Origin of the sequence: Pseudoalteromonas sp. L21 (assembly GCF_021728035.1) — a bacterium.
GTDB lineage: Bacteria > Pseudomonadota > Gammaproteobacteria > Enterobacterales > Alteromonadaceae > Pseudoalteromonas > Pseudoalteromonas arabiensis.
This window is the reverse complement of record NZ_JAKKCV010000005.1, coordinates 57,672-115,342: the sequence shown is the minus strand read 5'-3', so window position 1 is coordinate 115,342 and position 57,671 is coordinate 57,672. Positions and strand designations below refer to the sequence as shown.

Below are 57,671 nucleotides of genomic sequence, written 5' to 3'. Positions count from 1 at the left end.
CTTTTATTGTATACGCAAGGTATGGCAAGTATTTGCTATCACCCTTGTGTTGCTGGCCGTTATTGTCTCTGTTTTAAAGTATACACTTCCCTATGCCAATGATTATAAAAGCAATATTGAAACGTTTTTATACGAGCAATTTGATGTCAACCTGTCAATAGGCTCTATTTCTGCGAGCTGGCAAGGAAAGGGGCCATCATTAGTTCTCGAAAATATCTCTTTTGAAGACAACCAAACATCGCCTATCGCTTTAAATATTGATAAGGCGAGTCTTGAAGTTAATCTTTGGGAATCACTTAAAACCCGTCAATTAAAGTCGAACTACTTTGTCATTAATGGTTTCCATGCCGATGTCGACTTACCAACAATGCTGGAATTAAGCAGTGAACAACAAAGTAATAGCTTTGAGCAAAAAGAACTTATCGAAAGCTTGTTTTTAGGGAAAACAGGTCACTTTGCTGTGCAAGATAGTAGCCTTAATTTTATGTTAGGTGATGGCAAAGCACGTAAACTCATTCTTGAAAACATTGTTTGGCAAAATACCCCTGAGCAGCATCAAGGCGCTGGTTCATTAGCTTTACCTGGCATCTCCGTGGGGAGCTTTGATGCGCGAATGGCATTAAATGGTTCAACACTTGAAACCATGGCGGGTGATATCTATGTAGAGGCTGCTAATGTAGATGTGTCTAAATGGCTTGCACAATTTATCAATACTGATAAACAGCAATTGCACTCAGATATGAATTTACAAACGTGGGTTAGCCTTGAAAAAGGCTTGATCAGCGATGTGAAAGTGCAGTGGCAACCTAGCTTTGTAAATTGGCAACAAAACCAAGAGTCGCATCAAATCAACCTAAGTAAAGGCGGGTTCCACTTGTTTCCTTGGCAGCAAGGGTGGCGTCTAAAAAGTACCGGTCTGACCTTTGAAAGTGATTTAAAGCAATGGCCGACACTGCAATTTGAAGCCCAACTTGGTAAGCAAAATAAAATTTGGCTTAAGCAATTTGATTTTGCTTTATTAGCCAAACTTGCCCAATTAAGTAATTTTGAAGTACTTACTCCATTTTTGGACCGCCAACCAAATGGACAATTAAGCGATGCGTATGTCGAGTTTGGACAAAGTGAACAATGGCAACTTTGGTTTAAAGGTGACCAACTAAATTGGTTGTCACTAAACGGTATCCCTGGTGGTCAAGCAATTAGAGTCGATGGCTTCATTAATCAGTCTGCTGGTCGCATACAACTTTATGGAGAAAACAACCGCTTATTGACCAACGGTAGCTTTAGCCAAGATATTGCCTATAACCAACTCAATATTGAGCTCGATTTACACCATTACACCGACGGCTGGCGTATCAGTAGTGATAATTTATGGCTTGATAACGACGAGGTGACGCTTGCAGCTGAAATGATGTTAAGCCTAACAGATGACCCTCGCTTAGATTTATATGCTGAAGCGTATGCACCTGATGCCACAGTAGCAGGGCATTATTTTCCTTTGCCTGTAATGAGTGAGAACTTAGTTAACTATTTAAATGGTGCCATTCAAGGTGGTGAAGTAAATAAAGCGCAAGTGCTCTATTCAGGACCTTTTGAAGGCTTTCCATTTAGGGAGCAACAGGGTCAGTTTGAAGTATTGGCAAACGTCAATAGCGCAAACTATCAATTCTCACCAAGTTGGCCTGCGGTTGAAGACGCTAACGTAACGCTACATTTTGAAAATGAGCGCATGGATATCTACAGTAAGTCGGGCAAGCTTGTTAATTTAGACTTAGGCGATAGCGTACATGTCAGCATTGCTGATTTAATGAATGCCGAAATGCTTAAGGTTGCTATTAATAAACGCGCTCATGGCGAAAAGTTAACGCCTTTTTTTGCTGCAACGCCACTGGCAAAACCTTTAGCAAGTGTTTTTGAAGTTGTGCAAGCTCAAGGGGATGCGGCCGCAGAAATTGAGTTGTTGGTTAACTTACGCTCAGGGCATGTTGATGCAATAGGTGAAGTTGAGCTTGCAAATATCCCTGTATACCTTGCGCAGCCAGGTATAACCCTTAACCATATGACCGGCATTGTTAAATTTAATAATGACAAAATCGATTTCAATAATGCTAAAGCTGATTGGATGGGCATGCCGCTGACCGCTAATTTCAGCAGTGAGAACGTCGCAGATAATTATCGCGCCGAAATAGCGATAAAGCTTGCTCTTGAAGCAGAGCCATTAATCGAACAAGCACATGGTCTCTTAGCGGGTTATTTAACGGGGCAAAGTGATGTAGACATTAATGTATTACTTAACTTTCTACCAAATGACTTTAACTACCGTGCGGACGTAAGTGGTAACTTAGTGGGTCTTAGTAGTCAATTACCTGCTCCCTATAATAAAAGTAAAGAGCAAACATGGCCACTTACGGCTGTTGTGCAAGGCGACAGAATTTCAAACTTGATCACTGCGAACGTTAATGAGCAGGTTTTCTTTAATGCTATTTTAGATAATGACGAACAAAAATTTAATAACGTACATTTAATTTTGGGTGAGCAAGACCTTGGCCTTAATCGTGACGGTTTTGCAGTATCAATTGATTTACCACAGACAGAACTGACACCTTGGTTTGGTTTAATTGACCAAATTATTGCGCTCGCTAAAGTAAAATCAGACTCACCAAGTGTGATGCCTACGTTTAATAACGTAACCGGTAAATTTAATAAGCTTGCACTGCACAATATCGAGTTCAATGATTTTGAGTTTCGCTTAGCACCAAAGCAATCAGACTTAGAATTAAAACTAAATGCCAAAGAATTACGCGCTGATGCACTCATTCCAACCGGTGAAACGCGCAGGCCAATTCAAATTTTTACTGACTACTTACGTATTAATTTTAATGAAGCAGCACCAGAGCAAACCAAAGATGTTGGTGAACCAGAAGACTTAAGCTGGTTAACGCGTATTCCTGCCATCGAGTTTAACTGTGAAGATTGTAAAGTCGCAGATTATCAACTTGATAAAGTCAAAAGTAGTTTAGTCGGTGAGCAAGACACACTGTTATTTACTGAAGTGCTCATTGATAAAGGCGATCATGTACTCAGAGGGAAAGGGCAATTTGCCAATGGCCAAACACGATTTACTGGTAACTTACAAAGTGACGATATTGGTGAGTTATTTGATGAGTTTGATATAACAACCACCGTTAAGGACTCAGACGCCGATATTCAATTTGATTTAGCGTGGCAAGGTGCCCCGTATAACGTTGATATACCAACACTGATGGGAGAGCTAGATTGGCGCTTAGGTGAAGGCCATCTTGCTGAGATAAGTGATGGCGGTGCGCGAGTATTTTCACTGTTAAGTTTAGACTCCCTAGTGCGTAAGCTAAAACTGGATTTCAGAGATGTATTTTCGAAGGGTTTTTTCTATAACAGTATGCAAGGGACTATGCAGCTTGATAAAGGCATTGCTTACACGCAAGATACCAAACTTGACGGTGTACCTGCTGACTTGACTATTAAAGGCCATACTAACCTAAATACCCTTGAAATTGACTATGATTTGGCAGTCGCACCACAGGTTACTTCAAGTATTCCTGTTATAGTTGCATGGATGGTTAATCCTGTAAGTGGCTTAGCGGCACTTGCCATCGATAAGGTTATTCACTCTGCCCGGGTGATCTCAGAAATTAATTTTAAAGTCAGTGGCAGTATGAGCGATCCTGAGGTGACCGAAGTCGATCGTAAAAGTCGAGAAGTTACTTTACCACAAGCTGCACAGAGCCAGCCGCAATCTTCCTCACGGTTAAAATTAAAAGACGCGGCATCATCTGCGAGTTTACAAACCAATGAAGGCTAATATGTCGGGTCAGGTTTTAGCATTACAAATGTGTTCTGGTATCAATGCAGAACAAAATATGGCGTCTTTGAGGCTGTCATTACAGCAGTTACCTAAAACGCGTCCTTTACTGGTTTGCCTACCCGAAGCTTTTTTGATCTTTAGTAAAAGTAGCCAAGCGAGTTATCAATTAGGGCTTAAAATTGATGGTTACAAAGCACAACTTGCACAGCTGTGTAAGCAACATGATATTTGGCTAGCTGCTGGTACCGTGCCTGTTTCGCAAGATAATGGAAAATACTTAGCTGCCTCATTTTTATTTAATAGCCAAGGTGATGTAGTCGCGCAGTACAATAAAATTCACCTATTTGATGTCGATGTTGCGGACTCCACCCGATGTTATCGTGAGTCAGATGCGACACAAGCGGGTAGCGATATTGTCGTGGTTGACTCACCCTTTGGTAAAATTGGTTTAGCAGTATGTTATGATCTGCGCTTTAGTGGTTTGTTTAGTGCTATGCAGCGACAGGGTGCTGAGCTAATTTTAGTTCCTAGTGCTTTTACTGTTGTTACCGGTGCTGCTCATTGGCATCACTTATTAGCTGCCAGAGCAATTGAAACACAGTCTTATGTAGTTGCAGCTGCGCAGTGGGGAGATCATGAAAATGGTCGGCAAACATATGGCCACAGCATTATAATTTCGCCATGGGGAGATACGCTCAGTGAGCTTCCAAGTGGCACAGGGTTTATCAGTCATGAACTTGATTTAAACCAATTGAATAAGATACGCCAAGACATGCCTGTGCAGTCTCAGCAACGATTTAGAGAGCATTTATTATGAACACGGTTGAACAGCATTTATTACAAGACAGCCAGCTAACACGAGAAGAACTCGAAAAAACGCTCGCCTTTATTCACCAACATCAAGTGGACTACGCCGACTTGTATTTTCAATCAAGTCATCATGAATCGTGGGTACTTGAAGATGGCCTTGTGAAAGAGGGATCATATAATGTTGAGCGTGGGGTTGGTGTTCGTGCTGTCAGTGGTGAAAAAACAGGGTTTTCATACTCAGATGCAATCAACTTAGAAGCGTTAAATAAAGCGGCGACTGCTGCGCGTAGTATTGCAGATGCAGGTGAAAATAAAACAGTTCAAGTGTTTAGTGATGTTGCTGCAAAACAACAATATGCACCGCATCAACCTATTCAAAGCATGAGTGATAGCGATAAAGTAAACTTACTACGTGAGCTTGAAAACTATATTCGTGAATTAGCGCCTGATGCAGAGCAAGTGATTAGCTCAATGTCGGCGGTGTATGAAGAAGTACTTATTGCAGCCAGCGATGGCACATTTGCAACCGATATTCGCCCGCTTATTCGTTTAAACTGCTCAGTATTACTTGAAAAGAACGGTCGCCGTGAACGCGGTGGTGCTGGTGGCGGCGCGCGTTTAGATTATGGCTATTTTAAAGAATTAGTTGACGGTAAGCCTCGTTGGATGGGATACGCTGAAGAAGCGGTTCGCCAAGCAAAAGTAAACTTAGAAGCAATTGATGCCCCTGCCGGCAGTATGGAAGTCGTACTAGGTGCAGGCTGGCCAGGTGTGTTACTACACGAAGCGGTAGGTCATGGCCTTGAGGGGGACTTTAACCGTAAAGGCGCATCAGCGTTTAGCGGTAAAGTAGGTGAAAAGGTAGCATCTGAGCTGTGTACAGTCGTGGATGATGGAACCATTGCTGACCGCCGTGGTTCATTGAACGTAGATGACGAAGGGACTCCTGCAGCCTATAACGTACTTATTGAAAACGGTATTTTAAAAGGCTACATGCAAGATAAGCTTAATGCGCGTTTGATGGGCGTAAACCCTACTGGTAATGCGCGCCGCGAATCTTATGCTCACTTACCTATGCCACGTATGACCAACACGTATATGTTAGGTGGCGAACATAGCCAAGCAGATATTATCAGCTCTGTGAAAAAAGGCATTTTTGCGCCGAACTTTGGTGGCGGCCAAGTCGATATTACCTCGGGTAAATTTGTGTTCAGCGCATCGGAAGCCTATTTAATTGAAAATGGTAAAATCACTCAACCGATTAAGGGTGCTACATTAATTGGTAACGGCCCTGAAGTGATGCAGCAAATTTCAATGGTGGGTAATGACCTAGCGCTCGATAAAGGCGTAGGAGTGTGTGGTAAAGACGGCCAAAGTGTACCGGTAGGCGTTGGTCAGCCAAGCCTTAAAATTGACAACTTAACTGTTGGTGGTACGGCATAAAAACTTAACTTAACGTGTGTTTACGCTAGTACGTAAACACACTGCAATCCCTTATTCTTGAGTTTCTATCAATAATCTTCCCTTTTTATAATTTGTGACCTAAAATAGGTACCTCGCTTATTTTATATCGGTTAGGTCACAGTGTTTCATCGGTTCATTTATTTATGTGTATTCTTGTTGTTGCTATCTGGGTGCAGCAGTTTGTCGCACGAAGAGTGTATGCAAGCTAGTTGGCAAGAATTGGGCTATGACCATGGTGTTCAGGGGTATAGCTATGATCAGGGTAAAGACATTGTCTTTGCATGTAGAGAGTTTGGTATCACGCCTCAGTTAGAAGAGTATAAGAAAAGCTATCAACAAGGACTTGCTGTGTTTTGTGTACCAGAACATGGCTTTACCCTCGGTATTCAAGGACAAGCTTACAATGGCGTATGCAATGATGAGCACTTTAGAAGAGCATGGGAAGAGGGGAATGATCGCTATCAAATTGAAGCAAGAAAAGCAGAAATAGATCAAAGAATAGACACCATAAATTGGCAGCTTCAATCTATTTCGAATGAATTGAGCAATAAAAATAACTCAAGCGAAAAACGTAAAGAGTTGAGATATCGACGGACACAGCTAGAAAGAGAGCGTAAAGATTTAAGAAGAGAAAGGTCACTTTTACCTTTACTCGACAAGCTTCCCTCATTTCATTTTAGATATGAACTGTAATTAATTTAAGAGGATACTATGAAAAAAATATCAGTTTTAATGGCTTTTTTAATGCTTGCCGGTTGTGCCTCAGAATCAAATTTGCAAGACCATGAACAACGCGCTTTACTCGACCATCACTGTTTGGGCGGCGAAGTTGAAGCAAATTATAACTATACATTTTTTAGCACAGATGCTGATGAAATGAATAAAAGCACGGTGGACACAGTGTGTCACCCAGTGAAAACTCAATCTGAACTTGAAAAAGATATAAGAACAGGTGGTTATAACTGATCTATCAATAAAGCCTGCAGCTGCAGGCTTTATCTAGCCTATAAGTAAATAGTTTAAACAGTACTAAGCATCCAGATACCCGCCGCAATCATAAATAAGTTTTCGCTCAGAGAAATAAAACCGAGCGGCACATTACTATCTCCACCTACACAGGCACACTTGAGTTCTCGTTTATCAATGTATACAGCTTTAAACACAGATATAGCTCCAATGCTACCAATAAACAGCGAAAATGGTGCAACAGCTAAGGCGGGTAATTCAGCCACCATACCAATGGCAACATACGCCTCAATAAACGGGTAAATATAGGCATAGGGCACAACACGCATGGCGAGTAAATCATAAGTAATAAATGAATTTGAAAAGCTGTATAAGTCTTGCAGTTTTTGAATAGCGAGCACAGCCATTGTCAGTGCAACAAATAGCATTATGTTCTGCATCGACAGTAAAGCGGTGCCACTAGCATAACTAAAACCACAACTCAGTAGCATGGTCACTGCGAAAATGGCTAACACGGGCGTGTAAGTTGTGCCTTGTTGCCCTGCTTCTGGCAGATTAAAAAAGTCGCGTAAATCATCGTAACCACCAATGCGCTTATTATCGATAAAGGTTTGCGGGGTGGTTTTTACATCATGCTGCTGTTTAAATTTATCGGTTTGCTCACGGTTTGTTAAATGACGGTCATCAACATCGTAACCATGACGTTCTAGTAAATCTTTTGATTTTAAACCGAATGGGCAAATATGCTCATCGGTCACCATGCGATATAAAATTGCAGACTTAGACACAGTGCCTCCTTGTAAAAAATGCCTTGTTTCTTCGTAATAATTGCTTAATTACACAGTAAACAAGGGCAAATTGTTGCTATAACTGGTTACTTTATTAACAGTTACAAGGTTTGTGCCAGCACTGTTTATTGCTTAGTTATGGTTAAAACGGCATTCATCACAGGGTCAACACCCGCAAAGTAATCTGTTGCAGATAGTGAAATAGGCAGATCGGGTGCTAACCAAATTCGATGATCTTCCGCACGGCTTTGCTGGTGGAACTGACTCGAAATAAGCCCTGTTTGTTTACTGTAAGGTAAGTTAAACCAGCCCGCTTCACCTACCACATTCGGACGGGTGCCTGATGGTTCACCTACAAAAATTGTTGGCACTATATTGGCAATCTTAACCGCTACATCATGGCCTGCCGAAAACGTATTACGGCCAATTAATATAAATAACTTACCTTGTGGTTTTAATACTTTAAAAAATGCGGCTGTTGCCACCAAAGGAGGGGTAAGCGAGCCATTACCACCACTATTATGGCGAAGGTCCAGCACCATATGTTCAATGTCATCGTGTTTTATTTGTGTTTGTAGTTGCGTGGCAAATTCAGCAAGTGTGAGATCTTTGCTATTACGCACATCATTGAATTGCACATACAGTAATTTATTTGTTTTTATTTGTTCGCTCCAAAATGGCGTGTTGTTTTTCGCTAAGTAACGAAGCGTAGGGTGTTCAGCAAGTTTTGGTAATTTAGGAAAGCCTGCAAATTGCATCGATTTTAGCGCTGGCGTAACAGTGGTGACAGCCCCTTTCGGTGACCTGAGCGTGAGTGTTACCTTATTGCCCTTGCTAATACCAAGCCCGTTTAGTACATCAAGCAAACTTAAATAATATGGGCCTAACCAAAGGGTTTGCATTTCATTATCGCGAGCATTAACACGTTTGGTTAACTCAAGGGCTTGCTCGGCTGGTGTATCGGCTAGTGCTTCAACTTTATAGCCAATATATTGCTGATAATCGCTACTGGCTTTGGTGATGTATAAGCCATCACTAAATTGATAAAACTGAAATGGTAATTGCTGAAAGTTGCCTTTTTCACCCCATGCAGGGATCAATAAATTATGACCATTGCCAAGTAGTGCTATTAGCTCCATAAACTGAAAAACAATTTGCTGATCAGTCAGGTTAGGAATCGATTTATCAATGTCTGTTACTTTTTCTGAAAACTGTTGTGGGCTCATGTTTTGATACATTGCCACGTGTAAACGGTTAATCTCCGCGACTAAAAACGCTAAATCGGCGCGCCATTTTTGATCGCGATTGAGTTCAGTACCGAGGTTATTACCCGCTAGAGATTTAAAGCTGGCTGATTGCGCAAAACGCTCAAAGTGAGGATTAGTGCCTGATTTAAATAAGCCGGTGCCTGCAAGTGTTGGTCGGTCATCCCACCTTGCAGAAAGTGCTTTTTTAAGCCAATATTCGGCTTGTTGTTGGTTATTAAGCTCTGCGTATGCCTCTGCAATTTTCACCATTAAATCGTTAGGGTTACTAGCCCCATTAGCAATGCCTTTTAAGCTAGTCCCAATTGCAAGTGCGCGTTGCAAAGCATTGCTGGCATTTAGATAGTCGGCCAATTGAAAGTAACTGAGGCCAAGTAAATACCAAGTATCACCATCATGTTGATATTCATTAATGAGCTTTTTTGTGAGTTTATTCACCAGAGCCCAGTTTTGTTGTTTAGCAAATTCTATTGCCGCTGTTTTCGATTGAAAGTAAGCGATTGGGTCGCTTGCACCAACGCGACTTGGTTGCACTTTTAAGGCTTGATTCGTCACTTCTAAAGAATGATTAGTTGCTAAAGAAAAACTCGAATAGTTCATTAAAAGGATAAATGTTAGTAGTAAAAAATAGGACTTGTACATCTGGAGTCTCAAAGCTGTTTTTTTGTTTAAATTAGCGTTTTGGCTGTAAAAAAGCGTCCTAAAACAGGATTTAGGACGTTTTTTGTCTGTTTTATGAGCAGGTTTTTAGTGTTTGCTTCTTAAATTGACTCGGCGTTAATCCCGTTTCTTTTTTAAACACCGCATTAAAAGTCGATTTAGAATTAAAGCCAGCTTGAAATGCCAGTTCTATCAGGCTGAGTTTTTGAGATGAGTCTTGCTCTATTTCGCGTTTAACATCATTCACTCTATGCTGGTTGATGTACTCACAAAAGTTGTTCCCCGTTGTGCTGTTAATAGCCCAAGATATTTCTTTACTACCGAGCCCAGTTTTATTTGCTAAGTCGTTTAATGACAACCTAGGTTGTCGATAAAGCGATTCATTAATAATCAAGTTATCAATGGTTGAGAAAATTTGCTGCGCAAGTTGCTCGTCAGACGAATCAGTTTGTTCAGCTTCGGGTTCTTCAGGCAATGTGACTGGCTCGAATTGAAAGCTACTTTTGATGGTGTGAAACAACAAAAAGCTAAACATTAGCAGTAACAGTATTTCGTTTAATAAATACCAGTGCATCTTTAAATCGAGCGGCGTGATTGGTTGCACATTCATACGCAGCAAATCGAATACGACAATAATGGCAAAAATAAATAATGCTTTGATCAGCCACTTTAATTTAAGGCTCTCAGCATCTGAGCGAGCATGCATAAGTTGTTTGTGATAGCGCTTTAAAATGCCATAAGCAAAGTAGAAATAACCAAGTTGACTAAGTGAACCAAGTAAAATGATCGCTTGTGTGTAGTGGGTAAAGGCCAAGGAAATAGCCGCAGGAATTAAGTGAACCGCGTAGTGTGATGTTTTAAAGGGTTGCTTACCTGTAATCGACAAGGTAAAAAAGTAAATCATAGGCCCATACAGTAATGTAAATGCTGGGGTGATTAAGTAATCAGAAAACTCTAACCCTTCTAACAGATTAAAGGCGCATACACAGCCTTGAAATGCAAACAACAGCACCAAGGAACGACTTTGTTTTTGGCTATTAATTAATAATGCACCAAATAACATTTGAAACAGAAAGATACTCTGTACAAGGTGTACAGGGAATAAAGTGATTGATTGCAAAGTAGTTTACGTTTTTATTATTTTGACTGAGTTTAACAACTCACCCTCACTTTGTAATCATAGGCATAAAAAACTTGTGGCAGCATCATAAGTTTTTTGTTTCAATAATAAATACAAGTTGCTTTTTGTTTAACCATTTTCTTATTACTTGATGTGATTGCTAGTTACAAGAATCTGACAAGTGGTAGATGAAGCCTTTTTTATCTAGTTGGATAAATAACTTTTTAACAAGGAGTTAGATAGTTTGAAGAATATATTTTTGTGTGTACTTTTAGTGAGCACATTTGTCGTTTCTGGATGCAGTAGTATGTCGCTGGCATCAATGTATAAAATGATGAGTTTCGACCCTTTAGAAGTTGAGCCAAGCGAGGTAGTTGTTGCTGTTCAAGTTCCTGTAGGAATTGTTATTAATAATAACGATGTAGTAATTAAATTTAACGTAAAAGCTGATGATCCTAACTATAGTTTTGAGCATGAATACTTTGTCAATGTGAATGAAAAATATGAATTACCTGATGAGTTAAAACAAAAAAACAAGGTGAATAGTAACATTTTTATTTTACAGTTGAATAAAAATGACGCACTAGAAATGCGGCATGATCAGGATGTAGTAAAAGATTATAAAAAGAATAGTATCACGGGTACTATTAATATGAGTGTGAACGTCAATTCAGCATGTAAAAACAGCGACTTTTCATCTGAAAATAGTGAGTTAAATGTCTATTTGAAACTTAATAATAGGGATGATTTTTTTGCATTTATGGAAGATGTAAACGTGTTCGAGTTGGAAAGGAATGAGAGCGGTTATTATAAACCTATTTCATTTTGTTCGTAGGTGTATTTGGCTCAATTCTATAAGCTCCACTTCTATGAAAAATCGTGAGTTTTATTAAAACCTTGTGACAGCACCACAAGGTTTTAATATTGACTCGCAACGCGAGTTTATCTCATCGTTACAAACTCTTCTGAGCCTGTTGGGTGAATCGCCACAACAGCATCAAAGTCTGCTTTGGTTGCGCCCATCTTCATGGCAACAGCAAAGCCTTGAATCATTTCATCTACGGTAAAGCCAATGCCGTGTAAGCCAACAACTTTTTCGTTATCACCTGCACATACTAGCATCATGTTGCATGCTTGGCGGTGTTGTGTAACCGCAGTATACATTGCTGCAAAGCTTGATTTATAAACTTTAACGTTTTCTTCGCCATATTGCGAAATCGCTTCTTGCTCCGTTAAACCAATCGTGCCGATTGGTGGGTGGCTAAATACCACAGTAGGCACTAGCTCGTAGTCCATCTTTAAATCATCAGGTAATTCTTTATTGAATAAACGCTCAGATAAAATACGGCCTGCTTTAACGGCTACAGGTGTAAGTTCGATACCGTTTTCGATGATATCACCCACTGCATAGACGTTCTTAGCAGTGGTGTTTTGGAATTCGTCTACTTTTACATAACCACCTTCATTGACTTCAACTCCCGCAGCTGCAAGATTGATCTTATCAGTTGTTGGTGTACGGCCAATGGCCCAAATTACTTCATCAACGTTTTGGCTGTGGCCATTTTCAAAATGAATCGTTAAGCTGCCATCGCTTTCTTTAACGACTTCTTTCGGCGTGCAATCTGTATGAAGAGTTGGGCCTTCTTTTGCCATAATATCGACTAGGGTATCAACGATGTATGGGTCAAAAGTACGCAGCGGTTTGTTTTTACGAACAAACAAGTGGGTTTCTGTGCCAAGGCTGTGGAGTACGCCTGCGATTTCAACGGCAATATAACCCGCACCAATAACAGCTACACGTTTTGGCTGTTCGTTTAATTCAAAGAAGCCGTTTGAGTCAATACCAAGCTCAGCACCTGGGATATTAGGAATAGTAGGGCGGCCACCTACGGCAACAAGAATATGGTCAGCAGTGTATAGTTCACCATTAACTTCAACCGTTTTGCTATCAACAAATTTAGCAAAGCCATTGATTACAGTAACGCCATTGCTTGATAAATACTTATTGTAACCTTGGTGAATACGGCCTATGTACGCTTCGCGACTTTCTACTAATTTAGCCCAGCTAAAGCTTTTTAACTCAACATCAAAGCCATAATCAGGTGCGTAAGCATTAATAGCTTCAGCCACTTGTGCACCATGCCACATCACTTTTTTAGGAACGCAGCCCACGTTTACACACGTGCCGCCCATGTGTTTTGCTTCAATAAGTGCCACTTTTGCGCCACGCATTGCTGCTCTGTTAGCAGAAGCGATACCGCCGCTACCGCCACCAATTGCAATGTAATCAAAATGCTGAGCCATAGTTTGTCCTCAAAAATAGATAACTTTTCTTTAATTAATCGATAATAGCATAATAAAGACCAAGGTTAAGCCCCTTGTATTTCATCAATTTGCCCCAACCTCAGAATCATCTTCGCATTAAAAATTGAGAACGAAAATGACAATTGCAGAAAATAATCCACTTATTGGTTTAGAAGGGCTTCCGCCGTTTTCTAAGATTGAACCAGCGCATGTGGTGCCAGCATTAAAAGCGGCAATTAAAGAGTGTCGTTTAACTATCGATAAGGTCTTGGCAGCTAAGTCATATACGTGGAATGATTTGGTGCTTCCACTTGAAGAAGCTGACGATAAGCTATCACGACTATTTTCACCGGTATCTCATATGAACTCAGTCGTGAACAGCGATGAGCTACGAGAAGCTTATGAGCAATGTTTGCCGTTGTTATCGGAGTACTCAACGTTTGTGGGTCAGCATCAAGGTTTATACGATGCTTATAACGCTCTACACAACAGCGATGAATTTAAAGCACTTACCACCGCACAGCAAAAAACGATTACTAATGCGTTACGTGACTTTGAGTTATCAGGTATTGCGCTAAAACCAGAGCAACAAAAGCGTTATGGTGAAATTAGTGCGCGTTTATCAGAGCTTTCATCTAAGTTTGGTAACAATGTAATGGATGCCACACTTGCTTGGCAAAAGCATATTACTGATGAAAGCGAGCTTGCTGGTTTGCCTGAATCTGCATTAGCTCTGGGTGCTGATACGGCAAAAAGTAAAGATCTAGATGGTTGGGTATTCACGTTAGATTTTCCATCTTATTTACCTATCATGACTTACGCAGATAACCGCGAATTACGTGAAGAAACATATACCGCGTTTGTTACTCGTGCGTCGGATCAAGGTCCGAATGCGGGTGAGTTTGATAACTCTGCCATTATGAGCGAAGAACTTGCGCTTCGTCATGAGCTTGCGCAATTACTTGGTTTTAACAGTTATGCAGATATGTCATTGGCAACAAAAATGGCAGAATCACCTGCTCAGGTATTTTCATTCTTAGAAGATTTAGCAGCTAAGTCTAAGCCACAAGCCGAGCAAGAGCTGGCTGAGCTAACGGCTTATGCAAAAGATAAACACGGTGTGACGGAGCTTGCCGCGTGGGATTACGCTTATTACGCAGAAAAGCTTAAGCAAGAGAAATACGCGATTTCTGATGAAGTACTGCGCCCTTATTTCCCTGCAAATAAAGTATTAAATGGCTTATTTACCACAGTAAATCGCTTATTTGGTATTAACGTTAAAGAAGTGAGTGACTTTGATACTTACCATCCTGACGTACGTTTCTTTGAGATTTACGACAGTAGCAACACGCTACGAGGCCGTTTCTATTTAGATTTATATGCACGAGACCGCAAGCGTGGTGGCGCATGGATGGACGATTGCATGGGTCGTAAAGTACGTGCTAACGGCGAGCTACAAACACCCGTTGCTTACTTGGTGTGTAACTTTAATAAAGCGGTGGGTGATAAACCTGCACTGTTTACTCATAACGAAGTAACCACCTTATTCCATGAGTTCGGTCATGGTATCCATCATATGTTAACTCAAGTTGATGCAGCGCCAGTGGCGGGTATTAACGGTGTTGCATGGGATGCGGTTGAATTACCAAGCCAGTTCTTAGAAAACTGGTGTTATGAAGAAGAAGCGCTTAACTTCATCTCGGGTCACTATGAAACAGATGAACCACTACCAAAAGAACTGCTTGATAAATTGCTTGCGGCGAAGAACTTCCAATCAGGTATGCATATGCTGCGTCAGCTAGAGTTTTCGTTGTTTGATTTTACGATTCATCATGACTACAAAGCAGGTGAGCCTTGTAATATTCAAGCTACATTTGATGATGTGCGTAGTAAAACAGCGGTTGTTAAGGTTCCAGAATTTTACCGTTTTCAGCATGGCTTTAGCCATATTTTTGCTGGTGGCTATAGTGCAGGCTATTACTCGTATAAATGGGCAGAGGTTCTTTCGGCTGACGCATTTTCTAAATTTGAGGAAGAAGGGATCTTTAATCAAGAGACAGGGCAGGCCTTCCTTAACAATATTTTAGAAAAAGGAGGCAGCGAGGAACCTATGGAACTATTCAAGAAGTTCCGAGGCCGTGAGCCACAAGTTGATGCACTGCTTAGGCACAGCGGAATTGCAGCCTAAATAGTAAGTATTATTGGAAAGCGCCGAAAGGCGCTTTTTTTATTAATAAACCTTAGCAAAATCAACCCTGCGTACTATGCTTTTTAAAAAGCTATTTACAGGATAAAAGCATGTCGAAACTGGTGTTAGCCATAGATGATGACAAATACGTACATCATGTAATTGAAGAGTCACTTTCTGGCTTTTGCACATTGATCCATGCTAAAAATGGCGATGAAGGGTTAAGACAAGCAATTAAATATAATCCAGACATTATTTTACTAGATGTTGAAATGCCCGGAAAAACAGGGTTTGAAGTATGCAGTGAATTAAAAGCTAACTCTCAAACTAAAGATATACCCGTGATGTTTCTATCTGGGAAAAAGGAACTTCCTGACCGTGTTAAGGGTTACAATTCAGGGGCTTCTGACTATATTGTTAAACCCTTTAATGCTGAAGAGTTAATGGCACGTATCCGTGTTTTGTATGAATACCGACAGCATTCTAAAAAGCTAAAAAGCGATGTGGAGCGCGCGCAAATAACCGCTGAAATCGCCATGACAGACTCGGGTGATATGGGGCGTATTATGCGCTATGTGGGTCAAAGTTATCATGCACATGATATCCAATCGCTGTCAGAATACATGTTTGAGTTTTTTAACCCAATGGAGCTCGATGTAGTGCTCGCTTTTTGGTATCAAGATATCGGGATTTTTTGTGGTGCAGAGGGGGCTGTTTGCCCACTAGAGCGTGAGTTACTCGAAAAACATCGCGATGCTAACCGGTTTGTCGATTTTGGCCATCGTACCATTATTAACTACCCGAAAGTGTCCATGTTAATTAAAAACATGCCACTTGATGATGCTCAGTTGTATGGCCGATATAAAGACTTGTTTCCGCATATTCTTGAAGTGACCAATGCGAAGGTTCAAGATATGGAAGTCAATGAGCGAGCACTCACACAGGCTAAACAAATCGGTAATGCATTTAGCGAGCTGTCGGAGCAAATGTATCAACACAGTTACTCGCGAGAACGGGCTGTCGAAAAGTTTGCTGTGCAACTGAGTGAACTGAATAAGTCAGTTGAACAAAGTAAGTTACTAAATAGCGATGAAATCATTTTTCATTTACAGCACTTACAACAAACCCAGTTACTTTTTGCCTCGCTGAATGATGATCTTGAAGCGATTAAGTTTCAGTTGCTCCACATTATTGAATCGCGTAGTGAGCTATTGGGTCATTTACAAAAAATGGCAGAGCCTAGCCACACAGAAGATGTGACATCACAAACGGATATCGAGCTATTTTAAGCCATGATATACTCATGGCCATTAGTATAGCTCGGAGTTTTACGTGGTAATTCATTGTCCCTTTAAAGAAATGCGTCCTTATTTAGATGCTATAGAGCAGCGCTTTGGTTTAACTGAATGGGCGAACAGTAATGACGGCTTTTCATTGCATTATGATGAGCAAGGTCTGAGCTTAAAAAAGAAAGATGAGCCTAAACTAGGGGCTATCCACGTCGACTTTGTCACAGGAGCGGCGGCGCACCGCCGTAAATTCGGTGGTGGTAAAGGCCAAGCAATTGCCAAAGCTGTAGGGTTAAATAAAGGAGCCACACCCGTTGTCCTTGATGCCACAGCAGGACTTGGGCGTGATGGTTTTGTGCTGGCGTCACTCGGTTGTAAAGTTATTTTGCATGAGCGTCATCCTGTGGTAGCTGCACTATTATTTGATGGCCTTGAACGCGCCTACGGTGATGCTGAAATTGGCGCATGGATGAAAGAAAATATGAGCTTAGTATTCGGTTCGAGCCATACTCTACTTGCTCAGTGTAACGATATACCAGATGTCGTGTACTTGGATCCGATGTTTCCTCATCGTGAAAAATCAGCTTTAGTTAAAAAAGAAATGCGAGTATTCCAAGCGCTTGTTGGCGCTGATAGCGATGCAGATGATCTTTTAGATTTTGCCTATCCGCTGGCGAGTAAGCGAGTCGTGGTAAAGCGGCCTGACTACGCGCCATTTTTAAATGCTGAAACACCCAGCATGCAGATCAAAACTAAAAAGAACCGCTTTGATGTATATGTGAAAGCTGCAATGACCTAACCTACCCTTTTGTACTATTTTTGATTAATAGTTTCTGGATATTAGGTTGGGTTACATCAAATTGTCATAAAAGGTTAATATTCTACACGCGTAATGACTTAGGGGATTATAGTTTATGCGCGTGTCATCATTTACTCGGTTATTGGCCGTTTTACTCACACTTGCTAGTATCTTGTTAGCGGCGACCTTATTTTGGGCAAGCCAAACTCTATTAAGTTTAGAACAACAAAATAACGCTTATAATAAACTCAAAAATACCCTAGTTATTGATTTAAAAAGCCACCTCGATGACTATTTAGAGCAAGGTGATAGTCAATACCTTAATTTATCATCGGCACTGATTGCTGAGGTCATAAAGCAAGACTTAGCGCATCTTCCTCAAGATTTAAATTCACACTTATCAACTCAACTCTCAGCATTAGATAAAGATATCAATGGTAAATACCGTGCTCTAGGTAAGTTATCGGGTAACGAAATGGCTTTATTGGACAACTCGCTCAGGCAAATGGCAGGCTCTGCCTCCTCGCTAATAGGCTATGCTCGTAAAGCAAAGCCGCAAACAGATTTAGCGCTTGAATATTACCAACTGGGTGCCGACTATTACAACGAAGTGACATCACTTGCTTTATACACCTACAAGCTGGTTTTAAGCTTTGATCAAGACACCAAAGCAAGCCTCAATCAAAGCGTAGAAAATTTAAATGCATTAGCAAGCAAAATTGATGCGCTTGATAACCTAGGAGTGATGAGTGAAGTCGACGAAGATGCTTTATTTTTTGGTGAAGAAGCCGAGGACTTAGCCGGCGATATTAAATCGGAGTTAATAAGTTGGCCTAAGCGTTTCCCTCGTGATTTAGCCTCAACGCTAGAGCAAGCTGAGCAGCGTCAAACGGGTATGCAAGCACTGCGTGAACAAATTGCGGCCTTATCGGCAACGGTGCTTGGGGCTGAGCAAAAACTGAAAGACGAACAAAGCCAGCTTAAACAGCACGTATTTATTGTATTTTGTATTGCGATTGGCATGTTAGTGGTACTTGCAGGCGGTGTTTATTTTGTACAGCGTAATCAAGTTTTAAACCCGCTGCGTCAGTTACGAGATGGCTTTGCATTCTTAATTGAAAGTAATGAGCTTAAAAATATTGAAAGCAAAAATCCAAAAACTGAAATAGGGGAGATAGCTCATTATTTTAATCAGTTAATTGAGCGTCAACGAATTGAAGCGGAAGAGCGTGCGCAAATGCTCAAAGTGATTAATGACTTTATGTTAGAAATGAGTGAGCACTTACTTACTATTGCTCAAAAGACCGATGCTAGCCACACTCAAGTTGAGCAAAATCAAGGGCTACTAAGCGATATTCAACATATTGGTGAACAAGTTAACACCATTAATAGTCAAGTGGCTGACAACGCAAAACAGACATTTGGTGCCATGGAGCAAAGCTTAGGTTTTGCTGAGAGTATGCTAACAGCAAGCTCACATACTGAGCAGCGTGTTGAGCAAGGGTTAAATAGCTTAAAAGAGCTATTAAAGGGCGTGGATGATGTTGGTCAAGTTATTGAAGTAATTAAAAATATTGCTGAGCAAACTAACTTGCTAGCATTAAATGCCGCTATAGAATCGGCTCGTGCAGGGGAGCATGGCCGAGGTTTTGCGGTTGTAGCTGACGAAGTGCGCAAACTTGCTAGACAAACCCAAGGCTCACTTGATGATATTAACAGTCAGCTTAATCGCCTAAGTGAAAACTCATCAATGGTATCGACACAAATAAGTGCCCTTGCTAACGATGCAGAGTTACAAACACAAAATGCCCAAGAGCTAAAACGTAACTCTGAAGGCGTTGCTGATAATGCACAAGATGCTAACAAGGTCGCGTTTGATGCGATGGAGCTAGCTAAACAGCAAAATGCATTACTCGAAAACTTTAGTCAGTCTATGCAAAGCATGAAAGGCCAAGTGAGTGAATCGAACGTGCTAGTAAGTGATATTCAGCAGCGTTTGCAGCAACAAATGCAGACAATTAAAACCAGCTTAGGATTATAAGTGTTTCAAGTGGACTGAAAAGCACAAAAAATAGCGAGAGTTGCTGCTCTTTCTAATGGGGAATGTATTATTTAACTTCTTTAAACCAAGTGCGGGGTGAGCGCACTTGGTTTTGACGGTATAATCTTTACCCTATCTTTTGCTGCGTGGAACATCACTGGATTGATACATTGATATTTGATGATTATCTGGATCTGCGATTTCTGCTGACCAGCCACCTGGTGCATGGCTTACAGGGGTGACAATAGTTACTCCCTTTGTTGCGAGTGTTTCGACTACGTCATCAATCCCACCATCAGCTAACTCAAAAACAATAATGGGTGTGTTTCCGGGCTTTGACTCCTGTTTGAAAAAGAGTAGTTCGATGTCATTTGCTGTTTTAGCAAGCAGCCAACCCTCTCCATCTTCTTCCATTCTTTGAATGTTTATTCCGAGCGTATCACGGTAAAACGCTTCTGTTTTATCTAGATCGCTAATGTAATAACAAATTGCGCCAATTTTACTTTTATCAAGCATGGTTCTTTTCCTGTTTTTTAATAGATATCACCTTATGTTGCCGTGCAAGGTGGTTTTGTGAGGTCATCATAAAAAGATGTCCATCAGGGTCATGGCTTGCGAGTGTCGCTTCATCACGGCATGGCGCATTAAGAAGTGCTTTACGTATTTGCCCAAACGGCAAATCTTCAGCTAAACCTTCAAGTTCAAGTATTTGTTTTGCAACGGTTTGTCGCCAGCGGCGTTTAATCTCAGCTATCCGTTGCCTTAGAGCTGCGTCTGATACTCGCAGCAGCCAGATGATTTCTTTTTTACAATGCCCTGTTAAAACTAAAAGTGCTGTTGTTTTTAGGCTAGGCGGTAATGAATCGATAAAATAGGTTGCTGTTTCGTCGTTGTATGTGTGTGTATTGTTCGTATTGGTGAAAGTTACTTCACGCTTTTTTCTTCTTGCGGCAGAACGCGCATTAAATACAGATTGATTACGCAGTACACCCATAAGCCAGCGACGGTTTTTTATACATGTTAGATCTGAGCGTTTAGCCTCAACGGCAACAAGAAGAGCCGTTTGCAGTAAGTCTTCAGCCTCTTCTTTATGTAATGTCACCTTATGAGCATAGCGTAAAAGGTTTGCGTAATAATTTTTATTATTCATAGCGCTTAGTGATTATAAGTAGAGTTAGCAATTGATATATAGTTTAATTAAACCTTACTCTTTCATACTGCTAATGTATATTTTCTTTCAAGGAATCACGATGATCGAACAAGGCCAAACTTTACCTACTGCAACCCTTAGCGAATTAACCAGCGAAGGCATGCAAACGTTAGACACAGAAGCATTATTTGCTGGTAAAAAAGTAGTGCTATTTGCTGTGCCAGGGGCATTTACGCCTACCTGTTCAAACGCTCACTTACCTGAGTTTGTTACACTGGCTGATAAAATTACCGCCAAAGGCGTTGATGCGATTTACTGCGTCTCAGTGAATGATGCATTTGTAATGAAAGCATGGGGTGAGGCACATAATGCTGAGCATATTCGTATGTTAGCCGATGGTGATGCTAGTTTTACCAAGGCGCTTGGTTTAGATAAGGACACTGCTAGCTTTGGTGGTGTGCGTTCAAAACGTTATGCAATGATCGTCGACGACCAAACTGTAACAGGCTTGTTTGTTGAGCAGGATAAAGAATTTACAGTAAGCCGTGCAGAGGCCGTTTTAGCTAAATTATAAAACTAAAAAAGCCGGACGAGAGTCCGGCTAAAAGTCCCAAGGGTAATCGGGGTTATCAACGATTAAGGTTGATATTGTGCATCAAGTGTGACACCTGAAAAGGTTTGAAATGCATTTAAGCTTAAGTGCCAAGTACCTGCTTGTGGGTTGCTAAAAGTACATGTTTCAGCACTGCCACTTTTGTACGGACGACAGTCATAGCTGCTTGTTGTAGGTTGACTTCCAAATTTAACAAATAAATCTGCATCACCTGTACCGCCAGAGCTAGTCACTGTAAAGCTAGACATATTAGCAGGCACATCAATAGTGTAGTGTTTCCATTGACCAGCGTTAGCCGAAATATTTTCAACTATACCGCCGCCTGCTTGTGGTGAGCCTGTACCACCAGAAGCGGTTAAGTCACCTACAAGGCTCACACCTGAGTAGGCAGAATAAGCACTTAGCATTACGTGGTATGTACCTGCTGTTGGACTATCGATTGAACATACTTCGTTATTACCGCTTTCATAAGGGCGGCAATCATATGTTGTTGTAGTAGGAGCATTACCTGCGCGAACATATAAGTCTGCATCGCCCGTACCACCACTCATAGTGAAAGTAACATTTGTTGCGCCCGCCGGTACTTCCATTGTGTAGTAGGTTTTGCTGCTTGCTGCGCCACTTAAGCCTGTTAATGCTTGACCATCTTGTAACTCATTGCCTGTAGCTGGCGGCTGAGTTGAACCCGATGCTGCTGCAACTGCAGCGGCTGCATCGACAATACCTGTACCACAGTTATTACATGTAGCAGGGAAAGAGCGAGTCGTTGATTTTAAAATGCTTTCAATTTCATCTGGCGTTGCAGAAGGCTTCGCTTGTTTGATAAGTGCCGCGACACCTGCAACATGCGGTGCAGCCATTGATGTACCTTGTGAGAAATGATAAGAATCACTGCTTGGGCCAGTTGCGCCTGAGTTATGAGTTGATAATACACCCTCTGAATCATTCGCAAAGCTTTGCGCACCACCAGGGGCTGCAACATCAATATTACTACCAAAGTTTGAGTAATAAGCACGACCACCGTTACGGCCAACAGAGGCAACATTTACAACGCCATTACAGTTACCTGGGTTGTAGTTAGCCGAATTATCATTACTGTTACCAGCGGCGATAACAACAACTGCGCCGTTGTTGCGTGCTTGGTTTATAGCATTTTGCGTTGTTGAGCTACATGCACCCCCACCACCTAAACTCATGTTGATAACATCAGCAGGGTTAGCATTTGCAGGTACGCCAGACACTGAACCACCTGACGCCCAGATAATACCGTCTGCAATATCAGATGTTAAACCACCACATTTACCAAGCACACGTACAGGTACAACCTTGGCATCATAAGCAACACCTGCAACGCCTTCACCATTATTTGTTACCGCAGCAACGGTCCCCGCAACATGAGTACCATGCCAGCTAGAGTCTTGATCTGCCTTTGGTGAGGGATCGCCATTTTGATCTGTACCGCACTCACCACGTACAACTGCATCGCCAGGGTCGCGAGCGTCGCTGTCACGGCCACCACCATCGTTGGCAACAGATAGGTTCGAAATCATGTCGTAGCCAGGTAAGATGTTGGCGTTTAAATCAACATGTGGGCGGTAACCCGTATCAAGTACAGCAACTGTTACACCGCTGCCTGTTGCGCTATCCCATGCTGTAGGTAGATTCAAGCCACCTGCTTGCTCGTAGTAGTGCCATTGGTCAGAATAACGTGGATCATTAGGTGTTGCGAAAGGCTGTAACATTTGGTCAATTTCAATGTACTCAACGTTGCCAGTTGCCATAACTTCTTGCATAAATGCTTGTGCTTCATCGGCCGAAAGCTTTTTATCAGCGCGCATTACGTGGTGGTTGCTCATTGCCATGGCACGTACATACTGAGCTTTTGCTAAGCCTTTTTTGCTGCTGAAATTCTTCACAAAGCTTTGTGCTTTTTGGTTCATCATAGCAGGTGTTTGCTCAGCGGCAGACATCGTGGTCATATCAGCGTTGCTATTTTTGTATTTAATAATAAATTGTGTTCCAAAACCGCTTTGACCTTGTAATTTTGCAGCGGTATCTGCCATTGATGGTGGTAACATTTGGTTTGGTGCGGCCATTGCTGCTGTTGTTCCAAATAACGCTGTGAGGCTTAATGCAATTGCGCACTTTTTCAAGTTGTTAGTTGTCATAATGATCCCTAGATTGTTATAAGTTGCTTCGCACGACTTTCCGCGAAGGGGGACAAAGGTAAAATAAATGTAAATATAGTTAAAATATCGTTTTGTTATGTTTGTCTCTATTTTGGTTATAACTAAATGTATAGATGGCTAAATATAACTATTTATTGGGTTTTTTTGCTTTTTTCTAATTATAAAGTTCCAATTTACTGTTATAGAGTTTTTACTTTATTTTGTTTTTCGGGTTTATCTTTTTTCAAAAAAATGACTAAGTTAACAACGAGCGCGTAATATCTTGTTATAATCAGCTAAATTTTTTCAGTGAGAATGAGTAATGACCCAAGTAGATGTAATTGTGATTGGTGCCGGTGCCGCAGGTTTAATGTGTGCAGCACAAGCAGGCTATCGAGGTCGCAATGTTACTGTGCTTGATATGGGCAAAAAGCCTGGCCGTAAAATTTTAATAAGCGGTGGTGGGCGTTGTAACTTCACAAATGAAAACGCAAGCCCAGACAACTACTTGTGTACTAATCCTCACTTCGTAAAATCCTGTTTAAGCCGTTATACCCAACATGACTTTATTGAGCTGGTGGACCGTCATGGTTTGGCTTATCACCATAAAACGCTGGGCCAGCTATTTTGTGATAACAGCGCGCAAGATATCGTTGATATTCTTTTAACTGAGTGTGAGTGGGCTGGGGTAAACATTGCTCTTCGTAACGAAGTACTTAGCGTGATAAAAAACGATGCTGGTTATGAAGTTATAACCGAACAAGACAGTTATCAATGCGAGTCATTGGTGGTGGCATCCGGTGGTTTAACCATGCCGAAACTTGGCGCATCGCCCATTGGTTATAAAATTGCTGAACAATTTGGCTTAACGGTGCTACCAACCATGGCTGCATTAGTGCCATTTACATTGCACCAGCATGATAAAGATCGCTTTGATGGTTTATCTGGGATCAGCATTCCGTGTTTAGTAACCAGTGAAGATGGCACCCAGTTCAAAGAAAATATCCTCTTTACCCACCGCGGCTTGTCGGGGCCCGCTATTTTGCAAATCAGTTCATTCTGGCGCGCAGGGCAGAGTGTTTACATCAACTTATTACCTGAGCTTGATTTAAAACAGCAGCTTGAGCAATGGCGTCAAAGCCAAGGGCAAAAGTCACTAAAAAATACCCTTGCAACCATTTTACCCAAACGCTTTGTTGAAATGCTGCACGATACAAAAGCGATTCCAGATTGCAATGTAAACCAGTTAACCCATGCACAAGTCGACGCATTACATGACTACATTCACAATTGGCAAATAAAACCCAATGGCACAGAGGGTTATAGAACAGCCGAAGTTACACTCGGTGGCGTAGATACCGATGAGTTAAGCTCAAAAACCTTCGAAGCAAAAAAATCAGCAGGTCTTTATTTTATTGGCGAAGTGACCGACGTCACTGGTTGGTTAGGTGGTTACAACTTCCAATACGCTTGGAGCTGCGGCTTTGCAGCAGGGCAGTATTGTTGATTAGTTTTATAACATAACCAACAAAGCCGCTAACTTCACTTAGCAGCTTTGTCGGTTGCAAAAAATATAAGGGATTAATTGCGAGAATATAAAGTATTAACGTAGGTCGAATCTGTCTAGCGTCATTACTTTAGTCCACGCAGCTACGAAGTCATCAACAAACTTCTGTTTAGCATCGTCAGATGCATACACTTCAGCAATTGAACGTAGCTCTGAGTTTGAACCGAAGATTAAATCGACTGGTGTCGCTGTCCACTTAAGCTTGCCTGATTGACGGTCACGTCCCTCGTAAATACCTTCTTCAGAAGACTTAGACCACTTCGTTGACATATCGAGTAAGTTAACGAAGAAATCGTTGCTTAATGTGCCAGGTTTTTTCGTGAATACACCGTGTTTAGTTTGGGCAGTATTCGCATTAAGAGCACGCATACCACCTAGTAGTGCAGTCATTTCTGGTACTGATAAGTTGAGTAAATCAGCGCGTTCAACGAGCATTTCAGCCGGTGATTTCCATGCTGAGCTGTAGTAGTTACGAAACGCATCTGCCGTTGGCTCAAGTACTTCGAATGATGCAACGTCAGTCATTTCTAATGACGCGTCCATACGACCTGGCTTGAACGGGACTGCGATAGAGAAACCCGCGTCGCTTGCTGCTTTTTCGATTGCAGCTGCACCACCAAGAACAATCATATCAGCGAGTGAAATTTCTTTACCGCCGGATGCGTTTTTATTGAACTTAGTTTGGATTTTCTCAAGTTTGCTAAGTACTTTAGCCACTTCTTTTGGGTTGTTTACCGGCCAATCTTTTTGCGGAGCAAAACGAATACGTGCACCGTTTGCACCACCACGCATATCTGTGTCGCGGTAGCTCGCTGCTGATGCCCATGCAACTCGCACAAGCTCAGATACAGATAAGCCTGAATCTAAGATGCTTGCTTTAAGTGACGCGATATCTTTGCCATCTACTAGTTTGTGATCAACCGCAGGGATGTAGTCTTGCCAAATTAGCACTTCTTCAGGCACTAAGTCACCTAAGTAACGAGCGCGTGGGCCCATGTCACGGTGGTTTAGTTTGAACCATGCTTTAGCAAATGCCAGTTCGAACTCTTTCGGGTCGTTTAAGAAACGCTCTGAAATCTTACGGAACTCAGGATCTGCTTTTAACGCGATATCAGTTGTGAACATGATAGGTGCATGACGCTTACCTTTAATGTGCGCATCGGGCACTAGGTTAGACGCTTGACCATTTTCTGGGATCCACTGAGTCGCACCTGCTGGGCTTTTAGTTTTAACCCACTCAAAGCTGAATAAGTTTTGTAGGTAGTTGATTGACCAACGTGTTGGTGTCACTGTCCATGCACCTTCAAGACCTGAAGTGATGGTATCTTCTGAGTGACCTTTACCACATTTGTTTTTCCAACCTAAGCCTTGCTCTTCAATCCCCGCTGCTGCTGGCTCTTTGTCTAAACACGTCGCTTTTTTCGCACCGTGTGCTTTACCAAAGCTGTGACCACCGGCGATTAGCGCAACGATTTCTTCATCGTTCATTGCCATGCGGCCGAATGATAGACGAATGTCGTCTGCTGCAAGAAGTGGATCAGGGTTACCGTGAGGGCCTTCTGGATTTACATAGATTAAGCCCATCTCAACGGCCGCTAATGGACCTTTAAGTTTGCCTTTTTTGTCACGGCGCTCGTCAGTGAGCATTTTGCCTTCAGGGCCCCAGTATACGTAATCTGGTTCCCAATCGTCTTCGCGACCACCGGCATAACCGAAGGTTTTGAAGCCCATTGATTCAAGCGCAACGTTACCTGTTAGCGCCATTAAATCTGCCCAAGAGATGCTGCGACCGTATTTTTGTTTAATAGGCCAAAGTAAACGACGCGCTTTATCAAGGTTGGCGTTATCAGGCCAGCTGTTTAGCGGGTCGAAACGTTGTTGACCACCGCCTGCGCCACCACGACCATCAAACGTACGGTACGTACCTGATGCGTGCCACGCCATACGGATGAAAAATGGACCATAGTGACCATAGTCAGCTGGCCACCAATCTTGAGAATCAGTCAATACTTTCTCGATATCCGCTTTCACTGCGTTTAGGTCTAACTTTAGGAATTCTTTTTTGTAATCAAAGTAAGGACCCATAGGATCTGACTCTGCACCATGGGCACGAAGTTGACTAAGATCTAATTGTTCTGGCCACCAAAATTGGTTTGATTTGATGTCGTTTGTAGCTTGTACGCCTGTTGCCACCAACAGTGATACCGCAACAGCTACTTTAGACAAGGCTGAGGTCGATTTTTTAAACATTGTATAGTCTCCAGTTAGAAGTTGCGTGAAATATAGAGTTGTTCTGATTAACTTTCCACTTACAAACTGGGGTTTAAATCGATTGATAAAATCGAAAAAACAGATGATATGATTGATTTTATAGAACAAAGCCAGCAAAAATGCTGGCTTTGAAGGAGGTGTGCTTTGAGCTAAAATTTAGCTTGTTGCTTATTCCTCAATAAAAGGGATGCCGTTTTTGATCCACTCAGCGGCTGGTTTGCCTTTTAAGTAGTGATCAAAATATTCCATCATACGTACCGAGAAATCTACTTGGTTAGGGAATTTCTTCAAGTGATGTGGTTCACCTTCATATTGTAAGAAGGTGGCATCTTTACCCGCACGGCGAAGAGCAAGGTAGTACTGCACCCCTTCGTGCCATGGCACCGCGTCATCTTTGTCACCAAACATAATGAGGATTGGGGTATTTACTTTATCTGCAAAGAACACTGGTGAGTTTTCGATGTATAGCTCTGGTGCTTCGAATAAGGTTTTACCAATGCGGCTTTGACCTGTTTCGTATTGGAACTGACGCGCAAGACCTGATTTTAAGCGAATACCGCTGTAAGCACTGGTCATGTTAGACACCGGCGCTCCCGAAACAACCGCTTTAAACATATTTGTTTGGGTGATCATAAAGGCGCTTTGATAGCCTGCCCATGAGTGACCTTGTAAGCCAATTTTATCGGGATCAGCAATGCCTAAATCAATTAACTTTTGAGTTGCGTTGATCATGGTTTGTGTTGATGATTTACCAGGATGACCAATCTCAAAACGGATATCCGGTAAGAAAATCGCATAGCCATTTGAGGTAAACATCGGGAAGTTAGGGCGATGATTTAACTCCATTTTCGGGAAGTCATACATGCGTTGGCTCATATAGCGGTAGAAGTACACAACTACAGGAACCTTGTCGCCTTTTTTGTAGCCTGCAGGCTTAATTAATACGCCTTGTAAGTCTTCACCATCAAACCCTTTGTAGCTAATAAGCTCAGGTTTTTCACCCCATGCAAAGTTGCTAATTTGTGGGTTTAGGTTGGTTACACGCTGAGGCTTTTTGAAGCTAAAGTCAGTTTGGTAGTAATCAGGGAATTGCTGATAAGTTTGCGCTGTAAATAGATATTTGTCGGCATTTTTCGCCTTTTTAACAACATCATAGCGCTTTTTACCCGAAAGTACTTTGCTTACTTTATTACTTGTTAAATCAAGTTTAGCAATTTCAGTTTGTTTATCTTGCACGTTGGTTGCGCTGAGTAATAAAGTCTCGCCTTTGGCAAAGCCAACTTGGTCTTTATCAAGTTTAATAATACGATATTGGGTATTCGTTTCTTTACCTTGGGTTAAACGCGTTGCCTTTTTTGTCGCGACATCAAAAGCCCAAATATCAAATTTACTGTAAACCAGTACTTGGCTGCTGTCGTTTAACCAGCCAGCAAAGCCATAACCTGGCTGAGGTGACGGGTAGTCATGCTTATCATCGGCAAAAATCGCGTTAATTGCCTTAGATAAGGTCGAAACTTTGTTATTTCCTAAATCTTTAAGTTGAACGTGGCTGTTTTGAAAAAATGCCGCATATTGACCATTTGGCGCAAGGCTGGGTCTAAATGGATAATCGTTGATGATAGCCGTTTGCTTACCTGTTTTAACGTCAACACTGTAATAGTCTGCGTAAAAACCACCGTACATTATGCGTTCTAGGTAAGGTAGGTCTGAATAGCCTAATAGCGCTTCGCGGTGAGTGTTAAGTGAAACCTCAGGCATACTTGGTGTACTTAACTGCACAACCTGTTGACTATTTACATGATACACCGCTTTATAATGACGAAGCTTGTTATTTTCATTCCATTGCTGCTCTTCACGTGGCTTAATTTCAGCGTCTTTATTGTGCCAAACATTGAGGCCTTTATGGTCGCGAATGGTATCGAAATCATATAAAGAGGCTTCGTCTGTGTATTCTTTTGCTTCGATCTTTGCCGTTAATTTCGGATGATTTTCAAAGTATAAACGAGCACCATCTTCAGACCATGTTAATGAGGCTGTTTTGCCAATAGTCCAGCTATTATCAGCTGAGTTTATGGTCGATAGGGCACCATTTTGTAAAAGCTGTAAGCTGTGGTCGCGACGTCGCGTATCATCATTCACATAATTACCAATTAACAGCGCTGCGGTATTGCTGTTTGGTTGCCAAGCTATTTTATTTGCAACCACACCTGGCTCATCAATCAACACACTAGTTGCAAAGTCATTGTTAAGCGTAACTAATACAACTTGGTTGTCGGCACCATCACTAAAGCTTTGGCTTGCGAGTAATTGCTCGCCGGTGCTGCTCATTGCATAGCTAAACACATTGTTTAGGGTGTGAGTGGTTTTGTCTTGAAGGTTAACAAGCACTAAATCAAAGCTTTTATCTTTTTTATCTGGTTTGATTTCGCTGCTGTTTTCGTCTTTTTCTTGGTCGTCTTTTTTATCTGCTTTCTTATCGAGTCTGTAAGCAAGCCATACACCGTCATCTGATAGCGCATAGTCTTTTACATCGTTAAATGTCTGTTGCTCACCGTTTTTAGTATTTACTAAAACAAGGTTGTTTTTCAGTTCGTCTTTTTTCTTAGTGGTTTCTTTTTCAAGTAGGGTCGGTACCTGAGTAAACGCCACCCAATTTGCCGCTTTATTAATTATAGGGCGAGTACCGCGCTCAACGCTTGCAAGGAGGGTGTTATTGTTTAATGCGTAAACCTGACCTTCAGCATTACCGCGATAAGGGTCGGCACTGAAAGTAAGAATTTGGCCATCTTCAGACAGTTGGGTGCCTTTTGCGTATTTAAAATCAAACACGTCTTTAAATTGCAGAGCTTCTTTTGCACTGAGCTGTGCACTACCAAGGCTTGCCACTAAGGCTAAGCTCAAAAGTGATAATTGCGCTTTCATTTATCTTCTCGTTGTTTTTAAATTTACGCGTTCAGTGTAGCGTTTTTAGTAAACAATTCGAGTAGATACGATAAGTTGCTTATTTAGGGAGTTGAGCTGTAAGCCTAAAAACTTTTCGGTAGGTTTTGTAATAAGAGGGTGTAGCGGAGTTACCCGCGTACTTTTGATTAGACTGTTGCGCGATATTAAATCGCGCCTACAGCTAACTTATAACCAAATCTTTTTCAGTTCAGGCCATTGTTTTTCAAATTGCGCACTCGGTTTCGCTTTAAAGTCGCTGCGCACGAATTGATTCATCTTACCTTCAACGTAAGCCAGTAAGAAGTTGGCTAACGTTGTTTCGTCAGATTGGAATGCTTTACCTTCACGAAGCTTACGTTCACGAAGAACTTGCTTAAATTGCGTTTCTAGCTTTTCGAATAAGCCTTGCACACGTTCACGTAAGCGCTCTTGCTCACCTTGCAAGGCATCACCAGTTAAAATACGGGTAATACCTGGATTTTTTTCGGCGAATGCTAATAGTAAAAGCAAAATATTGTATACGCGTGTTTGACTCTCTTTTTCATTTTCTAGAATGAGGTTAATACGCGATAGCAGAGTATCTTCAATAAACTCAATCAAGCCCTCAAACATCCGCGCTTTACTCGGGAAATGACGATAAAGCGCAGCTTCAGACACGCCCACTTCAGCTGCTAGTTTGGCAGTAGTGATACGTTGACCTGGGCTGGTTTCTAACATTTGTGCGAGTGCTTGCAGAATCTGCTCTTTGCGATTACTTCTTTTTGTCGCAGGCATGACCATTCCTTTCTTATAATTTATTACTTGCGCTGTATAGACTCAGACAAGCCATTTTTTGTGCAAATGAGAGGCTTATGTTAATGTTTTATTCAGCTTCTTTCCAGCATTTTTACAAACGCTTGGCAAGCTCTCTCATAACACTCATCGCTAAATCTTTTTTGCTACCCACCGCTAAATCTTGCTGCTCATTGTGCCAGAACAGTGTTAAAGCATTATGATCAGAATTAAAGCCAAGGCCTTCTTTTGACACATCATTTGCACAGATCATGTCGAGATTTTTATTTTTTAATTTACCTTGGGCATAGCTTGCAACATCTTGTGTTTCGGCGGCAAAGCCAACCGTGTATGGGCGGTTTTCGTTAAGTGCTGCAACGTTAGCGATGACATCTGGGTTTTTAACTAAGGTGAGTGTGAGTTCATCACCTTGTTTTTTCATTTTTTGATCTTCAATTGCGGCTGCGCGGTAATCGGCAACGGCAGCACAGCCAATAAAAGCATCAGACTGTACAGCAAGTTCCATTGATGCGATTAAAAGCTGCTCAGCGCTTTCAATGTGAGTGAGTTTTGCATTCGCTGGTGCTTTAATTGTCACTGGCCCTGAAATCAGGTGTACCTTTGCACCTAAAGCAAGTGCCGCTTCGGCAAGGGCATAACCCATTTTTCCTGAGCTATGATTAGAAATATAACGCACGGGATCGAGGGCTTCTCTGGTTGGCCCTGCTGTAATTGTAATGGTTTTGCCAGTAAGTAATGGCTCAATGTCTGGCTGTGTACACAGCGCTACCAGTTCATGCGGCTCTAGCATACGCCCAGCGCCTACATCACCGCAGGCTTGCGAGCCTTTACCTGGCCCCCAAATTGCTACCCCGCGCTCGGCGAGAGTATTAAGGTTAGCCTGCGTTGCAGGATGTGCGTACATTTGTTGGTTCATCGCCGGTGCGACAGCCACTTTGGCTGGCGTTGCTAATAAAAGCGTGGTGAGTAGGTCATCAGCTATGCCCATCGCCATTTTTGCTAATACATTGCTGGTCGCAGGCGCCACTAAAATCAAATCTGCCCACTTGGCAAATTCAATGTGCCCCATTGCGGCTTCAGCTGCAGGGTCAAGTAATGAATCAGACACAACCTCTCCACTGACGGCTTGCATCGTCAAAGGGGTAATAAAGTGCTTGGCTGACTCTGTCATAACCACTTTTACTTCGCAGCCAGTGTCTTTTAAGCGTCGCACTAGCTCTGCACATTTATAAGCTGCAATGCCGCCACTTATACCTAGTAAGATTTTTTTATTTGCTGATTTTGTCATTACATGAAATTTAACTTTGGTCGATATGCGCTAACGATAGCAAATCTTTGCCAATTTCATGAAGTTTTCTTTTTTAAAGGAAGGAAAAAAGAAAGTTTTGTTGTACAGTTTAATCTGTTTGTTTCTTTTTGGGGTACTTTGATGTCGTTAAAGGATTTACCACTGTCAGCTCGGCCTCGCGAAAAGCTGCTTTTACAAGGCGCTAAAGCGCTCTCAGATGCAGAACTGTTAGCTATCTTTTTGCGCACAGGTGTTGCTGGTATGAATGCGATTGAATTGGCTGAACACTTATTACGTATTAATAGTACGTTGCAGAATTTATTTAATGCCAGTGAGCAAGCGTTTTGTTCTCAAAGAGGGTTAGGAACTGCAAAGTATGTACAGTTACAAGCGGTATTAGAGTTAAGCAGACGTTACTTGCTTGAGCAATGCCAGCGAGAAGAAGTATTTAGCTCTCCTCAAGCAGTGTATGACTACCTGACTATTCAATTGCGGGGCTTGCAACAAGAAGTCTTTATGGTGCTTTATTTAGATAGCCAAAATCGATTAATAAAAGATGAAGTGCTTTTTTATGGCACTATAAATGCTGCTTCTGTGTATCCCCGTGAGGTGGTTAAGGCTGCTTTAAAGCAGAATGCGGCGGCACTTATCTTTGCTCATAATCACCCAAGTGGAGTCGCGGAGCCTAGTGAAGCTGACAAGTTAATCACTCATAAATTGCAGCAAGCACTCTCGTTAGTCGATATTAATGTGCTTGATCACATCATTGTGGGCGGTAAAAACTGTGTTTCGTTTGCTGAGCGAGGATTAATTTAAGCGAAGCGAAGACTGGAGTGTGTTAAAAATGAGCAGTTTAGCGGTTTTTTAGAAATTAGTTTAATTTAAATGCAGTTTTTACTTTCCCTAAGGGCTTTCGATCATTATAATTAGCCGCTATCAAATTTACACATGAGCTGATTGGATAAGATCTGTTACTTGATCTTTGCCTGCATAAGCTGTATAAAGAGCGCCCTTCGATTTATCCCGGGGCACAAATACATGGCCTAAGGGAAAATTAAGCTCGAGCGAAGTTATTGGAGATATATAGACATGTCTAAAGTATGTCAAGTTACAGGTAAGCGTCCAGCGGTTGGTAACCACCGTTCACACGCGAGAAACGCGACTAAACGTCGTTTCCTACCTAACCTACAAACGCACCGTTTTTGGGTTGAAAGTGAAAAACGTTTTGTAACATTACGCACTACGACTAAAGGTATGCGTATTATCGATAAAAAAGGCATCGACGCGGTTCTTACAGAAATCCGTGCTCGTGGCGAAAAAGTTTAAGGAACTGAATCATGCGCGATAAGATCCGTTTAGTTTCAACTGCTGGTACTGGTTTTTTCTACACTACCGACAAGAACAAGCGTAACATGCCTGAAAAAATGGAAATCAAAAAATACGATCCTAAAGCTCGTAAACACGTGATTTTCAAAGAAGCTAAAATCAAGTAATTTTAGTTTTTCAGAATCTCAAAAACCCAGCTTCGGCTGGGTTTTTTGTTTTTACAGCCTAGAAAGCAATAATTCAGTACAAGAATCTAACTTGGCTTGCTGTTTTATCTTGCTTAATTATCAATCTAAGCGTAAAATGCGCGCTCATTTCGGCTTATTAAATTTAATTCCTTGCCTTAAACCGACTGGCCGAAACGGTAGAAGGCTCTATTAACCGTAAGGAATATCCATGCGTCATTACGAAATCGTATTCATGGTTCACCCTGATCAGAGTGAGCAAGTACCTGGTATGATCGAACGTTATACTGGTTCTATCACTGAAGCTGGTGGTACTATCCACCGTCTTGAAGACTGGGGCCGTCGTCAATTGGCTTACCCAATCGACAAGCTTCACAAAGCTCATTATGTTCTTATGAACGTTGAAGCACCTACTGAAGTAATCAGCGAGCTAGAAACTACTTTCCGCTACAACGATGCAGTGCTTCGTAACTTAGTTATGCGTACTAAAGACGCTGTAACTGAAGCATCTCCTCTTGCAAAAGAAGAGAAGAAAGAAGCACCAGCTGCTTAATCGTTTTGAGTCCAAGCATGGCGCTTGCAGTTGAGACAAAAAGATGAGCCAACCGCTTAATCCTTATATGAATCAGCTGACGCTATCTGGGGTTGTTTGTAAAACCCCCAAGTATAGTCAAAGCCCTGCTGGTGTTCCGCATTGTATTTTTGTTCTTGAACATAAATCAATGCAAGTTGAAGCAGACCTTAACCGTAATAGTTATGTCAGGCTTCAAGTGGTTGCCAGCGGTGCGTCAATGCAGCAACAGACTCAACAATTGCACGTTGGGCAACAAGTGCAAGTGACGGGGTTTTTAAACCGTCATGAAGGCCGAAACGGCTTAAGCCAATTGGTCTTGCATGCTCAACATATAGAAAGAATTTTTTGAGGAATTTTACTCATGGCACGTTATTTCAGACGTCGTAAGTTCTGCCGCTTTAAAGCGGAAGGCGTACAACAAATCGATTATAAAGATCTAGCTACTCTTAGAAACTATGTTACAGAAAGTGGCAAAATCGTACCTAGCCGTATCACAGGTACTAGCGCTAAATATCAGCGTCAGCTAGCAACTGCTATCAAGCGTGCTCGCTACTTAGCCCTTCTTCCATACACTGACTTACATAAGTAAGCAGCGGATTAACAGTTTTTAAAAGGTGTAGAGACATGCAAGTTATTCTACTAGACAAGATCGCAAACCTAGGTGGCCTAGGTGACCAGGTTGTAGTTAAATCTGGCTTCGCACGTAACTTCCTTTTCCCACAAGGTAAGGCAGTTCCTGCAACTAAAGCTAACATCGAAACTTTCGAAGCACGTCGTGCTGAGTTAGAAGCTAAGATCGCTGAAGATCTAGCTGCTGCTCAAGCTCGTGCTGACAAGCTAGAAGCATTAGCTGAAGTAACACTAGTTTCTAAAGCTGGTGACGAAGGCAAATTATTCGGTTCAATCGGTACTCGTGACATCGCTGACGCTATCTCAGCTGTTGGTGTTGAAGTTGCTAAATCAGAAGTTCGTTTACCTCTAGGTACTATCCGTGAGACTGGCGAATTTGACGTTGCAATCGCAGTACACTCAGACGTAACAGCTACTATTAAAGTAATCGTTATCGCTGAAGCTTAATAGCAATATTAAGTAATAAAAGCCGTGCTTTAAAGCACGGCTTTTTTGTATCCGCTTCTTTTCAATTGGTACAAAAGCAGTTTTATAGTCTTACCTACATTTTAAAATCTAGTTCTTTTATCTTAATATCTTCTTCTTAATTAGTATAATTGGTGTACTCAATATGAAATTGCTTAAATTGACACCGACAGCGCTGTCATTTATATTTGATTCGTAAAAAAGTGGTAAGGATTTAAGATTGAAAAGTAAATTATCATCAAATAATAATTATAAACAACGTGGATTTACGCTCATAGAAGTTCTCATTGTCATCGCTATTTTAGGTATTTTATACAGTGTGGCGTTACCTGCTTATACCGAGCATATGCAGCACAGTAGACGTGCTGATACTCAGCAAGTTTTATTACAGTATGGTGCCAGTCTCGAACGCATATATTCGAGAAATGGTGGCTATCCTAATACATTTGCAACACAAAATACTGATTACTACACCTTCACGTATACGCCAACGAAAAAGGCACCTGGAGCCGTTGTTGATTTTAAAAACCGTGGTTTTAATTTAAAGGCAACACCTAAGTCTGGCTCAGCTCAGGCAGGGGATCGCTGTGGTGAACTCATGATTAAACATGACGGTAGTAACAGTGCTGCTGTAAATGATTGTTGGGAGTAGCTGTTGTGCGTAAAGCGGCTGGGTTTACTTTAATTGAGTTAATGGTTGTGCTTGCGATTATTGGTATTTTAGTCAGTCTTGCTTTTCCGTCATTTAGTCAGCAAATTCTACAAGATCGTATTGTAACGACAGCTAATCAACTCAACAGTGTTTATAAATATGCTCGCAGTGAAGCTGTAAAGCAAGAGCGCCCAATTAAATTGGTGGTAAATAATAATCTCTGGCAAGTTACTTTAAACGAAGCGGGTGCAGATACTGTATTAAAAGAGTTTGCAATTACTAAGGCTGGCGTAACAGTAAACTTAATTGCGCTAACCGTTAGTGCAAGTGGTGAAGTAGACCAGCAAGCTCAAATAGATATTAAAGATAATCACACCAATACCACAGATTATGTAATGTGTGTCCTTAAAAGTGGCCAAAACTGGTTAGCTGAATCATCAAAGGGATGCGCATGAAAAAGCAAGCTGGTTTTTCTTTATTAGAGGTAATGATTTCGGTTGTGATTGCTGGTATCGCTTTACTTGGTTTAGCTGCTGCTCAGTTAAAGTCGCTACAATATGCAACAAATAGCTTTCACTACACTGTGTCTTTAATTCAAGGTCAAAATAGTATTGAGCGGATATGGCCTCGCATTTGTGAAATTCAAAAAACTAACCCCGCACTTTTCCAAGATGTTGATTTCAGAGCAAGTTTGGCCCCCCAAGTCGCTGATTATCAAATTACGATTCCTGCGATTTATAATGATGATATGCAAATTAATGTTGCGTGGGTTGATGAGCGCATGACCGATAATGCAGAAAATCAAATAAGTCTTAATGCGAGTTTTCCTGACTTGTCGGCAGTGTGTTTATGAATAAATTAACACGCGGGTTTAGCCTTATTGAGTTGATGGTTGCCTTAGCCGCAGGGGCATTTTTACTTGCTGGTGTGAGTTTGTCATATGCAGCAATTAAAGGCACAATTGAAGTCAGTAAAGAGCTTGAAAATGCGCAAGAAGTTATTCGCTATACCAGTAAAATATTCAATCGCAGCATTAAGCAAACACAGCTAGTACCCTCCATTAGTGCGGATAAATCAACCATAACAATCATACAACCAGAGGGCGTGATTGCATGTAATGGCACTTTAACCACGGGCGTTATGACTGAAGTGTATAGCCTAGATAATAGTAGTTTAATGTGTTCACTCAATGGTGCTGCCGCTGAGCGTTTATTAACGGGCTTAGAAAGCGTGTCGTTTAGCTTATCTGGAGAGCTGGTTACTATTGTTGTAAAACCCCAAAAACTACCTGCTCAATTTGGTGCAGGAATTAATATTGATGTTGCTCTAACAAACACTATTTTAGTGAACGCATATGGTGGAAATAGTGTCTAAAAAACAACAGGGTTTTACGCTTATAACCGTATTAATTTTAACTGGCATGGCCAGTGTTGTTGTGCTTAGTTCATTACGAGAAAATATTGTTCAAGAGCGATTAAGTGGTAATTTTCAGAAAAAGCTCAATAGCCGCCTATTGGCAGAAAAAGGGGTGTTCGAGCAAGCTAAACTACTGCAGCAAACATTGAACCGTGAAGGTGTGCTGGCCATAGATGAACTAATTGATAAAACGGGGAATGCCAGTGGTGTAGGGGTGATTGGCGATGATGCAAAATTTACTGCTTTACTAAGCAAAAACCTTGATGGTGAACTGGAAATTGCAAGTTTAGGTCAACGTTATGCAGGTGATGCTCAAAGCAATTTAGTCGCCCGTTTTAGTGTGCAAGGGGGCAAAGGGAGTTCGGCATTTACCAATGCAATGGTGGGTTGTAAAGGTGTGAATTTGTCAGGTAGCGGCACCATCGATAGTTACGACTCAAGCCAAGGAAGCTACGAAGAGACAAAATCGAGTGATGGTGATGTATCGACAATTGATGGTGATTCAGATGTTGTTCTTTCAGGGCATTCACCTATTAAGGGCGACGTAAAAGCAACGGGTGTTATTTATTTAAATGGCTCATCTCCGATAATTGGTAATATACGCTCAAATACGGGAGTTAATATTTCATCAGGCAGTGGTTTACGTATTGATGGTAACGTATACACGCGAGGTTTTTATATCCATAAAGGTGGTCGGGTATCTGGGGTTGTTAGAGCCAACGGCGATGCTTCTATGCAGTGGTCAACTTATATTGATAATACCCAAGGCGAACGCTTAGATATTATGTATGGTGGAACGGGTAATTTTAAAGATACCTATAATAATCAGCAAGATGGTGTGCACTATAGTAATCGTAAGTTTAACGTGAACCCAAATGTAGAGCCTATTACAGTCGCAGATCCAAGTGCACCAGATTATGACCCTACAAACCCTGATACAAGCTGTGATCCTTTAATCATCCCCGAGAAAATGGCACAGCTGCACAGCGATACTGACAGTTATCATTCGCTATTAATTGGGGCTACCCAACAGTTTAAACTAACCAATGAAAAGGGCTTTTTTAGCCAGAATGGTAGCCAAGTGATACTCCCAAGTTTAAGTGATGTATTTTTATTTGATACCAAGATTCAAAACCAACCACATGGTTCGACAAGTAAGGAATATGTGTTTGCCCTAGACAAGTTAAAATTGACCAGTGATGGAAAAATGGAAGTTTCAGGGGGCGATGTTATTTTATTTATTGATGGTGACTTTTCGATGGAAGGGGACACGCGTTTAACGATAAAAAAAGATAGCAGCTTAACGATACTTATCACTGGCAAAATTAATATAGGGGCAGGTGCGAGTGTGATCACAGAGCAAGAGGGCTTAACGACAAGTGGTCACCCATCGTTGTCATTTTATTCATCATTTACTGGTGTAAATGGTGTGCAATTTAGTGGTGCTGCAAATCTATATGCGGCAATTTACGCACCTTTAACAACAGTAAAATTATCCGGCAGTGGTGAATTGTTTGGTAGTGTTCGTGGTTCAACGATTACTGCTTCAGGGGGCAGTGGTGCTCACTATGATGCTGGCCTTTTAAAAGTGCAAAATGGTGGAAAACCATCAACGCCTGCTCGAATCGTGTTTTTAGGTTGGCGTTATAAAACACCAGAAACTATTCAACAAGACAATGAAGGCGCGCTTACTAACTAGCTGTAAATAGTGTCAGGTCAACTAGTTGCCCTGACACGTTAAAAAAATTTAATTTCATTTAAACCTTTTGAATCTCCCCTTACGTCTAATACACTAAATTCACAATAATAATCATAAAGGACGACATCCAGGATGTTGATAGATGCAGAACAAGCGTTCGTCCAGCAAAGTGAGCATGCCTTAATTGAACGCGTTAAAAGCGGTGATCAAGGTGCTTATGCAACACTTTATGAGTTGCATGTGAAGCGGGTTTATAGCCTTTGTTTGCGACTACTTGCAGATAAAGAGCACGCCGAAGATGCAACACAAGAAGTGTTTGTACAGTTATGGCACAAAATAGCGAACTTTGATGGGCGTTCACAGTTTTCAACATGGTTACACAGTGTCACCAGTAATATTGCGATTAGCTATATTCGCAAACACAAAAGCTGGTTTCAGAAAGTAGTGAGTTTTGAACAAAGTGGTATGGATGAGCAAAGCGCAGCTGATTGCGACGGTTTTAATGGTCTCGATAAATTAGTACTGAGACTACCTGAACGAGCACGTATGGTTTTTGTGCTTCATGCAATTGAAGGCTATCGCCATGAAGAAATAGCAAGCATGCTTGATATGGCCGTAGGTTCAAGTAAATCGCAATTTCACCGTGCAAGGCAGTTATTAAAAGAGTGGTATGAAAATGAGTAAGCCAGAATTTGAACAATTTTTAAATGACTCGCTTAATCAGAAGCAAGATATTAGCCCAGAAAAAGATCTCTGGCAGGGTATTGAGCGAGCAATTGCAAGGCCGCAAACACAGCAACCTGATAAGCCAACGCGTGGCTGGAATAAACTCGCTGCTGTTGCCGCTTGCTGTATTGCAGCACTTTTAACTGTGCAGCTTTTTGTCGGCCAAGGTGAGTCAAACAGCATGATGGCAATGAGCAATTATTTTACTAAGCAAAAGCAAGGTTTGTTGGTGCAATATCAAAACCAACCTGCATTAACAGATAACTGGCAGCAACAGTTAAAAGAGTTAGAAGAAGCTGAGAGTGCCATCAAACAGGCTCTCGAGAATGAACCAGAAAACCCTGCTTTATTACAAATGCTCTCGCAGGTTTATCAGCAACAATTAGATTTAATTAACAAGGTGCATGCACCTAAGTGGCAAACGATTTAGGAGTAACAATTATGAAATTACTAGTCTTAACATTAGGATTACTGCCACTGATGGCAATGGCAGGACAAACCATTAATGAACAAATTGATGTCCCTGCAAATAAGCGTATTTTTATTGAAAACCAACGTGGTGATGTACGTATTGAAGGGTGGGATAAACCCCAACTTAAAATCGAAGGTGAGCTTGACGATAAAGCACAAGGTTATCGTTTAGAAGTTGAAGGCAGCCGTGTTGAATTTGTCGTAAAAATGCCGCGTAACTTAGGTGCTTGGAATAATGGTGATGGCTCTCGTTTAACTATTTACATGCCAAAAAGCAGTGAGCTTGAATTTGCTGGGGTGAATGTAACGGTTAGTGCCAAAGAGCTTGAAGCGGGCGCTGAGATCGATACCGTCAACGGCGATATTACAGTGCAAAATATAAGTGGCAACATGAGTTTTGAAACGGTCAATGGGGATGTAAATGCTCATGACCTGAACGGAGATATTCGCTTTGAAACCGTCAATGGCGAAATTAACGATAAAAACTCACAAGGTGCTTTACGCTTTACCGCAGTAAATGGCGACATTAAGTCAAAAACTAAAGCGCAAGATGTGCGCCTTGAGAACGTAAATGGTGATATTGACTTTGCTTTTGATGCGATTAAAAAGCTGCGTATCAATACCGTAAACGGTGAAGCTGAAGTTCACATCAATAAGCTGCTTGAAGATGCCAATATTCGTTTTGAATCAGTCAGTGGTGATGCAAAGTTTTACTTCCCAACTGATGTATCGGCAAAGTTTGAAATTGAAGCGCATGCTAACGGTAAAATTGTAAATGAGCTCAGTGATGACAAAGCGACTAAAGCGAAATACGGCCCATCAAGCGACTTAGAATTTAGTATTAACGGTGGGGATGCAGATATCGAAATGGATACCATTAGCGGGCGTATTGAACTTCGTAAACAGAAATAACGAACAATAAAGCGGGAAGTTTTCCCGCTTTACTATTTGCACAGCCTTTGCAAGTCGATAGAATAGAGCCATTCAATTTTAGTTTTGTGATGTTATGGCCAAACCAGATAAGCAAGTCGATACCTTAAAAGTCCCTCCCCATTCAATAGAAGCTGAGCAATCTGTTTTAGGTGGTTTAATGCTTGATAATCAAGCGTTTGACCGTGTTGCTGAGTTAGTGGTTGCACAGGATTTTTATACCCGCACCCATAAGCTGATTTTTGAAGCTATGGTGAGCCTTGCTGAAGGTGGTGATCCGATTGACTTAATCACTATTTCTGAAAATTTAGAAAAAAACAATCAGTTAAGCAGTATAGGTGGTTTCGCCTACCTTGCTGAAATAGCGAAGAACACACCAAGTGCGGCAAACATTGATGCCTACGCGAATATCGTGCGTGAGCGTGCTGTTATCCGTGAAATGATTGGTGTTGCAAACGAAATTGCCGAAGCCGGTTTTAGCCCAGAAGGGCGTACCAGCCATGACCTACTTGACTTCGCTGAAAGTAAAGTATTCAAAATTGCCGAGCAGCGTACAAAAAGCACTGAAGGCCCACAAAGCTTACACAGCATTCTAGAAAAAACAGTTGATAAGATTGAAGAGCTTTACCAGTCGCCGCAAGATGGTGTAACGGGTGTTAGTACGGGGTATGCCGATCTAGATAAAATGACGGCGGGTATGCAGCCTTCAGATCTTATTATCGTGGCAGCACGTCCATCGATGGGTAAAACCACCTTTGCGATGAACTTAGCCGAACACGCTGCCATGACACAAGATAAGCCTGTACTTATTTACTCACTAGAGATGCCGTCGGAGCAAATCATGATGAGGATGTTGGCATCGCTAGGTCGAATTAACCAAACTAAGGTTCGTACGGGTCAGCTAGATGATGACGATTGGGCGCGCCTGTCGTCAACCATGGGCTTGTTGATGGAAAAAGGTAAGATGTATGTTGATGATGCATCGGGTCTAACACCAACGGATGTGCGCTCGCGTGCGCGCCGTATTGCTCGCGACCATGGCGGTATTAGTATGATCATGGTCGATTACTTGCAGCTAATGCGTGTGCCAAGCTTGTCGGATAACCGTACCTTAGAGATTGCTGAAATCTCACGTTCACTAAAAGCACTGGCAAAAGAACTGCAATGTCCGGTTATTGCACTATCGCAGCTTAACCGTACCCTAGAGCAACGTGCTGATAAACGCCCAATCAACTCCGACTTACGTGAATCAGGCTCAATCGAGCAGGATGCCGACTTAATCATGTTTATTTATCGTGATGAAGTATATAACGAAGACAGTACAGAAAAAGGCGTGGCCGAAATTATCATAGGTAAACAACGTAATGGTCCAATTGGTAAAGTACGTTTAACTTTCCAAGGTCAATTCTCGCGTTTTGATAATTACGCGGGTCCTGCAATGGACGATGAATATTAATGCGTTTAGCCATTGCTGAAATTAACCTAAAAGCGCTTGCTCATAATTTAGCACAGGTGAAGCGCTTTGCACCTGATTGCAAAGTAATGGCTGTATTAAAAGCGAATGCTTATGGTCATGGCTTAGTTAAAATTGCCCAATACTTAAATGATGCGGATGCATTTGCGGTTGCACGTATTGACGAAGCGCTAGCGCTTCGTGCCGGTGGATTGACAAAACCTATAGTGTTGCTTGAAGGCTTTTTTCATAAAGATGATTTACCCATTCTTTTGGCAAATAACTTTCAAACCATTATTCATGATGAAAATCAGCTAAAAGTGCTTGAAGAAGCACAGTTAGATGCGCCTATTGCATGTTGGTTAAAAGTGAACACCGGCATGCATCGTTTAGGTATTTCACCGTCACAGTTTGAAGGGTTTTATAGCCGCCTAAAAGCCAGTAAAAATGCACACAATAACATTAAGTTGATGACTCATTTCTCATGTGCTGATGATATTAACGATGATAAAACTGCACAGCAGATTGCTTTGTTTGATGGCTTGGTTGCAGGAAAAGGTCAGCGTCATTGCTTGGCAAACTCCGCAGGCATTATCGCATGGCCTAATGGGCATGGTGATTGGGTTCGACCAGGGCTGATGCTGTATGGGGTGTCGCCTATGCTAAATAGTATTGGTCAACAACATGGCTTAGAGCCTGTGATGCGTTTAAAAACCCGTGTTATTGCGATTCGTGATGTTGACGCGAATCAGTGTGTTGGTTATGGCGGTCGTTGGCACAGCGATAAACCAACTAAGCTTGCTGTGGTCGCGATGGGGTATGGTGATGGTTATCCACGACACGCAGAGCAGGGCACACCGGTCGTTATTAAGTCACAACGCTATGGCATTGTTGGCAGTGTGGCGATGGATATGATCACGGTTGATATTGGCGATAACCACGACAATATCAAAGTGGGTGATGAAGTGATCATGTGGGGGCCTGAGCTTCCTGTTGAAGAAATAGCCCAATGCGCGACAACCATTCCTTATGAGTTACTGTGTAATATCACCCCACGTGTAAGCTACGAGTATCAAGAGTAACTTATAGTTACTCTTTAATGAAATACACGTCGCTAAATCCCATTCGTGCAAATTCTTGGTCACGAAAGTTACGCACTGCTGATGAGCCTTTTGAAGTCATTTCGACTTGCTGCTCCATTTTTAAATAATTTGTTAAATCAATACCTTCAGCCGCTGCAATCGCATGGTACATATCGCGGTATTTATCTTTAGCAAAATTGATTTCGCGAGGTTGGTTTTTAAATTTGTAAGTGATGCGGCGTGCCATAATGAATCCTCAAAGTTTATCGGGGCTGATTTTACACTAAAAAATAACCATAGCCATGACTTGTTAGTATAAGCGGGTTACAATGCCATACTTTTCAAAGACTCGGTAAATCATAATGAAACTTTCAGTAGAGATCAGTAAGTACCCACTACATCAAGACTACATTCCGTTTATCAAAGGTTTTATTGATCGTGTAAACAGTTACGAAAATCTTAAAGTAATCACCAATACCTTATCAACTCAGATTTTCGGTGATTATGATTTAGTCATGTCTGTATTGAATACTGAAATCAAACGTTCTTATGAAGAGTTTGGTAAAGCGATTTTTGTGTGTAAGTTTTTACATGGCGATTTATCGCCGAGCGACGATTAGTACCACAAGGTTACAGTAAAGCATGGATTTTTTGACAGACACGTTTGCAGGATTTACTGCGATGTCTCTTTGGGAATATATTGCAGTTGCACTGTCAATGGCGTATTTACTACTTGCGATTAAAGAAAGTCTATGGTGCTGGCCAGCCGCTTTTATAAGTACCTTTATTTATACCGTAATGTACTGGAATGGCGCACTTTTGATGGAGTCGCTACTTAATTTTTATTACATGTATATGGCGGTATATGGGTGGGTGGTCTGGCGTCGGGGTATGAATAATAAAGATCATCTACCGATTATTTCATGGTCGTTAAAAAGACATGCTGTTATCTTGCTTTTGACCTCATTAATTTCAGTGATTATTGGCTTTGTAATGGCTAATTATACCCATGCTGATTTTGCCTACCTTGATAGTTTTACAACCTGTTTTGCTGTTGTTACGACTTATTTGGTTGCTAAAAAGGTGCTCGAAAATTGGTTATACTGGATTGTGATTGATGCTGCATCAATGTACTTGTACTTTGAAAAAGGGTATTACCCTACACTCGTATTATTTGTTTTTTATACGGTTATGGCGGCGTGGGGCTTTAAAACTTGGTATGAAGAATACGAGCAACATCAAGCTAAGCCACTTGCACAGCTATAATGAAAACAGAGCAACAAATTCATGCGCTATTTACGCGCTTTAACTCTAGCTTAACGATTACCTCAATTAGCCCGTTGGTTGAGGGATTAAGCAATGATAACTACCTAGTAAAAACATCAACCAAGGCTTTCTTGGTTAAGCATTATCGTGATCACTGGCCGGCGATAGGGCTAGCTGCGCAAGCGCACTTTGCTAAGCAAAGTTGCTGCCCAGCACCCCTTTGGTTAGAGCAGGCAACTGATACTGCCATTTTTGACTACGTGGCGGGTAGCATAGCAAGTGGTGAGTTTTGTAGCAGTTTATTACCTGATTTAGTTAATTTGCATCGCTACCCAGTGCTAACCGAGCCCATGGATATTGCCTATGAAATTAACTATTACCGGCAAACAGCACGGTATCAGCAGCATGCGAGTTTAATTGAGCAATCGCTCGCGTACATTGCTGCTGCGCCAAAAGATATGGGCTTTTGCCATAACGATTTGGTAAAAGAAAATATAATAGTGAACGAATCGGGCATGTTTTTAATCGACTTTGAATATGCCAAAAGTAATGATGTTTATTTTGACTTGGCTGCGCTGGTGGTGAGTTTTGGGCTCAATGAGTCGCAGCAACTGCAGTTGCTTAAAAACTATCAATCACGTGTGTGTGAACACCGTGAATTCAATTTATCGCTCGAAAAGCTCGCTGCGTTTCATGCTGTATTTTTACTATTGTGCATTTGCTGGTATGAACAACGCGGTGCAATGGATAAAGTGGCGCCACTGCTTACACAGCTTAACCACTTTATTGAGGAAGTAAAAAATTAAAGGCCGCCAATTCGCTCGGCAAGTTCTTTATATTTTTTTACATCTTCTGGTTCAAATAAAGGCTCACCTTTGTCATCTTGTGATTTCGAGATTAATAAATGCTCGCGAGCAAGTCGTTTAACACGTTCGACTTTTACACCTAAAAATTCTGCAACTTGCTCTGTAGACATTAAACTCATATTCAAATTCCCCTTACACGGCAATGAGTGCCATTTGTTATTTAATTTATTAAGTATACGTTAATACCGTGGTTCTGCCCGAATGTGAAGTGTTTTAATGCAATTTGCTGAATTTATAAGCATATAGGGCTTTAGATGCTAGCATTTAAGGCAAGATGCCATTATCATTGCCGAGTTGTCATGCTGATATCGCGAGTCAGTATTGATGACGACAAATGTGCTCTCGTGGTGAAATGGATATCACGTGGCCCTCCGGAGGCTAAGTTGCAGGTTCGATCCCTGCCGAGAGCGCCATTTGCTCTGCTATTTATTTCCTTTTAAACTTATCATTACACTATCAAACAGCTTGCTTATGATAGTAAAGCTGCATATTTAAGTAAGCCTGTTCAAACATCATCCCTATAAGTAATTCATTAAATTTGTTTGTATTTTATGTTCCTGCGTTTAAGTCCATTACTTAAAATACTTTATATTCCCTTTTTAATTGCAAATTTAATTGATAATCATTATTGTTAAGGTTGTTTCGGCATCGCTATACGCAAGTGTACTTGGTTTCTCTTGTACTTTTGGTTTCAAACTGCGTTTTATGTTGATAGACACATCATTAAAGCTTAAAAGGAAACTTAATGAACAGCTTAAAGAATTTACTTTTTATTGCTGCACTTATCGGCAGTAGTTTTGCAAATGCACATGAAGTTTGGTTGGTAAAGTCTGCAAAAGGCGATGATATAAAACTGTATTTAGGAGAGCCTGGTGAACCTGAATCTGGCGATAGTATTGCAGGGCTGAAAAATGCACAGGTATTTGTTAATGATAGTCAGTCGACTTTAGCGCTTACTCAACACCAAAACTATTGGTTAGCTGAGGTAAAAGAGCAAGGTGATGTAAGAGCTTTCATAGATGATTTATGGGAGCCTTGGCAAATGGAAAAAACCTCAGAACAAGAGGCGGATAAGCTCCAAGCGGCTAAGCTTTTTGCTAAGGCTGGCCGTCAAGATACCAAAGCTAAACAAGAGCTCGAGTTCGTGCCAAGCAAAGCAAATGGGAACACCTTCACACTTGTTTATAAAAATAACCCTGTTGTTGATCATGCTGTATTAGTGCAAACACCTAGTCAGCAATTAAAAATAACAACCGATAAAAAAGGGCAATTAACTGTTACCAATAAAGAGAAAGGAACCTACATTATTTCCAGTGATTACCCTGTTGAAGGAAAGGCTGTTGTTGCCGGTAATCAGGTTGATAGCACGTATAATATTGTAACGATTAGTTTTCGAGTTGATTAACTTTAATAGGTGATACGTATTTTAAACTAGCGTTTTCATTACGAATCAGCTCTTTAAATTTGGCTACCTAAGTCAAATAGCAGGCTAGCTTGTGAGTGAGAACGCGGTTTGCTGATACTGTTATTATTTTCTACACTAGTTGAACTCGTGTTCTTTTAAAGATAAAAATATGACTTATAGTCCAATCCCCTGTGCTGACTACGATCAATATGAGCTTTGGTGTATGCAAAACGCTGAGTTGTTGATCACATTAGATTCTGGTGAGCAGCTTCAGGGCAAAGCAGTAAATTTGAAAATAATACACCCAGATGGTGAACACTTAATTATTACAACAGCAAAAGGCGAACATAACGTTCGCCTTGATTTGATTACTTCAGCAATTGTTGTTTAACACCAGTTAGAGCCATTTTTTATTTTTAAAGTAAATGCCAATACCGACAGTAAGCACGACTAAAAATATTAAAAATACGCTGAATGCATAGGGGTTCTCAGTACCTGGTATACCGCCAACATTCACACCTAATAAGCCTGTTAAAAAGCCCAGTGGCAAGAAAAGTGCCGCGACAACCGACATCACATACATACGTTGATTAAGTTGCTCAGACACTTGGTTAGCAATGGTTTGTTGAATGATTTGCGCGCGTTCAATTGAGCTGTCTAGCTCTTCTAAAAAGCGAATTACCATGTTGGTTGTTTCGTTCAAACGTGCTTTATCATCTTCATTTAACCACTTGTACTTATTGTTTAATAAAGTAATAAGCGCTTCTTTTTGTGGCCTTAAATAGCGTTTTAGAGCAATGGTTTGGCGACGCATTTGCGCTAACGCTTGGTTATCAAAGCCTTTATTTGGTTCGTCAATTTCATCTTCAAAAATATCTAACGTGTCATCAAGACTGTCAATCACACCTTGCATGCGTGATGTTAAATTTTGTGCCAAATCACACACTAATTCAGAGATTGAACAGGGGCCGTTACTATCATTAAATGACGCAACAACATCTTGTACAGAGAGCAAACGACGTTTGCGAGTTGTCACTATGATGTTTTCATTAATAAATAAACGTAAAGACACCATGTCTTCAGGGCTCTGTGCAGGGTTTAGATTGACGCCACGCAAAAACAGCATAGTGCCATTGGTTACTTTAGTCAGGCGCGGGCGTGTCTCATCTGCTGTTAATGATGCTAATTCGTAGTCGGTTAATAGATTACTGCTTTCAAGCCACTGAATCGCTTCAGGCTGACTATAATCCATATGAACCCAAAGTTTTCCGTGTTCGGGTTGCCAATTTTGCAGCTCAGTACTATTGTCAATAGCACGTGCACCGCCTTGCTCGTCTAAAATTAAGACATGAAGTAACCCATTGATCATATTGAACTCTCGTTTTACAAATGGTGCGATATAGTTGATTATAGTTTAGCCTACGTCAATTAAATCGATTTATCGAGGGGATAAATATATTTCGTTGGTGTTTCTAGCTCTGTAGCGTATAAGACACTTTTTTATAGAGGGCACATTAATGACTGCAAAAATTATTGTTGGCTGGCGCGAATGGTTGAGCTTACCTGAACTGGGAATTGATAAGATCAAAGCGAAAGTGGACACTGGTGCGCGTACTTCGTGTATTCATGCTTTTGATGTTGAAGAGTTTTCAGAAAATGGTGAGAACTGGGTGAAATTTTCAACCCACCCTTTACAAGACGATGAAGAAACGATAGTAGAGTGCCGCGCAAAAGTTGTTGAGCGCAAGTATGTGACCAGCTCAAGTGGTCAGCGCGAACTTCGCTACTTTATCGAAACAAAATTAGTCGCAGGAAACCAAAGCTGGCCTGTAAGGGTGACTTTAAGTAACCGTTCAACAATGAAGTTTAGAATGTTGTTAGGGCGTACAGCAATGGAAAACCGCATAGTCGTTGATCCGGCTTTATCTCATTTATTATAGAAAAGGACTTATCACACGTTTTTACGTGTATGAGTTTATCAGTTAAGGTTTTTAACTATGAAACTTGGTATTTTATCACGCAACCAAAATTTATATTCAACACGTCGCTTGATTGAAGCTGCTGAGCAGCGTGGTCATGAAGTAAAAGTGATTGATGCACTACGTTGTTATATGAACATCAATTCAGAGCAACCTGAAATACATTACCGCGGTGAAAATTTAAAAGATTTTGATGCAATTGTACCGCGCATTGGTTCATCAGTGACTTTTTATGGCTGTGCAGTATTACGCCAATTTGAAATGATGGGTGTATTCCCTGTGAATGAATCAGTCGCAATCACTCGCTCGCGAGATAAGTTACGTTCATTACAACTATTGTCACGTAAAGGCGTAGGCATGCCAGTAACAGGGTTTGCGAGTAAACCTGATGATGTAAAAGACTTACTAAGCATGGTAGGTGGCACGCCTGTCGTAATTAAATTACTTGAAGGTACGCAAGGTATCGGCGTGGTATTAGCTGAAACACGTAAAGCGGCAGAAAGTGTAATCGAAGCGTTTATGGGTTTAAAAGCCAATATCATGGTGCAAGAGTACATCAAAGAAGCGGGCGGTGCGGACATTCGCTGTTTTGTATTAGGCGATAAAGTAATTGCGGCAATGAAACGTCAGGCGCAAGAAGGTGAATTTCGTTCTAACTTACACCGTGGTGGTAGCGCGACATTAGTGCGTATTACCCCAGAAGAAAGAAAAACAGCCGTTGCAGCAGCTAAAGCAATGGGCTTGAATGTAGCGGGGGTTGATTTACTTCGCTCTGCACGTGGTCCATTGGTGATGGAAGTAAACTCGTCACCAGGCCTTGAAGGCATTGAAGTTGCAACCGGTAAAGACATTGCTGGCATGATTGTCGAGTTTATTGAAAAAACAGCGGCATCAAAAAGAACAGCAACGCGTGGTAAAGGTTAAGTAATATAAGCGCTCTATTAAAAGGAACAGTGCGTGGCAAAGGTTAAGAAAAATACACCGTTTTCAATTTTGGGTGATACTGTTGGGGTTGGAGAGCGCAAAGCGTTTTCGATTGAGGCTGCAAAGCTTTATACCCACTCACCGTTGAATATTCCGATTGAAGTTGTAAATGGAGTGCAGCAAGGGCCTGTGCTAATGGTGTGTGCTGCAATTCATGGTGACGAGTTAAACGGGGTTGAAGTTGTAAGACAGTTACTTGCTAAAATCGACCCTGAGCAATTGCGTGGAACCATTATTGCTGTACCGATTGTGAATGTATTTGGCTTTATCCATAAGTCGCGTTACTTACCTGACCGCCGTGATATGAACCGTAGTTTTCCTGGTTCAACACGAGGCTCGTTGGCAGGGCGTATGGCGAATGCTTTTTTTACTCAAGTAGCAGTGCATTGTACGCATATTATTGATTTACATACTGGCGCAATCCATCGTACTAACTTACCACAGATCAGAGCCAACTTAAGTGACCCCGAGACTGCAGCTATGGCTAAAGCATTTGGGACGCCGGCGGTGATTGATGCCTCACTGCGTAATGGCTCATTGCGTAGTGAAGCGGCCAATTTAGGCATTCCTGTTATCACTTATGAAGCGGGAGAGGCACTGCGCTTTGACCCAATTGCCATTGCCGCAGGCGTGCAAGGGGTTGATTATGTTATGCGCCATTTAAAAATGGTGCGTGGCAAGCGTGCTAAAAAGCTTCCTGAGCCAGTGATTGCAAGCTCGACGAGCTGGATACGTGCCGAAGTGGATGGTATTGTCCGTGCGCAAGTATCCCTTGGTGAGCGAGTGATGAAAGGGCAAGTGCTCGCTTATATAAGTAGTCCATTAGGTGATGCTGAGCTTGAGCTACTGGCACCCCGCAGTGGTATTGTTATTGGCCAGCAAACGATGCCACTTGTAAACGAAGGGGATGCAGTGTTTCATTTAGCCTACTTTGCCCATGCGAATAGCCTTGTAGAGCAACAGCTCGAAACCTTTATTGATGAAATAAGCGATATTGAAGACGAGCTAAAAACGGCTGAACTCAATAACTAATAGCTGTTAATCTTTTACTTTAAAAGCCGCAATTTGCGGCTTTTATTATTTGAGATAAGCGTTAATTACAGACATTTCTGATTAACCAAACATTGAATTAACTTCTTTAGTGTTTAAAATAGAGACGAATGGAATGAGTCAATTTATAAGGAAATTACGATGTCTGCACATGCTCGTCGCGCAATTGCTCAAAGGCAGCGTCAACAACAAATTCAAAATATACTCGCCAGTAATAATCATACAATGTTAATCATGAACTCAGCGGAGTTTGTTGACTACATTATTTCTGTAAAAATGAAACAGGGATATTCTCGTGCACAAGCTGTTGATTGGATTGATGCGCAGTTAAAAGAATATAACTCTGTATCTAATAAATGGGAAATAATTAAAGGTGATTTAAAGTTCGGTGTAGGCTTATATCCTTTGTTTGATGATGTAAGATCGCTTACTGTACTGGCTGCGCACTTAAACAGCAGGGAAATGTGTTTGGTAATTTTAAAATCAAAGTGTATAACGGCTCGCCAGCTATAATTATAGACTCATACCCACGAATCCGTGAACACTTAACAGAGACCCATACTTAGCAAGTAATCCAAAGTTATTTACAGTTGGTGTGGGTAAGTTAGAAGCGGCAAAGTCAATGAAGGGTGGGTTTATTGTTACTTTGATTATATCAGTTACTTTTCATGCATTGGATCTTGTTTTGAGAGATGAAGCAACATGGCATGACTTCGTTGCAGGTGTTGCTGTTGATATGGCAGTTGTTGCGGCAACTATAGCTGTTACTGGGTTAGCATTGATGGGATTGCAAACATTAGGGGCTGTTGTTGCAGGGGTCACTGCGGCACCTTTAATAGTGGTAGTAATCGTTGGGGGTGGGGCTACTCTTTTGTCAATTGCTTTTAAAAGTGAAATAGATCAATTAGTAAATATTTTAACTCTTAGCTTGAGAGACATGGAAGAAAAGGTAATTGCAGGTTTAATTAAAATTAATCCTCAAAAGGTCAATTTTGATCGCAATAATAACAATAACTTATTTAAATATTTACATCAGTTATTCGGTGTACCTTTTATAGATATTAATTTGGATAGAGGATGAGAATGCTAATTTTAAAGTGGGAAAAATCAGATGAAAAGTTTCAAGAACTTACTTTAAAAGCTAAGCTTTTACATTTGTTCAGTTTCTTACTCTTTTCAATATTTACAGCCACTCTATTGTATTTATCATACATAGGTATTTTTAAGAATTTATTTCTGGAATCAAGACGTTTTTATATTAGTGAGACTGGCCTGCTAGCACCCGCGATATTCTTTTTACCTTTTCCATTTTTTATGGTTGTCGCAATTATTCAGAAAGTTTTTAATTATAAAATCGATCAAACATTTAAATTTATGATAAAAACTTCAACTATTGGTATAGCCTTGTTTTTTGTTTCTATATTTGTTTGTAGTTTTTACATAGAAGCAAACTTAAAAAAGCATGGTTATACTTACTGCTCTTGGTATAAATTTTCCCCGACGCGCTCACCTGATGTGTGGTTAAAAGATAGCCGTTTTTGTTTGAAAGAGGGTGCAATTGTTGCTTTAGACGTTGAGAAATGGTTTGAATATCATGACAATAAAGGTATTGAACCTCAACTTGATGAACTTAAAGTATTCATTACTAAAGCGCGTAAAGAGCAAGGTCGTTAAAATATAAGAATATAATTCTATCTAAAAAGGAACTTCATGCTGTTTTTTAGGGGTAAAGAATCTGAAGGAAATTTTTCAGATTTTGAACTCAATAAAAAAGTGATTATATGTCTGACATTTATATTATTGCTGCTTTTGGCTTATGGATACATGTATGGTACTTACGTAGGTGTGAAAAATCATTTAATTATTAATAACAGGCTATATTATATTAGTGAGGTTGGTTACCTAGCTCCAGCTATTTTTTTAGTACCATTTCCTATTATTGCTATTATAGGCGGTGTTCAAAAGTTGCTAGGAAAAGAAAATAATAAAACAGCTAAACATCTAATAAAGTCATTGCTTTATGGTGTTCCCTTGTATGTGGCTTTTTCAATTATTTGTAGCTTTTATATCGAAGCAAACTTAAAAAACCATGGTTACACTTACTGTTCGTGGTATAAATTTTCCCCGACACGCTCCCCTGATGTATGGCTAAAAAATAGTGAACTTTGTTTGAAGGTTCATCATTATGTTGTGTTAGATGTTGAAGAGTGGTTTGAGTGGCATAATGAACAAGGTATTGAACCTCAACTTGATGAACTAAAAGCCTTTATTGCTAAAACAAATAAAGAGCAAGGTCGCTAAAATAAACGAATGTTATTAGATATCAGAAAAGGAACTTCATGCCATTTTTAAAGTGGGAGAAATCAGGTGAAAAATTTTCAGCTCTTGAAGTTAAAGCTAAGTTTTTAATATTCATAACAATAGTTTTCTTAAGCTTTATTGCTGTATTAATCACGTATGCGTCATATAAAGGATTCAATGAGCATGTTTTTTTTGATAAAGATCATTACTATATAAGTGAAGTAGGGTTACAAGCTCCTGGCTTTTTCATATTGCCGCTCCCGCTTTTTATGATAATTGCAGGTGTTCAGAAGATCTTTAATTATAAAAATGAAAAAACATTTTTGCTGATGATAAAGTCAACATTAGCTGGCATAGTTTTATACTTTATTTCGTCGATTGTGTTGAGTTTCTATATTGAAGCAAACTTAAAAAACCATGGCTACACTTACTGTTCGTGGTATAAATTTTCTCCGACACGCTCCCCCGATGTATGGCTAAAAAATAGTGAACTTTGTTTGAAGGTTCATCATTATGTTGTGTTAGATGTTGAAGAGTGGTTTGAGTGGCATAATGAGCAAGGTATTGAACCTCAACTTGATGAACTAAAAGCCTTTATTGCTAAAACAAATAAAGAGCAAGGTCGCTAAGTTAAATCGTGGCTGTTTTAAATTAGACAGTTTTAGTGTGATTCAAAGCCGCAGATGCGGCTTTATTTTTTGGGGCCTAGAATACGTTTTGTCGATGCTGTTTTCGTTGGGGCAGGGGCTTTGTTGAGCACCATCACAGGGCGGGTAACAAAGATGTTATTAGGGTAAATAACTTTATGTCCGTCAACGTGTTCAAGCACAACATTCATTAATCCCATTTCAGTAATGCGACCTTCAAGAAAGTTTGCGCCATCAATCACTCTTACCCAATAGCCAACACGGCAGTCGTTTTGAATGAACATGAGTAAGAAGGCTGTTAAGTTACTAAGAAGTGACCATGCAGCAAACAGTGCAACGCCGAGCATGGCAAAAATTGAGGAGCCAAGCACTAACAAACCACGCAGCTCGATCCCCCAAAAAACTAATACTAAACACAGCATGACAATGGCTAAAATAATATTTAGTAACAGCTCTGCGCGGTATTCACGATGAGGATCGGCCTTTCCTTTGATTGCTTTAAGCAACAGCTTTTTCGTGGTTTTACGAAGCAACGGGTAAAGCAAAATCGCGATGATTGTGACGATTAAATGGTATTGCTCATTAAAAAGTTCGACGAAGTCCAAACGGGTTCCTAAGTTAAAGATTTACGCACTAATTTTATCGTTTTAGGCTGTGAAAAACAGTACTTTAAAAAGTATTTTTAACGGTGACGAGCCACTGCACAGAGTCAATATCATCATCTTGTTTGTTAATTGGCGCAGCAATATCGAGGTGAATAACCGTGCCTGCATTTGCGCGACTTGGGGCTAAGCGAAGCCCAACCCCGACGTTTTGTAATACGTTGCCGTTGGAGCCATTGTCTTTATCGTTATACCAAGCACGACCTATATCGTAAAAGGCTGCACCGCCTACTTTAAATAATTGTAGTAAGTCATATTCCCAATAATAGCGTTTTTCTAATGTTACTAGAAAGCTGCGATCACCTACTTGGTAATCTAAAGGGTAACCGCGTAAACCATTCTCGCCCCCTAAGGTTAGTTGCTTATCTGCGGTCAGGTTTTTTGCATATTGCAGACGCACTTTTGCATACCAAGTTTGTTGTATGCTGGTGTTTAAGTAGTACTGAACTTGTGAACTGGTTATTAAGTTTTCAACATCGTCTTGTTCTTCATTCCAATAGCCATCAATGTCTGCTTTGAAACGCCATAGTTGATTATCACCAGTGTAATGCGCTTTAGATAAAGAGAGCGAGTAAATGGTGCGGCTGGCATCATCACTTATATCTTTACTTGAATAGCCCAGTAAGGCACTAATATTCCAGCCTAAATTAAGATCCTCGGTGCGGTAGATACTGTCAAAATTTCTCACTTTAACAAAATGGTCTTCAAACCACTGGCCACGAATGTAGGGGTAACTTACGTTACGATCATTGGCGATCGGTAAATGTGTTTCAGGAATGGCTGCAAAGGTATCTTCTCGGTTTTCAAACCCGATGCTAAGGCGCTGAGTCCAATTATTTGCAAAATGACGTGAGTGGCCAAAGTAGGCCCTATTTAAAATCGTTTTTTGTTCAAATTCGCTAACAACATCACCGCGGTAATATAGCGACTCACGACGCTGGTCAGAGTAACTCGTAAAGCCATAGCTGTAAGGGGTATCTATTGAGAAAAAGGGATAACTTAAATCTATGTAGTGGCGTTTACCATCATCGTTGTCTGAGTATTCAATACGCCCTCGATAACGGCTAGATAGAATATTAGGATCATCATATACGAATAGATAACCGGTACGATCAGCATCACGCGTGCGCGAGAAAGAAACCCGTTTACCCCATCCTAAAAAGTTAGATTCACGAAAACCAATACTCGATTCGTTTTCACCGCCACTGCGGCTAAAGCTTATTTCAGGAAGTAAAGTCCATAAATCACGCGTCACGACCTTCACACGAACATTACCATCGCAATCAAGGTTAGCGTGAATGCGTGCGTCATATAGGTAGCCTTGCTTACGTAGGAGCCGCTCTGATTCTAGTAGCTTACGAGGGTTATAAGTATCGCCTTCACTGAACAGTAAAACGCTATGAATAACCTCAGGCTCCGTTGTCATGTGCGCGCGGTTTGCAAAGCGAAATAAAAAGTTATCTTCTTCTTCAAGTTCAGTGTTGAAGACATTAAGTTGCTCAAGCTCGACAGCAACAATTTTGCGATTTTCGGCGGCTTCAGGAAGTGGGTTGTCGGTATCAAGTTGGCGACGTAGGTTATTATCTTGTGATTTAAGCGTACGTTGGTTTTGACAATAATTGTTATCATCACTAGGTAGCTGCTGCGCATATGCACTTGCTGCCATGCTTACTGTCAGTAATGTCGTTAACTGAGCAACAAAGTGCGACTGCTTAAATCCCATTTACACCCTTAGTTGTTTATGCCTTATACAGATACTACATACTAAGCGCAGAAAAAAGTCTAGCTTATTATTGTAACTGCATAACTAAATACTGATAAAGGTCAGCTAATAAGGCTGCTGCTTCAACGCCTTCGGCGTTAATCCAAATACTTTCACTGTAATGTTCAAAGTTTAGATTAAAACTATGATCTGTAAAGTGAAACCTTACTCTATGTCGGTCCGCTCCGGCATCAAAGTCAGCAGTTTGAATAGCTGGAGCGTGCAAAAAAAGTGTAGCCCATAGCGCAAAGTCTTCATCGGTGGGATGTTCGCTTGGCGTGATGATAATAACTTGATGTTCAGCATCGTATAGAAGTTCAGTCATACTTACCCTAGTTGGCTGCGAGATAATCGCGAATGGTATTTAAAAACGGTGCCCCATACTTGTTAAGCTTTGTAAAACCAACACCCGATACTTTCAAGAACTCACTGTCATTGGTTGGCATAAGCTGCGCCATTTCAGCAAGGGTTTTATCATTGAACACCACATAAGGCGGCACATCGTCCGCATCTGCAAGCTCCTTACGTAGAGCACGCAGCCGCGCAAACAGCTTTTTATCGTAATTGAATTGAGCAAGTTTATCTTGGTATACGTGTTTCGCTTGAAGGCGGGGTTCTGCCAGCTGTAGGGCATATTCACTTTTAAGCACTGCGCGTGCAGCTTCGGTTAAACGAAGCGAAGAGCCTTGCGTGATGTCTTGGCTCAATAAACCCTGATGAATAAGCTGCCTTAAAATGCTCAGCCAAAACTCCACACTGTGATCTTTACCTATGCCATAGGTGCTCAGCTGGTGGTGATTATTATCACGG

60 protein-coding genes and 1 tRNA gene (2 of these 61 cut by a window edge) are annotated in these 57,671 nt (G+C 41.1%); 43 read left to right on the top strand and 18 right to left on the bottom strand.

From position 1 onward, the window contains the following. From L3V41_RS15005 to L3V41_RS14985, 5 genes are all read left to right on the top strand, one after another. Positions 1–3,841, top strand: the 3' portion of a protein-coding gene (locus L3V41_RS15005; protein ID WP_237128032.1) for a YhdP family protein. The gene continues 20 nt to the left of window position 1, outside the view; 3,841 of the gene's 3,861 nt are visible here — the last part of the coding sequence; the start codon falls outside the window, past its left edge; the stop codon is at positions 3,839–3,841. 1 nt (position 3,842) lies between these two features. Continuing rightward, entirely contained in the window at positions 3,843–4,661 is an 819-nt protein-coding gene (locus L3V41_RS15000) for a carbon-nitrogen hydrolase family protein (protein ID WP_237128031.1), read from the top strand. After that, positions 4,658–6,097: a metalloprotease TldD gene (gene tldD / locus L3V41_RS14995; protein WP_062567324.1), complete on the top strand. Its 1,440-nt coding sequence runs from the start codon at positions 4,658–4,660 to the stop codon at positions 6,095–6,097. Before L3V41_RS15000 ends, tldD begins: the two co-directional genes overlap by 4 nt. Positions 6,098–6,316: 219 nt before the next feature. Beyond that, on the top strand, positions 6,317–6,811 hold the full coding sequence (locus L3V41_RS14990; RefSeq protein WP_228074393.1) for a DUF2799 domain-containing protein: 495 nt from the start codon (positions 6,317–6,319) through the stop codon (positions 6,809–6,811). Between the two features lie 18 nt (positions 6,812–6,829). Further along, a complete protein-coding gene (locus L3V41_RS14985) occupies positions 6,830–7,084 on the top strand; it encodes a hypothetical protein (protein ID WP_228074395.1) in 255 nt (84 codons plus the stop codon). A gap of 53 nt (positions 7,085–7,137) precedes the next feature. Here L3V41_RS14985 and L3V41_RS14980 read toward each other — a convergent pair whose 3' ends face one another. The 3 genes from L3V41_RS14980 to L3V41_RS14970 form a co-directional block, all read right to left on the bottom strand. Then, positions 7,138–7,872 carry a glutaredoxin family protein gene (locus tag L3V41_RS14980; RefSeq protein ID WP_062567326.1) on the bottom strand — a complete coding sequence of 245 codons (735 nt, stop codon included), beginning with the start codon at positions 7,870–7,872 and terminating at the stop codon, positions 7,138–7,140. Positions 7,873–7,997: 125 nt separating this feature from the next. Next, a complete protein-coding gene (locus L3V41_RS14975; protein WP_237128030.1) occupies positions 7,998–9,779 on the bottom strand; it encodes a hypothetical protein in 1,782 nt (593 codons plus the stop codon). A 91-nt stretch (positions 9,780–9,870) separates the two neighbouring features. Next, positions 9,871–10,917, bottom strand: coding sequence for a helix-turn-helix domain-containing protein (locus L3V41_RS14970; RefSeq protein WP_157066148.1), 1,047 nt, complete (start codon positions 10,915–10,917; stop codon positions 9,871–9,873). A 244-nt stretch (positions 10,918–11,161) separates the two neighbouring features. Here L3V41_RS14970 and L3V41_RS14965 point away from each other — a divergent pair, with 244 nt between their 5' ends. After that, positions 11,162–11,752, top strand: coding sequence for a hypothetical protein (locus tag L3V41_RS14965; RefSeq protein WP_157066149.1), 591 nt, complete (start codon positions 11,162–11,164; stop codon positions 11,750–11,752). Between the two features lie 107 nt (positions 11,753–11,859). Here L3V41_RS14965 and gorA read toward each other — a convergent pair whose 3' ends face one another. After that, entirely contained in the window at positions 11,860–13,221 is a 1,362-nt protein-coding gene (gorA, locus tag L3V41_RS14960) for a glutathione-disulfide reductase (protein ID WP_062567330.1), read from the bottom strand. A 136-nt stretch (positions 13,222–13,357) separates the two neighbouring features. On the opposite strand from gorA, the gene prlC reads away from it, so the two are divergent. From prlC to L3V41_RS14940, 4 genes are all read left to right on the top strand, one after another. Continuing rightward, a complete protein-coding gene (gene prlC, locus L3V41_RS14955; RefSeq protein ID WP_062567331.1) occupies positions 13,358–15,409 on the top strand; it encodes an oligopeptidase A in 2,052 nt (683 codons plus the stop codon). A 110-nt stretch (positions 15,410–15,519) separates the two neighbouring features. Beyond that, positions 15,520–16,698: a response regulator gene (locus L3V41_RS14950; protein ID WP_062567332.1), complete on the top strand. Its 1,179-nt coding sequence runs from the start codon at positions 15,520–15,522 to the stop codon at positions 16,696–16,698. A gap of 43 nt (positions 16,699–16,741) precedes the next feature. Continuing rightward, on the top strand, positions 16,742–17,497 hold the full coding sequence (locus L3V41_RS14945) for a class I SAM-dependent methyltransferase (protein WP_062567333.1): 756 nt from the start codon (positions 16,742–16,744) through the stop codon (positions 17,495–17,497). Between the two features lie 115 nt (positions 17,498–17,612). Further along, a complete protein-coding gene (locus L3V41_RS14940; protein WP_237114782.1) occupies positions 17,613–19,538 on the top strand; it encodes a methyl-accepting chemotaxis protein in 1,926 nt (641 codons plus the stop codon). Between the two features lie 132 nt (positions 19,539–19,670). Here the strand turns inward: L3V41_RS14940 and L3V41_RS14935 are convergent, their stop codons facing one another. Both L3V41_RS14935 and L3V41_RS14930 read right to left on the bottom strand, forming a co-directional pair. Beyond that, entirely contained in the window at positions 19,671–20,054 is a 384-nt protein-coding gene (locus L3V41_RS14935; RefSeq protein ID WP_193988276.1) for a VOC family protein, read from the bottom strand. Beyond that, entirely contained in the window at positions 20,047–20,688 is a 642-nt protein-coding gene (locus L3V41_RS14930) for a transcriptional regulator (RefSeq protein ID WP_193988277.1), read from the bottom strand. The genes L3V41_RS14935 and L3V41_RS14930 overlap by 8 nt, the downstream gene beginning before the upstream one ends. Before the next feature lie 100 nt (positions 20,689–20,788). Here L3V41_RS14930 and L3V41_RS14925 point away from each other — a divergent pair, with 100 nt between their 5' ends. After that, positions 20,789–21,262, top strand: a complete 474-nt coding sequence (locus L3V41_RS14925) for a peroxiredoxin (RefSeq protein ID WP_062567337.1) — start codon at positions 20,789–20,791, stop codon at positions 21,260–21,262. Positions 21,263–21,324: 62 nt separating this feature from the next. Here the strand turns inward: L3V41_RS14925 and L3V41_RS14920 are convergent, their stop codons facing one another. Next, positions 21,325–23,469, bottom strand: coding sequence for a S8 family peptidase (locus L3V41_RS14920; RefSeq protein WP_237128029.1), 2,145 nt, complete (start codon positions 23,467–23,469; stop codon positions 21,325–21,327). Positions 23,470–23,791: 322 nt separating this feature from the next. Between L3V41_RS14920 and L3V41_RS14915 the strand changes: the two genes are divergently transcribed. Continuing rightward, positions 23,792–24,976, top strand: a complete 1,185-nt coding sequence (locus tag L3V41_RS14915; RefSeq protein WP_062567339.1) for an NAD(P)/FAD-dependent oxidoreductase — start codon at positions 23,792–23,794, stop codon at positions 24,974–24,976. 96 nt (positions 24,977–25,072) lie between these two features. On the opposite strand, the gene katG is transcribed toward L3V41_RS14915, so the two are convergent. The 4 genes from katG to coaBC form a co-directional block, all read right to left on the bottom strand. Continuing rightward, entirely contained in the window at positions 25,073–27,286 is a 2,214-nt protein-coding gene (katG, locus tag L3V41_RS14910) for a catalase/peroxidase HPI (protein WP_237128028.1), read from the bottom strand. A gap of 189 nt (positions 27,287–27,475) precedes the next feature. Further along, positions 27,476–30,229 (bottom strand): prolyl oligopeptidase family serine peptidase, encoded by a 2,754-nt coding sequence (locus tag L3V41_RS14905; RefSeq protein ID WP_237128027.1) that lies wholly within the window; start codon positions 30,227–30,229, stop codon positions 27,476–27,478. A 207-nt stretch (positions 30,230–30,436) separates the two neighbouring features. Beyond that, positions 30,437–31,024: a nucleoid occlusion factor SlmA gene (gene slmA, locus L3V41_RS14900; protein ID WP_062567343.1), complete on the bottom strand. Its 588-nt coding sequence runs from the start codon at positions 31,022–31,024 to the stop codon at positions 30,437–30,439. Positions 31,025–31,136: 112 nt separating this feature from the next. Beyond that, positions 31,137–32,330 carry a bifunctional phosphopantothenoylcysteine decarboxylase/phosphopantothenate--cysteine ligase CoaBC gene (gene coaBC, locus L3V41_RS14895; protein WP_237128026.1) on the bottom strand — a complete coding sequence of 398 codons (1,194 nt, stop codon included), beginning with the start codon at positions 32,328–32,330 and terminating at the stop codon, positions 31,137–31,139. A 141-nt stretch (positions 32,331–32,471) separates the two neighbouring features. Here coaBC and radC point away from each other — a divergent pair, with 141 nt between their 5' ends. The 17 genes from radC to alr all read left to right on the top strand — a co-directional run bounded on the left by radC (position 32,472) and on the right by alr (position 43,939). Further along, positions 32,472–33,146: a DNA repair protein RadC gene (gene radC / locus L3V41_RS14890; RefSeq protein WP_062567439.1), complete on the top strand. Its 675-nt coding sequence runs from the start codon at positions 32,472–32,474 to the stop codon at positions 33,144–33,146. Positions 33,147–33,419: 273 nt separating this feature from the next. Further along, positions 33,420–33,656: a 50S ribosomal protein L28 gene (gene rpmB / locus L3V41_RS14885; RefSeq protein WP_036973115.1), complete on the top strand. Its 237-nt coding sequence runs from the start codon at positions 33,420–33,422 to the stop codon at positions 33,654–33,656. An 11-nt stretch (positions 33,657–33,667) separates the two neighbouring features. Beyond that, the gene (rpmG, locus tag L3V41_RS14880; protein ID WP_022946036.1) at positions 33,668–33,823 is read left to right on the top strand and encodes a 50S ribosomal protein L33; all 156 of its coding nucleotides are present in this window, start codon (positions 33,668–33,670) and stop codon (positions 33,821–33,823) included. Positions 33,824–34,052: 229 nt separating this feature from the next. Further along, positions 34,053–34,394 carry a 30S ribosomal protein S6 gene (rpsF, locus tag L3V41_RS14875; protein ID WP_036973113.1) on the top strand — a complete coding sequence of 114 codons (342 nt, stop codon included), beginning with the start codon at positions 34,053–34,055 and terminating at the stop codon, positions 34,392–34,394. Positions 34,395–34,461: 67 nt separating this feature from the next. Then, a complete protein-coding gene (gene priB, locus L3V41_RS14870; protein ID WP_062567440.1) occupies positions 34,462–34,764 on the top strand; it encodes a primosomal replication protein N in 303 nt (100 codons plus the stop codon). Positions 34,765–34,776: 12 nt separating this feature from the next. Beyond that, a complete protein-coding gene (rpsR, locus tag L3V41_RS14865) occupies positions 34,777–35,004 on the top strand; it encodes a 30S ribosomal protein S18 (RefSeq protein WP_002962753.1) in 228 nt (75 codons plus the stop codon). A 35-nt stretch (positions 35,005–35,039) separates the two neighbouring features. Further along, positions 35,040–35,492, top strand: a complete 453-nt coding sequence (rplI, locus tag L3V41_RS14860) for a 50S ribosomal protein L9 (RefSeq protein ID WP_062567345.1) — start codon at positions 35,040–35,042, stop codon at positions 35,490–35,492. 238 nt (positions 35,493–35,730) lie between these two features. Beyond that, a complete protein-coding gene (locus L3V41_RS14855; RefSeq protein ID WP_062567346.1) occupies positions 35,731–36,162 on the top strand; it encodes a type IV pilin protein in 432 nt (143 codons plus the stop codon). A gap of 5 nt (positions 36,163–36,167) precedes the next feature. Further along, a complete protein-coding gene (locus L3V41_RS14850) occupies positions 36,168–36,617 on the top strand; it encodes a GspH/FimT family pseudopilin (RefSeq protein ID WP_193988283.1) in 450 nt (149 codons plus the stop codon). After that, positions 36,614–37,015, top strand: coding sequence for a prepilin-type N-terminal cleavage/methylation domain-containing protein (locus L3V41_RS14845; RefSeq protein ID WP_193988284.1), 402 nt, complete (start codon positions 36,614–36,616; stop codon positions 37,013–37,015). Before L3V41_RS14850 ends, L3V41_RS14845 begins: the two co-directional genes overlap by 4 nt. Further along, a complete protein-coding gene (locus L3V41_RS14840; RefSeq protein ID WP_237114789.1) occupies positions 37,012–37,536 on the top strand; it encodes a prepilin-type N-terminal cleavage/methylation domain-containing protein in 525 nt (174 codons plus the stop codon). The genes L3V41_RS14845 and L3V41_RS14840 overlap by 4 nt, the downstream gene beginning before the upstream one ends. Continuing rightward, positions 37,529–39,277 carry a polymer-forming cytoskeletal protein gene (locus L3V41_RS14835; protein WP_237128025.1) on the top strand — a complete coding sequence of 583 codons (1,749 nt, stop codon included), beginning with the start codon at positions 37,529–37,531 and terminating at the stop codon, positions 39,275–39,277. The genes L3V41_RS14840 and L3V41_RS14835 overlap by 8 nt, the downstream gene beginning before the upstream one ends. A 132-nt stretch (positions 39,278–39,409) precedes the next feature. Further along, positions 39,410–39,961: an RNA polymerase sigma factor gene (locus L3V41_RS14830; RefSeq protein WP_062567350.1), complete on the top strand. Its 552-nt coding sequence runs from the start codon at positions 39,410–39,412 to the stop codon at positions 39,959–39,961. After that, positions 39,948–40,433, top strand: a complete 486-nt coding sequence (locus tag L3V41_RS14825; protein WP_193988286.1) for a hypothetical protein — start codon at positions 39,948–39,950, stop codon at positions 40,431–40,433. Before L3V41_RS14830 ends, L3V41_RS14825 begins: the two co-directional genes overlap by 14 nt. A gap of 11 nt (positions 40,434–40,444) precedes the next feature. Beyond that, positions 40,445–41,386: a DUF4097 family beta strand repeat-containing protein gene (locus L3V41_RS14820; protein ID WP_237128024.1), complete on the top strand. Its 942-nt coding sequence runs from the start codon at positions 40,445–40,447 to the stop codon at positions 41,384–41,386. Between the two features lie 94 nt (positions 41,387–41,480). Next, positions 41,481–42,860, top strand: a complete 1,380-nt coding sequence (gene dnaB, locus L3V41_RS14815) for a replicative DNA helicase (RefSeq protein ID WP_062567352.1) — start codon at positions 41,481–41,483, stop codon at positions 42,858–42,860. After that, a complete protein-coding gene (gene alr, locus L3V41_RS14810; RefSeq protein ID WP_062567353.1) occupies positions 42,860–43,939 on the top strand; it encodes an alanine racemase in 1,080 nt (359 codons plus the stop codon). Before dnaB ends, alr begins: the two co-directional genes overlap by 1 nt. A gap of 7 nt (positions 43,940–43,946) precedes the next feature. Here alr and L3V41_RS14805 read toward each other — a convergent pair whose 3' ends face one another. Further along, positions 43,947–44,186 (bottom strand): DUF2960 domain-containing protein, encoded by a 240-nt coding sequence (locus tag L3V41_RS14805; RefSeq protein WP_062567354.1) that lies wholly within the window; start codon positions 44,184–44,186, stop codon positions 43,947–43,949. Between the two features lie 115 nt (positions 44,187–44,301). Between L3V41_RS14805 and L3V41_RS14800 the strand changes: the two genes are divergently transcribed. From L3V41_RS14800 to L3V41_RS14790, 3 genes are read left to right on the top strand one after another with little or no spacing between them, the layout of a single operon-like run. Continuing rightward, positions 44,302–44,559 carry a hypothetical protein gene (locus L3V41_RS14800; protein ID WP_062567355.1) on the top strand — a complete coding sequence of 86 codons (258 nt, stop codon included), beginning with the start codon at positions 44,302–44,304 and terminating at the stop codon, positions 44,557–44,559. A 22-nt stretch (positions 44,560–44,581) separates the two neighbouring features. Then, positions 44,582–45,205, top strand: coding sequence for a nicotinamide riboside transporter PnuC (pnuC, locus tag L3V41_RS14795; protein ID WP_062567356.1), 624 nt, complete (start codon positions 44,582–44,584; stop codon positions 45,203–45,205). Next, entirely contained in the window at positions 45,205–46,011 is an 807-nt protein-coding gene (locus tag L3V41_RS14790; protein ID WP_193988288.1) for a phosphotransferase, read from the top strand. Before pnuC ends, L3V41_RS14790 begins: the two co-directional genes overlap by 1 nt. Here L3V41_RS14790 and L3V41_RS14785 read toward each other — a convergent pair. Beyond that, positions 46,008–46,190 carry a hypothetical protein gene (locus L3V41_RS14785; RefSeq protein ID WP_062567358.1) on the bottom strand — a complete coding sequence of 61 codons (183 nt, stop codon included), beginning with the start codon at positions 46,188–46,190 and terminating at the stop codon, positions 46,008–46,010. The two genes, L3V41_RS14790 and L3V41_RS14785, sit on opposite strands and share 4 nt — an antisense overlap. A 219-nt stretch (positions 46,191–46,409) precedes the next feature. Here L3V41_RS14785 and L3V41_RS14780 point away from each other — a divergent pair. The 3 genes from L3V41_RS14780 (at position 46,410) to L3V41_RS14770 (ending at position 47,867) form a co-directional block, all read left to right on the top strand. Continuing rightward, positions 46,410–46,484: transfer RNA gene (locus L3V41_RS14780), tRNA-Arg, on the top strand. A gap of 332 nt (positions 46,485–46,816) precedes the next feature. Next, the gene (locus tag L3V41_RS14775) at positions 46,817–47,476 is read left to right on the top strand and encodes a hypothetical protein (RefSeq protein ID WP_062567359.1); all 660 of its coding nucleotides are present in this window, start codon (positions 46,817–46,819) and stop codon (positions 47,474–47,476) included. A 169-nt stretch (positions 47,477–47,645) separates the two neighbouring features. Beyond that, positions 47,646–47,867, top strand: coding sequence for a Rho-binding antiterminator (locus tag L3V41_RS14770; protein ID WP_237128023.1), 222 nt, complete (start codon positions 47,646–47,648; stop codon positions 47,865–47,867). A gap of 6 nt (positions 47,868–47,873) precedes the next feature. Here L3V41_RS14770 and zntB read toward each other — a convergent pair whose 3' ends face one another. Further along, complete coding sequence (zntB, locus tag L3V41_RS14765; protein ID WP_237114793.1) at positions 47,874–48,845, bottom strand: zinc transporter ZntB; 972 nt, start codon at positions 48,843–48,845, stop codon at positions 47,874–47,876. A 148-nt stretch (positions 48,846–48,993) separates the two neighbouring features. On the opposite strand from zntB, the gene L3V41_RS14760 reads away from it, so the two are divergent. The 8 genes from L3V41_RS14760 (at position 48,994) to L3V41_RS14725 (ending at position 54,419) form a co-directional block, all read left to right on the top strand. Further along, positions 48,994–49,416, top strand: coding sequence for an ATP-dependent zinc protease (locus L3V41_RS14760; RefSeq protein ID WP_062567362.1), 423 nt, complete (start codon positions 48,994–48,996; stop codon positions 49,414–49,416). A 57-nt stretch (positions 49,417–49,473) separates the two neighbouring features. Then, a complete protein-coding gene (gene rimK, locus L3V41_RS14755; RefSeq protein WP_062567363.1) occupies positions 49,474–50,379 on the top strand; it encodes a 30S ribosomal protein S6--L-glutamate ligase in 906 nt (301 codons plus the stop codon). Positions 50,380–50,412: 33 nt separating this feature from the next. Then, a complete protein-coding gene (locus L3V41_RS14750) occupies positions 50,413–51,471 on the top strand; it encodes a succinylglutamate desuccinylase/aspartoacylase family protein (RefSeq protein ID WP_062567364.1) in 1,059 nt (352 codons plus the stop codon). A 159-nt stretch (positions 51,472–51,630) separates the two neighbouring features. Further along, complete coding sequence (locus L3V41_RS14745; protein WP_237128022.1) at positions 51,631–52,002, top strand: hypothetical protein; 372 nt, start codon at positions 51,631–51,633, stop codon at positions 52,000–52,002. 82 nt (positions 52,003–52,084) lie between these two features. Then, positions 52,085–52,570 carry a hypothetical protein gene (locus tag L3V41_RS14740; protein ID WP_237128021.1) on the top strand — a complete coding sequence of 162 codons (486 nt, stop codon included), beginning with the start codon at positions 52,085–52,087 and terminating at the stop codon, positions 52,568–52,570. A gap of 2 nt (positions 52,571–52,572) precedes the next feature. Next, positions 52,573–53,163 carry a DUF1240 domain-containing protein gene (locus L3V41_RS14735; RefSeq protein WP_237128020.1) on the top strand — a complete coding sequence of 197 codons (591 nt, stop codon included), beginning with the start codon at positions 52,573–52,575 and terminating at the stop codon, positions 53,161–53,163. 36 nt (positions 53,164–53,199) lie between these two features. Continuing rightward, positions 53,200–53,790, top strand: coding sequence for a DUF1240 domain-containing protein (locus tag L3V41_RS14730; protein WP_237128019.1), 591 nt, complete (start codon positions 53,200–53,202; stop codon positions 53,788–53,790). Between the two features lie 38 nt (positions 53,791–53,828). Beyond that, the gene (locus L3V41_RS14725) at positions 53,829–54,419 is read left to right on the top strand and encodes a DUF1240 domain-containing protein (protein ID WP_237128018.1); all 591 of its coding nucleotides are present in this window, start codon (positions 53,829–53,831) and stop codon (positions 54,417–54,419) included. A 62-nt stretch (positions 54,420–54,481) separates the two neighbouring features. Here L3V41_RS14725 and L3V41_RS14720 read toward each other — a convergent pair whose 3' ends face one another. From L3V41_RS14720 to recQ, 4 genes are all read right to left on the bottom strand, one after another. Next, positions 54,482–55,042, bottom strand: a complete 561-nt coding sequence (locus L3V41_RS14720; protein WP_062567371.1) for a mechanosensitive ion channel domain-containing protein — start codon at positions 55,040–55,042, stop codon at positions 54,482–54,484. A gap of 64 nt (positions 55,043–55,106) precedes the next feature. Further along, positions 55,107–56,765 (bottom strand): BamA/TamA family outer membrane protein, encoded by a 1,659-nt coding sequence (locus L3V41_RS14715; protein WP_130151752.1) that lies wholly within the window; start codon positions 56,763–56,765, stop codon positions 55,107–55,109. Between the two features lie 124 nt (positions 56,766–56,889). Continuing rightward, entirely contained in the window at positions 56,890–57,186 is a 297-nt protein-coding gene (locus L3V41_RS14710) for a DUF3630 family protein (RefSeq protein WP_130151720.1), read from the bottom strand. 7 nt (positions 57,187–57,193) lie between these two features. Beyond that, on the bottom strand, positions 57,194–57,671 hold the final stretch of the coding sequence (gene recQ, locus L3V41_RS14705) for a DNA helicase RecQ (RefSeq protein ID WP_237128017.1). It continues 1,346 nt past the right edge of the window; the window shows 478 of its 1,824 coding nt (coding positions 1,347–1,824); the start codon falls outside the window, past its right edge; its stop codon occupies positions 57,194–57,196.

Bases quoted from the DNA above. Each gene is read 5' to 3' on its own strand.
- L3V41_RS15000 (WP_237128031.1), top strand. From the start codon at position 3,843: ATGTCGGGTCAGGTTTTAGCATTACAAATGTGTTCTGGTATCAATGCA.
- tldD (WP_062567324.1), top strand. From the start codon at position 4,658: ATGAACACGGTTGAACAGCATTTATTACAAGACAGCCAGCTAACACGA.
- L3V41_RS14990 (WP_228074393.1), top strand. From the start codon at position 6,317: ATGCAAGCTAGTTGGCAAGAATTGGGCTATGACCATGGTGTTCAGGGG.
- L3V41_RS14985 (WP_228074395.1), top strand. From the start codon at position 6,830: ATGAAAAAAATATCAGTTTTAATGGCTTTTTTAATGCTTGCCGGTTGT.
- L3V41_RS14975 (WP_237128030.1), bottom strand. From the start codon at position 9,779: ATGTACAAGTCCTATTTTTTACTACTAACATTTATCCTTTTAATGAAC.
- gorA (WP_062567330.1), bottom strand. From the start codon at position 13,221: ATGGCTCAGCATTTTGATTACATTGCAATTGGTGGCGGTAGCGGCGGT.
- prlC (WP_062567331.1), top strand. From the start codon at position 13,358: ATGACAATTGCAGAAAATAATCCACTTATTGGTTTAGAAGGGCTTCCG.
- L3V41_RS14950 (WP_062567332.1), top strand. From the start codon at position 15,520: ATGTCGAAACTGGTGTTAGCCATAGATGATGACAAATACGTACATCAT.
- L3V41_RS14940 (WP_237114782.1), top strand. From the start codon at position 17,613: ATGCGCGTGTCATCATTTACTCGGTTATTGGCCGTTTTACTCACACTT.
- L3V41_RS14935 (WP_193988276.1), bottom strand. From the start codon at position 20,054: ATGCTTGATAAAAGTAAAATTGGCGCAATTTGTTATTACATTAGCGAT.
- L3V41_RS14930 (WP_193988277.1), bottom strand. From the start codon at position 20,688: ATGAATAATAAAAATTATTACGCAAACCTTTTACGCTATGCTCATAAG.
- L3V41_RS14925 (WP_062567337.1), top strand. From the start codon at position 20,789: ATGATCGAACAAGGCCAAACTTTACCTACTGCAACCCTTAGCGAATTA.
- L3V41_RS14920 (WP_237128029.1), bottom strand. From the start codon at position 23,469: ATGACAACTAACAACTTGAAAAAGTGCGCAATTGCATTAAGCCTCACA.
- L3V41_RS14915 (WP_062567339.1), top strand. From the start codon at position 23,792: ATGACCCAAGTAGATGTAATTGTGATTGGTGCCGGTGCCGCAGGTTTA.
- katG (WP_237128028.1), bottom strand. From the start codon at position 27,286: ATGTTTAAAAAATCGACCTCAGCCTTGTCTAAAGTAGCTGTTGCGGTA.
- L3V41_RS14905 (WP_237128027.1), bottom strand. From the start codon at position 30,229: ATGAAAGCGCAATTATCACTTTTGAGCTTAGCCTTAGTGGCAAGCCTT.
- slmA (WP_062567343.1), bottom strand. From the start codon at position 31,024: ATGCCTGCGACAAAAAGAAGTAATCGCAAAGAGCAGATTCTGCAAGCA.
- coaBC (WP_237128026.1), bottom strand. From the start codon at position 32,330: ATGACAAAATCAGCAAATAAAAAAATCTTACTAGGTATAAGTGGCGGC.
- radC (WP_062567439.1), top strand. From the start codon at position 32,472: ATGTCGTTAAAGGATTTACCACTGTCAGCTCGGCCTCGCGAAAAGCTG.
- rpmB (WP_036973115.1), top strand. From the start codon at position 33,420: ATGTCTAAAGTATGTCAAGTTACAGGTAAGCGTCCAGCGGTTGGTAAC.
- rpmG (WP_022946036.1), top strand. From the start codon at position 33,668: ATGCGCGATAAGATCCGTTTAGTTTCAACTGCTGGTACTGGTTTTTTC.
- rpsF (WP_036973113.1), top strand. From the start codon at position 34,053: ATGCGTCATTACGAAATCGTATTCATGGTTCACCCTGATCAGAGTGAG.
- priB (WP_062567440.1), top strand. From the start codon at position 34,462: ATGAATCAGCTGACGCTATCTGGGGTTGTTTGTAAAACCCCCAAGTAT.
- rpsR (WP_002962753.1), top strand. From the start codon at position 34,777: ATGGCACGTTATTTCAGACGTCGTAAGTTCTGCCGCTTTAAAGCGGAA.
- rplI (WP_062567345.1), top strand. From the start codon at position 35,040: ATGCAAGTTATTCTACTAGACAAGATCGCAAACCTAGGTGGCCTAGGT.
- L3V41_RS14845 (WP_193988284.1), top strand. From the start codon at position 36,614: ATGAAAAAGCAAGCTGGTTTTTCTTTATTAGAGGTAATGATTTCGGTT.
- L3V41_RS14840 (WP_237114789.1), top strand. From the start codon at position 37,012: ATGAATAAATTAACACGCGGGTTTAGCCTTATTGAGTTGATGGTTGCC.
- L3V41_RS14830 (WP_062567350.1), top strand. From the start codon at position 39,410: ATGTTGATAGATGCAGAACAAGCGTTCGTCCAGCAAAGTGAGCATGCC.
- L3V41_RS14825 (WP_193988286.1), top strand. From the start codon at position 39,948: ATGAAAATGAGTAAGCCAGAATTTGAACAATTTTTAAATGACTCGCTT.
- L3V41_RS14820 (WP_237128024.1), top strand. From the start codon at position 40,445: ATGAAATTACTAGTCTTAACATTAGGATTACTGCCACTGATGGCAATG.
- dnaB (WP_062567352.1), top strand. From the start codon at position 41,481: ATGGCCAAACCAGATAAGCAAGTCGATACCTTAAAAGTCCCTCCCCAT.
- alr (WP_062567353.1), top strand. From the start codon at position 42,860: ATGCGTTTAGCCATTGCTGAAATTAACCTAAAAGCGCTTGCTCATAAT.
- L3V41_RS14805 (WP_062567354.1), bottom strand. From the start codon at position 44,186: ATGGCACGCCGCATCACTTACAAATTTAAAAACCAACCTCGCGAAATC.
- L3V41_RS14800 (WP_062567355.1), top strand. From the start codon at position 44,302: ATGAAACTTTCAGTAGAGATCAGTAAGTACCCACTACATCAAGACTAC.
- pnuC (WP_062567356.1), top strand. From the start codon at position 44,582: ATGGATTTTTTGACAGACACGTTTGCAGGATTTACTGCGATGTCTCTT.
- L3V41_RS14790 (WP_193988288.1), top strand. From the start codon at position 45,205: ATGAAAACAGAGCAACAAATTCATGCGCTATTTACGCGCTTTAACTCT.
- L3V41_RS14785 (WP_062567358.1), bottom strand. From the start codon at position 46,190: ATGAGTTTAATGTCTACAGAGCAAGTTGCAGAATTTTTAGGTGTAAAA.
- L3V41_RS14775 (WP_062567359.1), top strand. From the start codon at position 46,817: ATGAACAGCTTAAAGAATTTACTTTTTATTGCTGCACTTATCGGCAGT.
- L3V41_RS14770 (WP_237128023.1), top strand. From the start codon at position 47,646: ATGACTTATAGTCCAATCCCCTGTGCTGACTACGATCAATATGAGCTT.
- zntB (WP_237114793.1), bottom strand. From the start codon at position 48,845: ATGATCAATGGGTTACTTCATGTCTTAATTTTAGACGAGCAAGGCGGT.
- L3V41_RS14760 (WP_062567362.1), top strand. From the start codon at position 48,994: ATGACTGCAAAAATTATTGTTGGCTGGCGCGAATGGTTGAGCTTACCT.
- rimK (WP_062567363.1), top strand. From the start codon at position 49,474: ATGAAACTTGGTATTTTATCACGCAACCAAAATTTATATTCAACACGT.
- L3V41_RS14745 (WP_237128022.1), top strand. From the start codon at position 51,631: ATGTCTGCACATGCTCGTCGCGCAATTGCTCAAAGGCAGCGTCAACAA.
- L3V41_RS14735 (WP_237128020.1), top strand. From the start codon at position 52,573: ATGCTAATTTTAAAGTGGGAAAAATCAGATGAAAAGTTTCAAGAACTT.
- L3V41_RS14730 (WP_237128019.1), top strand. From the start codon at position 53,200: ATGCTGTTTTTTAGGGGTAAAGAATCTGAAGGAAATTTTTCAGATTTT.
- L3V41_RS14725 (WP_237128018.1), top strand. From the start codon at position 53,829: ATGCCATTTTTAAAGTGGGAGAAATCAGGTGAAAAATTTTCAGCTCTT.
- L3V41_RS14715 (WP_130151752.1), bottom strand. From the start codon at position 56,765: ATGGCAGCAAGTGCATATGCGCAGCAGCTACCTAGTGATGATAACAAT.
- L3V41_RS14710 (WP_130151720.1), bottom strand. From the start codon at position 57,186: ATGACTGAACTTCTATACGATGCTGAACATCAAGTTATTATCATCACG.